Origin of the sequence: Glycomyces sp. NPDC021274 (genome assembly GCF_040641195.1) — a bacterium.
Lineage (GTDB): Bacteria > Actinomycetota > Actinomycetes > Mycobacteriales > Micromonosporaceae > Glycomyces.
In genome coordinates this window covers 340,830-397,166 of the sequence record NZ_JBFADC010000004.1, presented here as the reverse complement: position 1 = coordinate 397,166, position 56,337 = coordinate 340,830, and the positions used below count along the sequence as shown (strand labels likewise).

Sequence of the window (56,337 nt, the reverse complement as noted above, 5' to 3'; positions counted from 1 at the left end):
TCCTTCGACCAGTACCGCTTCTGGGCCGTCGGCTCGCTCGCCGGACGCGACGCCGAAGTCGCCTGGGGCATGGCCCCGTTCCTGCTGGGCGGCATCGCCCTCGCGTTCCTGGCCGCCCGCGGCATGGACGGCCTGCAGCTCGGCGCCGAGACCGCCGCCGGACTCGGCCACCGCGTCGGCCTCACCCGGGCGACCGCCGCCGTCACCGTCGCCCTCCTGACCGGCGCGGCCGTCGCCGCCGCGGGACCGATCGGCTTCATCGGCCTCGCCATCCCGCACCTCGCCCGGTGGGCCGTCGGCGCGAGCCACCGCGCGCAGATCGCCCTGAGCCTCATGCTCGGCCCCTGCATGCTGCTGACCGCCGACATCATCGGACGCGTGATCGTCCCCGGGGAGGCCCCGGCCGGGATCATCTGCGCCGTGATCGGCGCACCGCTGCTCATCGTGCTGGTAAGGCGAGCAAGGACGGTGACCGCATGAGGCCCGCAGGCGTCGGTGCCGACCGAAGCGGAAGGGCCGCGCTGCTCCGTGCGTCCGGCCGGCCCGCGGAGCCTCGCAGAGGGCGCGCCGTCCGCGTCCGCCGCTTGTGGACGGTGACCGCATGAGCCGCACCGAACTCCCGCCGCCCGAACCGCGCACACTGCGGCTCCCCGGCCGCACCGTCGTGCGCTCCGGCGGGCTCTCCCTCACCTGGCACCGCCGCAGCGCCGCCGTCTGCGTCCTCCTCTTCATCGCCCTGCTCGCGGCCGTCACCGCCGCACTCTGCCTGGGCGACACCTACATCACGTTCGCGGACACGCTCGCCACCCTCACCGGCACCACCGGCTACGACCGCACCATCGAAGTCCTGCGCCTGCCCCGCACCGTCCTCGCCGTCGCCGCCGGTGCCGCGCTCGGCATCGCCGGAGCGCTCATCCAGTCCGTCGCCCGCAATCCCCTCGCCAGCCCCGACATCATCGGCGTCACCGCCGGGGCCGGACTCGCCGCGACCTTCGCCCTCACCGCCGGGCTCTCCTACGCGCTCCTCGCCCCGGCCGCCCTCACCGGCGGCCTCGCCGCCGCCGCGCTCGTCCTCCTCGTCGCCTCCCGCGGCTCGCTTTCGGCGCCCCGCTTCGTGCTCGCCGGCGTCGCCGTCGCCGTCCTCCTCAAATCCGGCACGCAGATCCTCCTGCTCTCGGCCGACGCCATCGACGCCCAGCGCGCCCAGATCTGGCTCATCGGCACCCTCGCCGGGCGCGGCTGGACCGAGACGGCCTTCCTCGGCGCGTTCCTCCTCCTCGCCCTCCCCGCGCTCGTCTGGGCCCAGCGGGCCCTCGACACCACCGACCTCGACGACCCCACCGCCACCGGCATCGGCGTCCGCGTCACCGGCAGGCGCATCGGCCTCGCCGTCCTCGGCATCGTCCTCGCCTCCGCCGCCGTCTCCCAGGTCGGCGCCGTCGAGTTCGTCGCCCTCGCCGCGCCCCAGGTCGCCCGCCGCCTCGCCCGCACCTCCCGCCCGCCGCTGCTCGCCTCCGCCCTCACCGGCGCCGTGCTGCTCGTCCTCGCGGACTGGCTGGGCCGCACCGCCTTCGGCGACTACCAGATGCCCGCGGGCGTCCTCACCGCCGCGCTCGGCGGCGTCTACCTCATCTACCTGCTGCTGACGAAGGGAAACCGAAATGAGAAGAAGACTGCTGGCCTTCGGCGCCGCCTCGGCCTGCGCGCTCGCGCTGGCCGCGTGCGGGACGTCTGACCCGGCCGCCGAACGCAACGAGGCCGAAGGCGAGACCCGCACCATCGAGCACGCCATGGGCGGCTCCGAGATCCCCGCCGAGCCCCAGCGGGTCGTCGTCCTCGACACCGACAAGATCGACACCGCGCTCTCGCTCGGCGTCACCCCGGTCGGTGCGGCCCGCGCCGGCGAGACCGAGCTGCCCACGTACCTCGGCGACCTCTCGGGCGTCACCGTCGTCGGCACGACCTCCGAGCCCGACCTGGAGGCGATCGAGGCCCTCGAGCCGGACCTCATCCTCGGCTCGAAGTTCCGCCAGGAGGCGTTCTACGACGAGCTGAACGCGATCGCCCCCACGGTGTTCACCGAGCAGGTCGGCATCACCTGGAAGGAGAACTTCCTCCTCGACGGCGACGCGCTCGGCAAGGGCGAGGAGGCGAAGCAGCTGCTCGAGGACTACGAGACCCGCGCCGCCGACTTCGGCACTGCGCTCGGGGACGCGATCGGCACCGAGGTGAGCCTGGTGCGGTTCATGCCCGACCAGATCCGCGTCTACGGCCCGGACTCCTTCTCCGGCATCGTCGTCGGTGACGTCGGCCTGGCCCGGCCCGAGCTCCAGCAGCTGAACGGTGCGGAGGACCGCCGCTTCGCCGAGGTGTCGGCCGAAGAGCTGGACACCGTCGGCGGCGACGTGATCTTCTACTGCGCCTACGGTGCCGACGGCGAGTCGATGCTCGCCGACTACACCGGCGGCGAGCTGTGGCAGTCGATCCCGGCCGTGCAGGGCGGCACGGCCCACCAGGTCGACGACGAGGTCTGGATGACCGGCATCGGCGTCTCCGCCGCCGGCATGATCCTCGACGACCTGGAGCAGTACCTCCAGGCCTGAGTGGACGAACAGGGCGCGCCTCCTCGCCGGGGCGCGCCTTTCGCGTGGAGCCCGGTCGACCTGCGGACGCGGCGCCGAGGTGACGTCCGCGGGCCGAATTGTCCCTTATGCTTACCGGACCGATCGGACAAATGCGACTTTCGAGGCTCGCTCGTATCGGTATCTCCAGTTTCTCCAGCGATCACGCAGGGACGACACAGTGAAGACTTTTGCCAGACTGGCGACGGCTGCGTCCGTCATCGCCGCGGGTGCCCTGCTCGGCACCCCGGCGGCGGCGCAGACCACCGGATGCGGGTACGGGACGGGCGGCGAGTTCGCCAACACGATCTGCTGGATCGACATGAGCGGCTTCGACCAGACGACCGCGATGAGCGCCGCCGGGCAGCCGATGTCGATCGAGCTGACCCCCGACTACACGATGACGTTCACCTTCAAGGTCGCGCCGGGGGCCGGCGGCTACCGCGTGCTCAACGAGACCGCGTTCCCCACCTACAACAAGGCCCCGATCGGCAACACCGCGTACACCGGCACCCCCGGCAAGCCCGCGCTCTACCAGCAGGTGGACGGCGGCACCGGCGCCTCCGGCGACCTCGGCACCCTGACGATCGAGAACCTGGTCGTCACCGGGCCGGACGGCACCGCCGTCGACGGCTACGGCATCGTGATGGCCGACGCCGAGACCACCAACCGCCAGGAGGGCCTCACCTTCACCTCGGACCAGCCCATCGAGGAGCTGACCCGCGCCACCATGCCGGACGCCCAGCCCGCGTGCGGGCAGGAGCTCTCAGGCCTCGGCACCACCTCGGTGACCTGCAAGGGCAACACCGCCGGCGGGCTTCCAGTCGACGAGATCGTGCTCTACTCGGTCGCCCCCACCACCGCGACCATCGGCTTCCTCGACCGCACCGCGAACGCCGTGCAGGGCGTCGCGTTCGGCATCCTCACCGCGAAGGTCGGGATGGACAAGACCGTGGTCGACAAGACGGACGAGGCCGACTCGTTCGCCATGACCATCGAGGACGACGACGGCCACGTCATCGGCGAGGGCTCCACCGGCGGCGGCGACTCCGGGACCATCGAGTCCCAGACGATCCTGGCGTCCACCGGTGGCCGCGACTACACGCTCGCGGAGACCGCCGAAGGCGGCACCGACCTCTCGACCTACACCCAGGACTGGGCCTGCACCAACCACGGCGCCGAGGATCCATCGCTGCCTTCGGGGGAGGGCACCTCGCAGGTCGTGAACGTCAAGGTCGGCGACGACATCCGCTGCACCGTCACCAACACCGGCACACCGCCGGACCCGTCTCCGAGCCCGTCTCCGAGCCCCGACCCGAGCCCGAGCGGTTCCAAGGGCCCGACCGATCCGGCCACCTCCAACGACTCCGCCGACGGGGCGCTGCCGGTGACCGGCGGCTCCGCGATGCTCTACGGCACGCTGGCCGCGCTCGCCCTCGCCGCGGCCGTGGTCGGCTGGCTCATGATCCGCCGCGCCCGCCGCGCCTCCGACGAGTGGCCCAGCATCTGATCCCTTGCGCAGCAAGAAAAGAGGAGGCCGGGCCCGCAGGCCCGGCCTCCTCTTTTACATCGGTCTCAGCCCGCGTTCGAGTGCCGATCCCGTCCCGGCAGCCGTTTGGCGGGCGGCGCGGCCCGACTTCCCGCCATCTGCGGGTATCGCGGCGTCCGCGGCCGGTCGAGGATGGAGGGGCATATCAACGCAGATCCGAAGGAGCCGACCGTGCCTGAAGAGACGTCCACCGCCGTACTCGGTGCCGTGACGACCCGCCCGCCCTTCGACCCGGAGCTCGTTCCCGCCGAAGTGATGCTGCGGGAGGCCACAGCCGCACCCACGATCGAGTCGCTCCCGGCGGTCAGGGCGGCCATGCAGGACGGGTTCCTCGGAGCGGAGCCGACGGACCTGACCGCAGGCGGACGCGTGCGGGTCGAAGAACGCCGGGTTCCCGGTCCCGAAGGCGCACCGGAGATCACGCTGCTCATCCTCAGCCCGGTCGAGGCCCGTGGCCCGGTCGGCGGCATCTTCAACATCCACGGCGGCGGCATGATCGTCGGCGACCGCCGAACCGGCATCGAGATGTACCTGCCCTACGTGGTCGACGGGGACGCCGTCGTGGTCTCGGTCGAATACCGCCTCGCCCCCGAACACCCCGACCCCGCACCGGTCGAGGACTGCTACGCCGGTCTGGTGTGGACGGCGAAGCACGCGACCGATCTCGGCATCGACCCGGACCGTCTCATCATCGCCGGCGGCAGCGCCGGCGGCGGCCTCGCCGCCGGGACCGCGCTCCTCGCCCGCGACCGGGCCTTCCCGCAGCTCAGCCACCAGGTGCTCGTCTGCCCGATGCTCGACGACCGTTTCGCGACCCACAGCAGCCGCATGCTCGACGGCGAAGGCGTCTGGGACCGCAACGCCAACCTGTTCGGCTGGACCGCACTGCTCGGCGAACGGCGCGGCGGGCCCGACGTGTCGCCGTACGCCGCGCCTGCGCGCGCCCAGGACCTCGCCGGACTGCCGCGCACCTACATCGACACCGGTTCGGTGGAGGTCTTCCGCGACGAGATCCTCGACTACGCGACCCGGCTCTCCCAAGCCGGCGTGAGCGTCGACCTGCACATGTGGGGCGGCGCGTTCCACGGCTCGGACATGATGGCGGGGCACGCGGCAGTCTCACGCGCCTCGAACGCGACCCGCGACGAGTTCATCCGGCGGGCCCTCGAAGCCTGAGGCGAGCGCTAGCCTTCATCCCACGAGCAGCAACGTCGCCGGCTTTGGAGGTTCGCGTGCGTGAGCTCATCGGCAGACTGGAGTCCAGCAGCGACCCCTCGGCCGCCGCGCTGCGCGTGATCGACCATTTCGACCGCCTCGTCGAGGAGCGGGCCACGGCCGCCGCCGTGGTCCGCGCGGCGGCCGCCCTGGCGGGCTGCCCCGCCGGACTGCACGACGCCGAACGCGGTGTCATCCGCCGGTTCGACCCCGCCGGCAGGCGGCTGCCGGACACCGAGGACGCCTCGACGGCGAGAGCGGCCGTGCCCGGAAGCATCGGCGTCTGGGTCTGGCTCGAACGACCCGACGCCGCGGCGGCGGGGCCGCTGGATTCGCTGCTGCTGGAACGCGCGGCCCGGACGGTCCAGGCACTCAACCGACCCGACCCGCGGACTCCCGGGGCCCTGATCCGGGTCGCCTGCGACCCCGACGCGGCCGACAGCGATCGCCGCAACGCTGTGAAGGACCTCGGCCTCACCGGCCCGATCACCGTCATCGTCGGCACCGACCCCGGGGCGAACGCGTCGCTCGCGACGACCATCGGCCGGTACGCGATCGCGCTGGCTACCCGGGCCCCGGACCTGCCCTCCGGCCTGCGGGCGGGCACCGCGACGGCGAGTGAACCGGCAGCCCTGCCGACCGCATTCGAACGCGCCGCCACCGCGTTCCGCCTGGCCGATCGCATCGACGGGCCGGGCGCCTCCGTAGTGCGCTACGAGTCGCTCGGTGCAACCGCCGCTCTGGCCGAGCGCTTCACCCCGCCGGAGGCTGCGGGCGTTCCCGACGTCCAGCGGTTGGACGCGGCCTTGGCGACGCATCCGTGGCTGGTGGACACGCTCCAGGCCGCGCTCGACCAGACCAGCCTGCGCCAGGCCGCGAGCAGCCTCCACGTCCACCACTCCACCCTCCAGGAGCGGCTCGCATGGCTGGAGGCCCGGCTCGGCATCGCGCTGGCGCAGCCGGGCGGACGCCAGCGCGCCGCCGTGGCCCTCGTGCTCTGGCGCATCGCCCACAGCGAGGATTCCCAGCCCCCGGAGTGACCCGGCCCAGGCGGAGTCCATATTCGATGGTCAGCGTGGAAGTCGTCGCGTCGCGCGCTTTGATTCAGCGCGCGCTGTCGTAGCGCTCGCGGGCTTCGAGGACTTCGGCGGTGTGGGCCTCGGCCCACTGCCCGATCGCGGCGAGGGGGCCGTGCAGGGTGCGGCCCAGTTCGGTGAGCTCGTATTCGACGCGGGGCGGGACCTCGTTGAAGACGAGGCGGGTGACCAGGCCGTCGCGTTCGAGGTCGCGCAGGGTCTCGGTGAGGACCTTCCCGCTGATGCCCTCCACGGAGGCGCGCAGATCCCGGAAACGCGTGCGGCCGCGGCCCAGCACGATCACGATCATGGCAGTCCACTTGTTGGCGATCCTCGCGAGTGAAGTCCGCGAGGGGCACGTCTGCGTCAGGACGTTCCAGTCAGGCTCGTATGACATGCGACACAAAACTCCAATGGTTACGTTGAAGTGACTGGTTTCCAAAAGTGACTATAGACCGGAAGCAGCAACAACGCAAAGAACGAGGAGCGAACCGATGAGCGATTCCGTCAACACCGCGAAGGTGGCCCAGCGCTACTACGACGCCATGTCCTCCGGCGACATCCCCACCGCCACGGGCCTGTTCGCCCCCGACATCAAGTGGCACCAGCCCGGCGGCCACCGCTTCGCCGGCCTCAAGGACGGCCCCGCGGCCGTGGGCGAGATGATCGGCGGCCAGATGGAGCTCACCGCCGGGACGTTCGCTCTCGAGTTCACCAGCGGACCGATGGTCAACGGCGACCTGGCGGCGTTCACCGTCCACTTCTCGGGCAAGCGCGAAGGCGCCGAGATGTCGATGGACGGCGTCGACGTGCTGCGCGTCGAAGGCGACACGATCGCGGAGATGTGGCTGTTCTCCGCCGACCAGGACGCCGAGGACGCCTTCTGGGGCCAGGCCTGAGCGAACACCATAGACACGGCCCCGCCTCCGATGCGCTTCCGGCAGAAGCACATCGGAGGCGGGGCCCTTTGCGGTCAGAAGCCGATGGCCACGATCGTGCGCCTGAGCAGGGCCCCTTCTGCGAGGTAGTCGATCGTGCCGAGGTAGCGCCGGTCCGCTTCCAGGCCCGACCAGGTGGCGGTCACAGTGTGGGTGCCACCGCGCCTGGTCTCCAGCGATGCCGGGGCCACGGTCAGGTTCCCGGTGGCCGTCTCGGGGACGACCCAGGTGTGGACCAGTGCCTCCACCGCGGTGGTGGGCGCGTCCCACAGGTCGACGAAGACCATGTAGGTCTGGCCCGCCTCCAGGTCGACGCGCTCGTCCGAGCTCGGCAGCTGCGGAGTACCGAACAGCTCGAGGGTCCCGTCGTCCAGTTTCGTGTAGACGTAGAGGTCGAGGTCGGTGCCGCCGGCGTGGTCGCCGTTGAAGGTCCCGACGCTCCCCATCGCGGCGTCTGCGGGGACGGTGAGCTCGAACGCCTTGGTCTGGTCGCGCTCGACCGGCTCCTCCATCGGGAAGAACGACCGGTCGTGACCGGACAGCGACAGCGTTCGGGTGTCCGAGGCGGCCAGGCCCGAGGCGTCGAGGTCGATCGTGCCGTCGATGCCGGACTGCAGATCGAACTCGGCCGAGCCGTCGGCGCCTGCACCCGTGATCTCGGTCGGGGCGCCGAGGTTCACCGCGCGGAGGGTGATGGGGCTGCGGACCTCGCGCCCCTGCCAGTCGCGCCAGGTCAGCGCCCCGAACGACCATTCGTCGAAGGCCGCGTCGGTGCGGGTGATGGTGAGCGAATACGTCGCCGACGCGCCCGGCTTCACCGCCAGGAACTTGCGGTCCACGGTGACCGTGAAGCCCGGCGGGGCCTCGACGACCGGGTAGTAGACCCCGATCCGGTTGTCCACGTTGGTGACCGTGCGCGTGATGGTCTGCACTCCGGCGAGGTCGCCGACCGCGATCGACGGGTAGTTCAGGTCGCTGGGGTCGAGCGCGCCGTGCTCGGTCTCAGCGGTCTCGCAGGTGTCGGCGGGCGCCACCTCCTGGAACTGGCCGATGGCGCAGCCGTAGCGGATCCAGTCGGTCGCGTCGGAGTCGTAGACCAGGCCCGGGTCGAACATGGCCCGGCCGTCGACGTGCCCGGCACCGGTCTGGAACGGCGTGGCGGGGGCGTCGGCGCCTTGGCGCCCGATCGGGTCGCCTGCAGCGTTCTGGTTGTAGGCGGTGGTCATGATCGCCGACTTGATCGCCATGGGCGACCAGTCGGGGTTGGCGCTCTTGAGGAGCGCCGCCAGGCCGGCGATGTGCGGGCTGGCCATGGAGGTGCCGCTCATGAGGCCGAAGTGGCCGCCGTCGGGGTTCGCCGACGGCAGGTAGCCGGCGAGGATCTCCTCGCCGGGTGCGGTGATGTCGGGCTTGAGCAGGTCGCCGTCGCCGGCGATCGCCGGGCCCTGCGAGGACCAGTCGGTGGAGACCGGCGCGGTCTGGTCGACCGCCTCGAAGCCGTGGGTGGTCACGGTCGCGGCATCGTTGCCCGAGGCGTAGGCCTCGATGGCGTCGCCCGCGGCGAGGCCGGCTCGGGCCGTCCACTGCGGGGCGTCGAAGCCGCTCCCGATGGTGTCCGGCTGGGTGGTGTCGTCGTTGTAGATCAGCGCGAACGCGCCCCCGGCGTCGGCCACGGTCCGGGACTTCTCGTCGAGGAAGTAGATGCCGCGGGCGCAGGCGACCGCCCGGCCCGCGACCTTGGCCGCGTCCAGCGTGCCCGGCGCGCACAGCCGCGCCTCGACCGGATCCGCGCCCGCCGCGGCGACCTCCTGGGCCGGCACCAGGCCCGCCTGGGTCTCGGTGAACCGGGGAGCGCTGGCGGCATAGGGGAAGGTCTGGCCGTCGCCGAGGGTCAGTTCCGCCGCATAGGTGCGGGAGTGCGTGCCGGCGGCGACGGAGGTGATCCACGGTGCATTGTGGCCGGTGGTGCTCGCACCGGCTTCGCCGGAGTTGCCCGCCGAATTGGCGACGAAGACGCCCGCCTCGGCGGCGCCGAAGAGCGCCATCGAGATCGGATCGACGACGGTGTCCCCCGGGCCGCCGAGGGAGATGTTGATGACGTCCACGCCGTCGGCGACCGCCGCGTCGATCGCGGCCACGACGTCGGAGTTCGGGCAGAAGCCGCCGATCGCGATCCAGCAGACCTTGTAGATCGCGAGCCGCGCCGCGGGCGCGATGCCCGAGACCGAGCCGACCGGGACGCCTTCGATGACGGCTTCGGTGTCGAGGTTCCCCGCGGCGGTGGTCGCCACGTGGGTGCCGTGGTTGTACTCCTCGCGGGGCGACTTGAAGCCGTCGACCTCGCTGTGGCCCTCCGAGTCGAACCAGCGGGCCCCGATCACCTTGTTGTTGCAGACGACGTTGTTCTCAGGCGTGTCCTCGCCCTCCTCGCACGTGCCCTTCCACTTGGCGTCGATGACGTCCTGGTCCGGGCGGGGCTCGGGCAGGGGCGCGAACATCGGGTTCTCGGGGATGAAGCCGCCGTCGACGATGCCGATGACGACGCCTTCACCGGCGTGCTCGCCGCCGCCGAACTGCGACTCCCAGGAGCCGTCCGCCCCGGACAGGCCGAGGAACTCGCTCGAGGCGTCCAGCTGGGGCTCCGACAGCCCGTCCGGGATGACCGCGGCGACCCGCTCGTCACCGGCGAGTGCCGCCGCCTCTGCGGCGGTCAGCTCGGCGGCGATGCCGTTGAAGGCGGTGTCGTACGCGACGTCGGGTTCGACGCCGGGCACGTCGGCGAGGACCTCGTCGCGGGCCTCCTCGAGATGTGCGCGGTAGTCCTGCACCGCAGCCGAATCGAAGGCGATGCGCTCGCCCTCGTCCGGAGTGGTGGCCTCGAGTCCGGACACGCCCCCGTCGTAGACGGCGACCGGCTCGTCGACGAACTGGACGATGTAGCGACCGTCCTTGAAGGCGTTCGGAGTCGGGGGGAGCGCCGGTTCGGCGTTGGCCGTGAAGGCGAAGACGCTGAGGCTCGTAGCGGCGACGGCCGTAGCGCTGAACGCCGCTATGACTCGTCGCCGACGACCGGCCCGCCATGATCGCGTGAAGGTCACTGGGGATTCCCTTTCGTGCGGAGGTGGTGAGGGCTCAGAGGACGCGGCCGGCATGAGAGGGAACGCCCTCTCATGCCGGAACGTGATGCCCCCTCCGGAATTATTAGAAGCTTCAACCGAGCTGAGATCGGTTGTCAATTAGGAATGATGCAGATCACCCGAAACGTATTGTTACCGACAAGTAGTACTTATTCGGTTAACCCGACTTATAAAGGGCGCAACGAACATCGCTGTCGGCCTGGTCCGTCACCGGACCAGGCCGCTGCATCGTTCGAGGTCAGTCGCCGACTGCTGTCGCCTCCGCCGGCAGCAGTGCGATCACGAGAGGAATAAGCTCGCGGACGCGATCGCCGCCTCGACCGATTCGGCGAAGGTCGCCGAATCGACGAGTCGGCCCTCGACCATCGCGGTCGGCGTACCGGTCACCCCCTGCTCGCTGGACGCCGAGGCCGTGCCCTCATCGACCCAGCCGCGGTACGTCTCGTCGTCGACGCACGCCTCCCAGTCCGCGCCGAGCCCGATCCCGGTGCCGATGCGCCGCAGCTCGTCGTCGCTGAGGCCCGAGGTGTTCTCGGCCGGCTGGGCCGCGTACAGCGCGAGCGTGTAGTCGAGGAACTCCTGCTCCCCGGTGTCCGCGGCGCACACTGCCGCCGCGGCCGCGCGGGTCGAGTAATCGGTCCCCTGGCTCATGCGGTTGAGGATCGCGATGGGGTGGTAATTGATCTGGACGGCGCCTTCGTCGACCCAGCGCTGCAGGTCGGCAGCGTAGGCGTCCTCGAACTGCTTGCAGGCCGGGCACATGTAGTCGATGTAGAGGTCGATCGCGACCGGTCCGTCGCCGATCGCGACGGCGTAGGTGTCGGTGGTCGCGGCCGCCGGCTCGTTGACGTCGTACTCGATCTCGCGGTTCATCCAGATGCCGAGGCCGAGCAGGCCGCCGATGAGCAGGACGGACGCGCCTATGGCGGTGCCGAAGACGATGCGCTTGCGGCGCGCCTGCGCCTCCTGCTGCCTGCGCAGTGCCGCAGCGGCCTGCTTTCGTGATGAGGTTGCCATCGTTGCGCTCTTTCTTTCGATGCGGCGGACCGCATTCGTGCTGAGTGAAGTCATGGGGAAAGGGGGGCGGACCGCCCGAGCATCGCCGTAGGACCAGGCCGTCGGGCGGCCGTGAAGACACGTCGCCGCTAGGCCGAGCGAGTGCGCGGAGCGCTCGACTCGGCAGGGCGGCAAGCGAAGACGTCATCCGTTCAGCCGCAACGCGGCAACGTCGACGGGGCGAGCGCCTCCGTCGATGAACGGGTTACCGGGAGCAGACCGCCGTCGGCGGGCCGCGTCGCGGCACGGCCGCGGCGAGGAGCGTCAGCTGTGGACGCACACCTTCAAGGGCGCACGCAAGGCGGCGCGGCGGCAGGGCCGGACCTTCCGCCTTGAGCAGCCGCAGCCACAGGCCCGGTCCGAACGCGAGGATGAGCAGCTCGAGAAACGCGGCCAGCGCGGCGTCGCCGCGGGCCAGCCAGACGGCCGTGACCGCCATAGCCAGCGCGTGCGCCAGCAGCATCATCGGGCTCGGCGCAAGATGATGCGCGTGGCCGGAGGCGACCATGAACCACACGTGCAGGCCTGATTGCGCCAGCGCGCAGGCGGCCGCGATCACCCCGGTGCCGCGCTGCCGGTCGCCGAGGCAGTACGCCGGCGGCGCGAGGACTGCGACGGCGGTCGCGAACGTTCCGAAGGAGAGCAGCGACCCGCCGGCCATGAAGTGCAGGGCGGCCGTGACGGCCACGCAGGCCACCGCGAAGACCAGGGCGCGGAGCCCTCGGATCAGCGGCTGACCGATATGCACCGAGTGATTCTCGCATGAAGGCCGCGGCGACCGGGGTCCCGGACCGCGGGCCATGAGCCGCCGGTGCGGCACGGGTAATCTCACTGATCGAACGCAGGGAGGATGCATGGCCGGCAAACGCAGCAGGGCGCAAGGCGAGCTCGAACGCGAGATCCTCGCGATCCTGCGCGCGAACGACCTGCCGCTCAGCGGCAAGGAGATCCTAGAAGTCTTCCCGGGCAGCAAGCCCGCCCACACGACGCTCCTGACCACGCTCGATCGGCTGCGCCTCAAAGGCGATGTCGAGCGCGTGGGCACCGCCGCCCGGAACATGCGGTTCAGGGCCACGCGGACCGACCCGGAGCACACGGGCAAGGCGATGCTCGACAGCCTCACCGAGTCCAGCGACCGGCGGGCCTCCCTGCTCAAGTTCGCCGGCAGCCTCGACCCGGGGGACCTCGAGGTGCTGCGCGACGCCCTGACGCCGAAGGCCCCCAAGCCGCCGAAGGTCGACCGCGGCGAATGATCGCCTTGGCGCTGACGCTCGTCGCCTACGCGCTGACGACTTTGGCCGCCGCCCCGCTGCTGGTCGGCCGCGGCCGATGGCGCGTCCACCGTCCCGGCCTGGCGCTGGCGGTGTGGTTCGCGATGTTCTTCAGCGGCCTGACCGCGGCGGTGGGGAGCCTGGCGGCGGCCGTGGCCGCGGCGCTCGATCAGGTCTTGGCCGCACACCGGGACTCCGACTCGCTGATGGGGCTCCTGGCGGTGATCGCGCTGTGCTGGCTGGGTTTCGGCCCGCTGGGCGCGGTGCTGTTCGTCGTGACGGAGCGGACTCGCCCGATCCTGTTGCGCGAGAGGGCGACCCGTGAAGAACTGACCGAGCTGGTCCGCCGGCTCCGCTACCGGACCGAGCGGTTCGGCGACCTCACCGTGGGCTTCCTGCGCTACGAGCGGGCGTTCGCGTGCACGCTGCAAGGCCCTGACCTGGACGTACTGGTCTCCTCGCGAGCGGCGAGCGCCCTGACGCGAGCCGAGCTCGCGGCGGTCGTCGAGCACGAGCGGGCGCACGTCGACCTCCGGCACGGGCTGGTGCTGCGGTTGGCCGAGGTCAACGCCGCCTGCCTGCCGCGCGTGCGGGCGGCTGCCGAGATGATGCGCTCGAGCGCGCTGCTGGTCGAACTCGTCGCGGACGATGTGGCCGCCCGGCGGTGCGGTGCCGCCGTCGCGGGCGCGTTGCGCACGTTGGGAACGCTCGAAGACGACGAGTCGATGCTGCTGCGCGCCAAGCGACTGGAGCAGCAGCATGGTGCGGCGCGGCGTGCGGTGGTATCCCGCTAGGCGCAGCTCGTTCGATACCTGATGGAATATCGAGGAACCGGCTCGAGACCGCTTCCATTCCGATGCCTCTGAACTGCGTCGAGGCGACTCGGCGGCGGGTCCATGATCGTTCTGTTCTACATCCGATAGATTAAGCGCCGTTCTCACCGCATCTGTCGAGAGGCGCAGTCCTTGGTTCCGGTTCCGACTCGATCACCACTGCGAAGCACGGTGCTGCTCCTCGCAGTCGACGCCGTCGTGCTGGTGCCGCCGCTGGCAACGACCGCGGTCGTCGGCGACACGGGATTCACGCAGGTGGGCCTCGGCTACCCGGGGGCGTTCACGGCGCTCGCCGCGACCGCGCTCCAGTCAGTGGCGCTGCTCGCCTCCTGGCTCACCGTGGGCGGCCTGTGCGTCGCCATGTTCCTGCTGCCGACCAGGCGCACCCGGCCCCAGGCGGTCCACGATGGACCAGAGCTGACGGTCGCCCGCCGGGCCGCGATCGTGTGGGCCCTCGCCGCGGCGGCGATGGTGCCGTTCTCCGCGGCGGACGCGGGCGGCAAGGAGCTGTCGGCCCTCGGCGAGCGCTCGAGCGTGTCGTTCCTGCTGACCTCCACCGACTTCCCGGTCGCCTGGATGATCGCCACCGGGACGGCCGGACTCGCCGCCCTCCTGCTGCGGCACGCGTTCCTGTGGCGGCACCTCATCGGGCCGCTCGCACTTGCCCTACCCGCGATCCTCGCCCCGGTCGTCGTCGGCGACATCCTGGTCGGGCCCGCACACGACCACGGCGGCGACGCCGGCGCGGTCCAGGCCGTAGTCGAGGCCGTCTTCTTCGGCGCGGCGACCGTGCTGGCGCTGCGAGCCGCGGGCGGGACGCCGCCGTCGGTCCCCGCAGTCCGCCGGTTCGCACTGGTCAGCTTGGCTGCGTTGCCGCTGCTCGCGACTGCAGCGCTCGTCCTCCTCCAGTTCAGGATGGCGGGCCTCGCTCCATTGTCGAATCCGACCGGGCGCTGGAGCCTGCTCGCAGTCGGCGCCCTCGCGGCCGCCACCGCAGCAGTGGCGGTTCTGGCCCGCCGACCCGGAGCCCGTCCGGGCGTGCCGCTCGCGGTCATCGCCCTGGCCGGGGCCGTCACCGCCGCCTGCCACGGCGCGATGGGCCGCATCCCGCCGCCGCAGTACTTCGTGCCGACCGAGCTCGTCGAGGTCTTCCTGGGCTACACGCTGCCCGACGCCCCCGATCTCGGCACGCTGCTCACGGCCTGGCGGCCCAACCTGCTGTTCACCCTCATCGCGTTCGCGGCGATCACCTGCTACGGCGCCGCGTGGATCCGCGTCGCCAGGTCCGGCGAGCGGTGGCCGGTCGGCCGCGGCGTCGCCTGGATGCTCGGCTGGACCACCGTCATCGTCGCCACGAGTTCCGGCGTCGGCAAGTACGCCGGCGCCGACTTCGCCCTCCACATGCTCATGCACATGGGGCTCAACATGCTCGCGCCGATGCTCATGGCGCTCGGCGGCGCCGTGACGCTGGTGCTCAAGGCGGCCCGGCCCGCGGGCCGCGGCGAGCCCGTCGGGATCTACGAGTGGACCGGCGAGCTCATGCGCTGGCGGCCGGGGGCGCTGGCGTACCACCCGGTCCTGGTGTTCGCGCTGTTCGTCGGCTCCTACTACGGGCTGTACCTGACGGAGCTGTTCGGGCTGGCCATCCGGTTCCACTGGGCGCACCAGCTCATGAACGTGCACTTCCTGGTCACCGGCTACCTGTTCTACAGCCTCGCCGTCGGCGTCGACCGCGGGCCGCGCCAACTGCCGCACATCGGCCGACTCGGCTTCGTGTTCGCCTCGATGCCGTTCCACGCGTTCTTCGGCGTGATCCTCATGTCGATGTCCACAGTGATCGCCGAGACCTTCTACAACTATCTCGACCAGCCCTGGGCGACCGACCTGGCCGCCTCGCAGCGCGCCGGCGGCGGCATCGCCTGGGCGGGGGCCGAGATCCCGCTGCTCATCCTCATCATCGCGCTGTCGCTGCAATGGGCCCGCAGCGACGAGCGGGAGGCGCTTCGCAAGGACCGGCACTACGACACCGGTCTGGACGACGAGTTCGAGGCGTACAACCGCATGCTGCAGGCGCTCTCCGAGCGCCCCGGCGCGCCGGGCCCGCAGGAGACGCGATCACCATGACCGTCACGGAACCCGCCCCCGAGCGGACGGCGAACTCGTTCGACCTCGACATCGAGGGCATGACCTGCGCGGCCTGCGCGGGCCGAGTCGAGAAGGCCCTCAACCGCGTCCCCGGGGCCGCGGCCACGGTGAACTTCGCGGCCGAGCGCGCCACGGTGACGGGCATCGAGGACGCCGCGCAGGCCGTCGCCGCCGTCGAGCGCGCCGGCTACCGCGCGCAGCCGGTCGGCGCCGACCACGGCCGCTCCCGCGCCGCGGCCTTCGACCGGATCAGGTCCCTGCGGCGGCGGTTGACGATCGCCGCACTCCTGACCGTGCCGCTCATGGACGCCACGATCATCCTCGCCCTCGTCCCCGGTCTGCGCTTCCCGGGCTGGGAGTGGGCGTGCGTCCTCCTGGCGGTGCCGATCGTGACGTGGGCCGCCGCGCCGTTCCACCGTGCAACGTGGAACAACCTGCGCCACGGCACGGTCACCATGGACACCCTCGTCTCGCTCGGCATCGCCGTCGCGTTCGGCTGGGCGGTCGCGTCGATCCTCTGGGGCGGCGACGACGGCGGTCACTGGCTCGGGTTCGGCGTGGCACCCGGTGGCGCGCCTGCGATCTACCTGGACGTCGCCGCCGGGATGACCACGTTCCAGCTCGCCGGCCGCTACTTCGAGGCCAAGGCCAGGCGGCGCGCCGCCGACGTGCTCGAAGCGCTGCGGGCCCTCGAGAGTCCGACCGCGCGGCTGCTGCGCGACGGCGAGGAGCGGATCGTCCCCACCTCCGAGCTGCAGATCGGCGACCACGTCCGGGTGTTCCCCGGCGAGGCGATCCCCACCGACGGCACGGTGGTCGCGGGCCGCTCCGCGATCGACACCAGCGCCATGACCGGCGAACCGGTCCCGCGCGAAGTCCACAGCGGTGACGCGGTCATCGGTGCGACCGCGAGCACCGACGGCGTCATCACCGTCGAGGTCGGGGCCACGGGCGCGGCCACGCAGCTGGCGCGGATGGCCGCGATCGCCGAACGGGCGCAGGAGCGCAAAGCCCGCGTCCAGCGCCTCGCCGACCGCGTCGTGGCCGTGTTCGTGCCCGCGGTCATCGCGATCGCCTCCGCGACCGCGTTCGCGTGGATCCTCGCCGGCGGCAGCGGCGGAGAGGCCGTGAGCGCGGCGGTCGCGGTGCTCATCATCGCCTGCCCGTGCGCGCTCGGCCTCGCCACGCCGACCGCCCTCATGGTCGGCATCGGCCGCGGTGCGCAGCTCGGCATCCTCATGAAAGGCCAGGACGCGCTCGAGGCCTCGGGCCGCATCGACACGATCGTGCTGGACAAGACCGGCACCCTGACCGACGGCCGGATGACGGTCCGCACCGTCGCGATGGTCGGCGACCTCGATGAGTCCACTGTGCTCGCACTGGCGGCGGGCGTGGAGCGGCCCGCGTCGCACGCGGTCGCCCGAGCCGTGGTCGACCGGGCCGCCGAGCTCGGCCTGGAGGTGCCGGAGGTCGACGACTTCGCGCTGATGCCCGGTCTCGGAGCCCGCGGTGTCGTCGACGGGAAGGAGGTCCTCGTCGGTAGCGAGTCCCTCATGGACGATCGCGGCGTCGTGCTCACCGAGGCCGCCTGGGTGGCCGCGATGGGCATCGGCTCGGACGGCGAGACGCTCATGATGGTCGCCGTCGAGGGCCGGATCGAGGCCGTCTTCGGCCTGGCCGACGCCGTCAAGGACTCCGCCGCCGCGGCCGTGGCGCAACTGCACGCGCTCGGGCTGCGCACGATCCTGCTCACCGGCGACGGCCCCGCCGCGGGCCGTGCGGTGGCCGATCGCCTCGGCATCACGGAGGTGCGTGCCGGGGTCCTGCCCGCCGGAAAGGCCGCGGCCGTCGCGGAGCTCCAGGAAGCGGGCCACCGGGTCGCGATGGTCGGCGACGGCGTCAACGACGCGGCGGCCCTCGCGCAGGCCGACCTGGGGCTGGCGCTCGCCTCGGGCACCGACATCGCGCTCCAGTCCGCCGACATCATCCTGGTCCGCGAGGACCTCTCCGCGGTGCCCGACGCCATCAGGCTCTCCCGCCGCATCCTCCGCACGATCAAGGGGAACCTGGCGTGGGCCTTCGGATACAACGTCGCCGCGATCCCCATCGCCGCGCTCGGCCTGCTCAACCCGCTCATCGCCGCGGCGGCGATGTCGCTGTCGTCGATGCTCGTGATCCACAACAGCCTGCGGCTGCGCCGCTTCTCCGGCAGCGGACGGCGAAGCGCCGATCGGCGGGACGAGGTCTGAAGCGGCCCACCGGTCGCGGGGCGAAGGGGCCGTTTACTATTCTACAAACTGTAGAATAACGAGTAGATCGGAAGTCCTCCATGCCGAACGCCCCCACCGGCCGCTTCGTCGCGGCGCTCTGCACCGCAGCCGCGCTCGCTGCCGTCGCCGCCTGCTCCGAGACCCCCGGCACCGCGAACAGCGCGTCCGACGACGGCACCGGCATCGGCGGCGGCGCCACCGAGTACCCGCTCACGATCGAGAACTGCGGCAGCGAAGTGACGTTCGAGGCCCCGCCGGAGAAAGTGGTGATCATGAACGGCGCCTCGGTCGGCGAGGTCGAGTCGCTCCTGACCCTCGGCCTCGAGGACGCGATCCTCGCGAACGTCCAGTCGTACGGGATGTCCGAGGACCCCGCGATGGTCGAGCGGATCGCGGCGCTGCCCGACGGCGGCCTCACCGTCAACGAGAACTTCGACGTCCCCGCCGAGCAGATGCTCGCGCTCGAACCCGACCTCGTGATCTCCACCGCCGCAAGCGGATTCGACCCCGCCTACGGCTTCGCTCCCCGAGACGAGCTCGCCGCTGTCGGCGCGAACACCCTCATCCACCCCGCCAACTGCGCGCTCGGGGCCGCCGACGCCACCGCCGAGCAGCGCGAGGCGCTCGAGAACGCCACAGTCGAGGACTCGTTCGCCTTCCTGCGGCTGCTCGGCAAGGTCTTCGACGTCCAGGACGAGGCCGAAGCCGTCGTCACCGGGCTGAGCGCCCGCATCGACGCGGTCGAAAGCGCCGTGGAGGGCGTCGAACGGCCCACCGCGCTGATCGTCTACCCCGGCATGTCCATGATGAACGCCAACGGCCTGCCCGCGGTCATGTCCGGCGGCATCTTCGACGACGTCCTCCACCGCGCCGGCACCGTCAACTCCTTCGCCGGCGACACCGAGCTCACCGCCTCGCTGAGCCAGGAGCAGCTGGCCGCAGCCGACGTGGACCTGCTGGTCGTCGGCGGGTTCACCCCGGGCGAGGACCTCGACGCCGCCGCGCAGGCCCTGTTCGACGCCTACCCCGACTGGGCCGCCAGCCAGACCGGGAACTACGTGACCGTGTCCGACGGTGTCTACCTCGGACCGCTGAACGCCCTGGCCATCGAGAAGATCGCCCAGCGTGCGCACCCTGACCGCTTCTGAGCACCTGGCCCGCCTGCGGAGCGGCGACCGGACCCGCCGCGCCGCGTCGCTCACCGCACTCGGCGCGGCCCTGCTCGTCCTCGCCGTCTTCGGCGTCGCCGTCGGCTCCGTCCCGGTCGCCCCCGACCGGATCTGGGCCGTGCTCGCCGCCAAAGCGGGCCTCGGCGGCGACCCCACGACGCTGGAGACCACCATCGTCTGGACGCTCCGCCTGCCGCGGGTGGCGATGGCCGTCATCGTCGGCGCGATGCTGTCGCTCGCCGGGGCGGCCCTGCAAGCACTCGTCCGCAACCCGCTCGCCGACCCGTACGTCCTCGGCGTCTCCTCAGGAGCCTCGCTCGGGGCGGTGGCCGTGATGGCCCTCGGCGCGGCATCCCTTGGGGGCCTTCCGGTCCCGGGCGCGGCGTTCATCGCCGCCGCAGCCGTGCTGGCCGCGGTCTACGCCTTCGCGCAACGCGCGGGCTCGTTCACGGACGCGCGCCTCGTGCTCGCCGGCGTCGCCCTCGGATACATCGCGATGGCCGGCACCAGCTTCCTGCAACTGCAGGCCGAACCGGCGGAGCTGCGCGGCATCATGTTCTGGACCATGGGGAGCCTCGCCGGCGCCCGCTGGGAGGCGCTGCCGATCCCGGCCCTCGCACTCATCGCGGTCGGCGCCTGGCTGCTCGCGCAGGGCCGCCCGCTGAACGCGCTCGCACTCGGCGACGACGACGCGGTCGCCGTGGGCGCCGACCTCAAACGCCTGCGGCTCGGGCTGCTCGCCGCCTCGGCCGTACTGACCGCGGTCGCCGTGAGCGTCGCCGGGGGGATCGGCTTCATCGGCCTCATCGTCCCGCACATCATGCGCCTGGCGGTGGGCGCCGACCACCGGATCCTCCTCCCCGCGTCCGCGCTCGGCGGTGCCGTGATGCTCGTCGGGGTCGACCTCGTCGCGCGCACCGTCGGCAGCCCGAACGAGTACCCGATCACGATCTTCACCGCGCTCATAGGCGGGCCGTTCTTCCTGTGGCTCATGCGCGCCCGCGACAAGGAGGCGGCATGAAGGTGCTCCTGCGCGACATCACCGCCGCCTTCGGCCGCACGGAAGTGCTGCGGGGCATCGACTTGGACGTGCCCGACGGGTCGATGACGGCGATCGTCGGCCCGAACGGCTCGGGGAAGTCGACGCTGCTGCGGGTGATCTACGGCGGGCTCCGCCCCGACCGCGGCACTGTCCACATCGGTGACACCGACGTGCTCGCGGCCTCGCCGCGGCGCGTCGCGGCCCTGCGCGGTGTCGTACCGCAGCAGCAGCCGGCCGCCGGGGGCCTGCGCGTCGCCGACGTGGTCGCCACCGCCCGGCAGCACCGCTGGTACGAGCGGGAGACGGCCGCCGACGTCGACGCCATCGGCTCGGCCATGGAGCGGTGCGGGGCCGCGCACCTGCTCGGGCGGCGCTTCGACTCGCTGTCGGGCGGTGAGCGCCAGCGGGTCCTCCTGGCCCGCGCCCTCGCGCAAGGGGCTCCGGTCCTTCTGCTCGACGAGCCGACGAACCACCTCGACCCGGGAGCGCAGCTCGAACTGCTCGCCATCGTCCGCTCCCTTGCGACCACCCGGATCATCGTGCTGCACGACCTCGACCACGCACTGGCGCACGCGGACCGAGTGGCCGTCCTCCACGAAGGCCGGGTGCTGGCCGCGGACGAACCCGAGCGGGCACTGTCGCCCGCGACCGTCCAGGCCGCCTTCGGGCTGCGTTCGGCGATCGCACCGCACCCGCTCACCGGCCGCCCGCACCTGACGTGCGCGCTGCCGGACTGACGAGCCCGCGAGCAATCAAGGCCCACAGGCCGTCAACGACGACCTGTGGGCCCGGAGCCATACCGCCGGTCGACGAGCGACCAGCCCTGACGCCGTTCCAGCGCCCGAAAAGCATTGAAGCCCCGGCAAGGCCGAGGCTTCTGAGCTTTGTATCTACTTGTACTCCCGAGCGGATTCGAACCGCCGTTTCCGCCTTGAGAGGGCAGCGTCCTAGGCCCCTAGACGACGGGAGCTTGGCCTGTGTTGTTCGCGGCTTGCCGCGGCAACGACGACAACTATACATGGATTGCCCCGGGGGTCCGCAAGCGGGATGCCGCTTGTGATGCGGCCAACCCCTAGGGCCCTTCGCGAGCGAGCGCGGGCCGGGCCGGTGCCGACACCTTCTCAGGTGAACCCCCGTGGCACCGGGCTCCGGCCCGCCGAGCGACTGTAACGCGATCCGCCGCCGGGCGGCGGGCGATCCTACTGGTTGGCGGTCTCGGCCTGGCCGGTGATCTCGTCGAGCCAGGCGGCGTCGACGCCGTCGTCGTAGTTCACGAGCTTCGCGGTGTACGCGGTGTCGCCGGCCTTCGCGGAGACGCTGGCGATGACGCCGACGGTGGTCACGCAGATCTCGTACGCGCCCACGGCCGAGTCCGCCGAGCCCTGCACGCTGACGCAGTCGGCCAGCTCGCCGGCGAGCGTGGTGTTGGAGAACTCGGTCGAGGCCGACGGGTCCGCAGCGGTCTCGGAGAGCCAGGAGGCCACGGTCTCCTCGGGGGGCAGGATGCCCTCGAGCTCCTGGCTCAGCCATACGGCGAGATCGGCCGGGTCCTCCCCGGCCCACAGGCGGGGCCGTTCGCCGACGACGACGGCCGCGGTCCCGGCCTCCGGGTCCACCGCGACCAGGACCGACTCCTCCGAGCCCTCGATGAGGTACTCGGCGGTGTAGGCGGGCTGGTCGCCTTCGACCAGGCGGCCGCTCAACTCGGTGAGCGCGGTCTGGTCCTCCGAGGTCGACTCACCGCCTTCCGCCTGGTCCGAGCAGCCGGCGAGGGCGAGGACCGCCGCCGCGCTCAATACAGCGCAGTGCCGCAGGGGCTTCTGCAGGATCATGGGGCTCCACTTCCATTGCGCGAGGCGAGGGGGGATTGCCGTAGCGCGGCGGCATCCGGGGGCACGCCTAGCACAGGTGTCTGATCTGAGATAGGACTCCACCATATAGCGGTCCGTCCACGCCCCATGTAACACGAGCGCCCGCGTCGCGGGCAACACCAATTCCCGACGCGCGGCAGCGGCAGGACGCGCCCTTTTAGCGGCTCGGAGGCATCGCCGACCCGCACAGGGCGTATCCTCGGGAGCTGTGGCCGACGCAGTGTCGGGTCGGCCGAAATCCTTCGGACACGGCCCGGTAATGGGGCCGGTCGTCAGATTCGGCTATTTCAGGAGTGACAGTGGCTGCAATTGAAGACATCCGGGCAAGGGAGATCCTCGACTCCCGCGGGAACCCCACCGTCGAAGTGGAGATCCTGCTCGACGACGACACGCTGCAGCGGGCGGCCGTCCCGTCCGGCGCCTCCACCGGCGCCTTCGAAGCCATCGAGCTGCGCGACGGCGACAAGAAGCGCTACCTCGGCAAGGGCGTCGAGAAGGCCGTCGACAACGTCAACGGCCCGATCCGCGAGGCCCTGATCGACATCGAGGCCTCCGAGCAGCGCCTGGTCGACCAGGCCCTCCTCGACGCCGACGGCACCCCCGACAAGTCCAACCTGGGCGCGAACGCGATCCTCGGCGCCTCCCTGGCCGCGGCCAAGGCCGCCGCCGACTCCGCCGAGCTGCCGCTCTACCGCTACCTGGGCGGCCCGAACGCGCACCTGCTCCCGGTGCCGATGATGAACATCCTCAACGGCGGCTCCCACGCGGACTCCAACGTCGACGTGCAGGAGTTCATGGTCGCCCCGATCGGCGCCCCCACCTTCAAGGAGGCCCTGCGCTGGGGCGCGGAGACCTACCACGCGCTCAAGTCGGTCCTCAAGGAGCGCGGCCTCTCCACCGGCCTCGGCGACGAGGGCGGCTTCGCCCCGAACCTCGACTCGAACCGCGCCGCGCTCGACCTGATCGCGGTCGCCGTCGAGAAGGCCGGCTACAAGCTCGGCACCGACATCGCCTTCGCGATGGACGTGGCCGCCACCGAGTTCTACACCGACGGCGCCTACCTCTTCGAGGGCCAGAAGAAGTCCGGCGAGGAGATGAGCGCCTACTACGAGGAGCTCATCGGCGCCTACCCGTTCGTGTCCATCGAGGACCCGCTCTCCGAGGACGACTGGGCCGGCTGGTCCGCGCTCACCGCGAAGGTCGGCTCCCGCCTGCAGATCGTCGGCGACGACCTGTTCGTCACCAACCCCGAGCGCATCCGCCGCGGCATCGACGAGAAGGCCGCCAACGGCCTCCTCGTCAAGGTGAACCAGATCGGCACGCTCACCGAGACCACCGACGCCGTCGAGATGGCCCACCGCGCGGGCTTCGGCTGCATGATGAGCCACCGCTCCGGTGAGACCGAGGACACCACGATCGCCGACCTGGCCGTCGCGATGTCCTGCGGCCAGATCAAGACCGGCGCCCCGGCCCGCTCGGACCGCGTCGCCAAGTACAACCAGCTGCTGCGCATCGAGGAAGACCTCGGCGACGCCGCCCGCTACGCCGGCGCCTCGGCGTTCCCCAAGTTCGGGAAGTAGCGGCGACACCGCGAACCGACAGGCCCCCGCGCCGAGCCGATCGACGCCCCGCAAAGCGTCGCCGAAGCTGGCGCGGGGGCCTTCGGCCTGCCCCGATCGACTAGGCTGGGCCCGTGAACGCGAGCCGCCGACCAAGCCACCCGGGAGCACGGTCCACCGGACCCGGCCGCACCCGTGCCGCCCGCCGGCCCGCCCCCGGGACCGGCCGCGCCGAGGTCAAGCGGGTCCGCTACCGCCCCGGCCGCAAGGTCTCCCGCCGCGCCGCGATCGTCGCCCTCGTCCTCTCCGCGCTGGCCCTCGCCTACGCCTACCCGCTGCGGACCTACGTCGAGCAGCGCATCGAGATCAACCGGCTCGAGGCCGAGCAGTCGGCCCAGTCCGAGAACATCGAGGAGCTCGCGGCCGAGCGCGCCAAATGGGACGACCCCGAGTACGTCAAGGCCCAGATCCGCTCCAGCCTCCTCCTCGTCCAGCCCGGTGAGGACCTCGTCATCGTCATCGACGAGGACGACCCCAAGCACACCGGTGGCGCAGACGACGAAGCGGCCGAGGACACGACCTGGTACGACGAGCTGGCCGATACCTTTGCAGACGCTGACCGGCTCGAACCAGACGAAACAGAGGAACCAGCAGAGTGAAGGCCGTGCCACCGCAGGACGCACCATCGACGACGGCACCGAACGGCGGAACGCTGTGAAGCCCGCCGACTGGCCCCAGCGGCCCGAACCCGTCACCGAGGCCGACGCCGCAGCCGTTCGCAAGCAGCTCGGACGCCCCATCCGCGGCGCCCACGCCGTCGCGTGGCGCTGCCCGTGCGGCCAGCCCGCCGTGGTCGAGACCGAACCGCGCCTGCCCGACGGCACGCCCTTCCCGACCACGTACTACCTGACCTGCCCGAAGGCCGCCTCGGCCATCGGCCGCCTCGAAGGCGGCGGGGTCATGAAGGACATGAACGCCGCCCTGGGCGACGACCCCGAGCTCGCCGCGCAGCACCGCCGCGCGCACGAGGACTACCTCGCCCGCCGCGCCAGGCTCGGCGACGTACCCGAGATCGCCGGCATCTCCGCCGGCGGACTGCCCGACCGCGTCAAATGCCTGCACGCCCTCGTCGGCCACGCTCTCGCCGCGGGACCCGGCGTCAGCCCCATGGGCGACCAGGCCATCGAGATGCTCCCCGAATGGTGGCAGCGCAGCAGCTGCGCCACGGGAACCGAGGAGGACGAATGACCCGCCGCGTGGCCGGCATCGACTGCGGCACCAACTCCATCCGCCTCCTCATCGCCGACGTCGACGATGCGGGACGCCTCCACGACGTGGTGCGCCGCATGGAGGTCGTGCGCCTCGGCGAAGGCGTCGACCGCACCGGACGCCTCTCCGACGCCGCGCTCGAACGCACCCGCGTCGCGCTGGCCGACTACACCGCCCAGATCCGCGAGCACGGGGTCGAGGCGGTGCGCATGGTCGCGACCTCCGCGAGCCGCGACGCCGCGAACGCCGCCGACTTCAAGGCCATGGTCCTGGCCGAGCTCGGCCAGGACCCCGAGGTCATCTCCGGCGACGAGGAGGCCCGCCTCTCCTTCACCGGCGCGGTCGCGACGCTGCCTGTCCATGAAGGACAGCGCCTGCTCATCGACATCGGCGGCGGCTCGACCGAGTTCGTGCGCGGCACCGGGGCCGATGTGGTGGCCGCGATCTCGGTGAACGTGGGCTGCGTGCGGATGACCGAGCGGCACTTGCGATCCGACCCGCCGCAGGCGGACGAGGTCGCCGAGGCCGTCACCGACATCACCGGCATCGCCGACGGGGCACTGGCGGTCGCCGACGCGGACCGCGAGGCCACGGAGCTCGTGGCCGTGGCGGGGACGGCGACCACTATCGCCGCGATCGCCTTGGGACTCAAGGCCTATGACGCGGCGGCGATCGACGGTACCCGGCTCTCGTACGAGCAGGTCGCGCAGGTGACCGCCGATCTGGCCGCCGCGGACCACGAAGCGCGCCTGGCGATCCCGGTGATGCACCCGGGCCGCGCGGACGTCATCGTCGGCGGCGCGCTCGTGCTGCGAACGATCATGGAGCGCAGCGGCATCGGCTCGGTGCTCATCAGCGAGCACGACATCCTCGACGGCATCGCCCTGTCGGCATAAGCGAAGCAAGACGACACGAAGGCGGCCCCGCGTCTGCGGGGCCGCCTTCGTGTTGGTGAGGTGCGCTCGCGGTCGAGCGGATGCGCTCGCCTTCGGGGTGTTGTCGGACCCCTCTGCAACCATGGGAATTGGGGGGCCCAGGGATGTCCGATTTGAAGGCCAGCGCCGGAAATATTGGGATATTCCGGCGCTGAGGCCTACGCGTTCTGGAGTTCCCGCTCCGGCGCCTTCGCCGAGGCCCGCCACATCTCGGCCGCGAGCCAGAGCGCCGCGACCGTCACCATTGCGCCCCAGGCGATCCGGCCGCTGTGCGGCAGGAAGTACTGCGGGAGCATCGTCGCCAGGAGTACCGCGAGCGGGACGGCGCTCCACTTGTGCAGCGTGCCCGAGCGCCACACCGCCACCGCCGCCAGTACTGCGGCGACCGCGATCAGCACGAGGCCGATCAGGAAGACGCCCATCGCGGTCGGGTCGTACCGGAACGCCTCGCCGACCTCGGTCATCGTCGCGTCGCCGTTTTCGACGGCCCGCTCGCCGATCGCCTTGAGGCCGTAGACCTCCGCGCCGTAGTACGAGATCGTCAGGGCCGAACCGATGTAGCCGATCGTCGCGGCGATGAAGGCCGTCTTCTCGTTCCGGGTGCCCTCGAGGTGGCCGCGCAGGGCGCCGTAGCCGAGCGGGAAGAGGATGAGGCCCACGATCGCAGCGAGGTGGGCGACCGACCAGCCGGCGCTGGTCCAGGACTCGGCCCCTTCGAGCGTGGTCTGGTCGACGCGCGGCGCGGCGGCCTCGTAGATGGCGAAGAGGACGCCGGCGAGTCCGAATGCCAAGGCGCCCATGCGGGCTCGGGGGTCGGTCGGGGGCTTGGACATGACTGCTCCTTAGGGGTTCACTGCTCATATTCGAGAGCACTGCTCTCTGTTGAGAGCAATGATTGCACACGCGCGCCGGCAATGCAAGAGCGGTGCTCTCGTTTCGGTACACTGGCCTGATGAACGCGCCGAGAACCGCCAGAGAGCGCGCCCGCGCCGAGCTCACCGCCGAGATCCTCGCCGCGGCCCGCCGCCAGCTCCGCGAAGAGGGCGCCGCCCTGCTCTCGCTGCGCTCAGTCGCCCGGGAGCTCGGGATGGCCTCCTCGGCCGTCTACCGCTACTTCGCCAGCCGCGATGAACTCCTCACCGCCCTGATAGTGCAGTCCTACAGCGAGATCGGCGAAGCCGCCGAGAACGCCGACCGCCCCGGCGCCGCGCCGCAGGAGCGCTGGCTCGCCGTCTGGCGTGCGGTGCGGGAGTGGTCCCTGGCCCACCGGCACGAGTACGCGCTCATCTTCGGCACGCCCGTCCCCGGCTACGCCGCCCCGCACATCACCATCGAGGTCGCCGGCCGCATGCCGCTCACCCTCGCACGGATCGTCGCCGACACCCGGCGGGACGGAAACCTCACGCCCGCAACCGGTCCGATCTGCCCCACCGAGGCCATCGCGCCGGGCATGCTGACGCTCCTGGCCGGCGAGCAGTTCAGCCCCGACGAGGTCGCCCGGCTCATCTTCTGCTGGAACCGCCTCGTGGGCATCATCGGCTACGAGCTGCACGGCCACCTCGCGAACGTCACCGCCGACGACGCCCTGTTCTTCGACCACACGGCCCGCACCGAAGGCGCGTACATCGGCCTGCCGTTCAGCTGAGGCGGTCCGGCGCCGTCACAGCCGTGGCGGTCTGCGCTCAGTTCCCGAGGGCCAGCGCGACCACGATCGCCGCGATCACCAGCACGACGCCGATAGCGGCGACGATCCACGGCCAGCGCCGCAGCGGCTTGTGCTCGGCCACATCGCCGACGACGACGGTGACGTTGTCCGGCCCGCCGCCTTCGAGGGCGAGGCGCACGAGCTCGTCCGCGGCGGCCTGGGGGTCGGCGAAGTCGCGGAGGACGTTCTCGATCACGGCGTCGTCGACCACGTCGCTGAGGCCGTCGGAGCAGAGCATGTACCGGTCGCCGATGAGGGCCGGGCGGGTCTCGAAGTGCGCCGGGGCGGGGTTGGCCTGGAGCACGCGGGTGACGACGGACTTGTACGGGTGGTCCTGGGCTTCGGCGGGGGTGATCGCGCCTTCGTCGACGAGGTGCTGGACGTACGAGTCGTCCACCGTGACCTGCACGAAGTCCTCGCCGCGCACCTGGTACGCCCGGGAGTCTCCGATGTGGACGATGTCGACCGCGTTGTCGCCCAGCCACAGTCCGGTGAGCGTGGTCGCCATGCCCTCGGACTCGGGGTTCTCGGCGACGGCCGCGCGGATGCGGTCGCGGGCGGCCTCGACGACCGCGCCCAGTTCGGCGGTGGCCTCGACGGGGGAGCGGCGGGCGAGCCGTGTCACCTCGGCGATGGTCACGCCGCTGGCGACCTCGCCGGCGGCCGCGCCGCCCACGCCGTCGGCGACCGCGAGGAGCCTGCGCGACGCGAGGTGGGAGTCCTCATTCAGGTCGCGGACTTTGCCCACGTCGGTCGCGGCGCCGTAGCGCCAACGCAATTCGGTCACAGGCGATCACCACTGATTCCGCACCGGGATTCGGCTGTCTGTTCAAAGCTTGGCCGTTCGAGGGACATGGGCGCAAGTGTAGTGTCCCGCCACTCACAGCATGCGACCGTTGATCCCGGTGCGCCCGCCCTCGCCCGCACTGCGGTGTATCCCCCGTTCGTGCCACCCTGCGACTCCGGTGCTGAGCTGCGAGGACACCACCTTTACAGTGGATTCAGCCCGCCTTGCCAGCCCTCGAGGAGCACCCATGCAGACGGTTCTGGCCGACCGGTACGTCCTGGAGCACGAGATCGCGCGCGGCGCGGTCGGCGTCGTGTGGCGGGCCCTGGACCAGGTCACCGGCGACCACGTGGCCGTGAAGATCCTCCGCCCGGAGCTGCGGGGCGAGGAGGAGATCTTCGAGAGCTTCCGGGCCGAGGCCGGCATCCTGCGCACCCTCGACCACCCCGGCGTGGTGTCGGTGAAGGACTTCATCGTCACCGACGCCGTGTGCGCGGTCGTCCTCGAGTTCATCGACGGGCTCGACCTGCGCGAGCACCTGCGCCTCCACGGGCCGCTCTCGGCCGCCGAGGCCGCGCGCCGCTGCGCGGGCGCCGCCGAGACCCTCGCGGCGATCCACCGGGCCGGATACCGCCACGGGGACGTCAAGCCCGGCAACCTCATGCTGGCCGGGTCCGAGGGCCTGAAGTTCATCGACTTCGGCATCGCGCGCGCCGCCGCGTCCAAGACCGCGCCCTCACACGGCACGCCCGAGTACATCGCCCCCGAGGTCGCCTCGGGCGACTCCGCCAGCCCCGGCGTGGACAACTACGCGCTCGGCCTGGTCCTCTACGAGGCGCTCACCGCGCACAGCGCCTACCGCGGCGGCTCGATCACCGATGTGGTCGAGCGCCACCTGACGCAGATCCCGGTCAAGCCCGTCGCCGTGGACGCCGAGCTGTGGCGGATCGTCGAGATGCTCCTCGCCCTGGACCCGCGCGCCCGCGGCGACCTCGACGCGGTCGCCGCCGACCTGCGCCGCCTCGCCCCGCGCCTGTCCAACCAGCCGACTGCGCCGATCACGCCCAAACTCAAGGAGCGGGACGCGACCGCCACCTTCACCTACGACCCCGTGACACCCCAGGCGCCCGAGATCGAGGCGGGCGCGCTCGGCGCGATGCTCACCGCACCCGAAGCGGGCCTGTCCGACGGGAACGACCGCGGGGGAGCGGTGTACGGCAAGGACGGCGAGAAGCTCGGCCGCGGCTGGGTCATCGGCCTCGCGGCAGCCGGATGCTTCGTCGTGATCGCCGTGATCTGGGCCTTCCTGGTGGTTACCCGCCCGGATCTGCCGGATGAGGACGATGTGGCCGATCCGTCGCAAAGTGCGAGCGAGACCGCGCCCGTCGAGGACGAGACCTCCGCCGCGTCAACGGAACCGAGCCCCGAACCGAGCGCCACTCCCAGTGAAGAGGCCGCCACTCCTCAAGGGCCGGACCTCGACAGCGAGTCACCTGACCAGAATTCGGATGAAATGTCCGAATCGGAAGACGGCGGCGATGATTCCACTGAGGGCAGTTCCGACGACGACTCGCCCGGATCGGATCTCATCGGATCCCCGATGCCCCGCAACTGAAAGCGGCAGCGACAGTCGATAATGATCCGTGACCGCCGGGCAACACCGGGTCATCGCAACCCAAGGGGGCGATCGGGATCACATGATTGGAATTCTCGAAACAGGCGTTGCAATCCAGCGGACCACTCCGACCGTTTCACAAGGCATGCAGCGTAATCGGTGAACGCATCCAATCAAGTATCGGTAACGGTCTATCGACACATTGGAGCTGTCCACTTGTCATGACGCCATCCACATGGCATCCTGTCGGGCATGGCAGGAAAAGAACTCAACGCAACCTCAGCAGCATTGCTGGGCTTGCTACACGAAGGACCGATGACCGGCGGACAACTCATGGCGGAGGCGACCCGTCGCCTCGGTCCGTACTGGACCATGACGCGTTCGCAGGTCTACCGCGAACTCCCGGCGCTGGCCGAAGGCGGACTCGTCCGCGTCGGGAAGCCCGGGCCCCGAGCCTCGGTGCCCTACACGATCAGCGCCAACGGCAAGCGGGCGTTCACCCGCTGGCTCAACGAGCCGGCCCGAATCGGCCAGCTGCGCGACCCCGTCGCGCTGCGCACGGCCTTCCTCGACTACCTCTCCAAGGACACCGCCGAGGAGATGTTCGCCGACGCGACCGAGCAGCACCAGGAGGCCTTGGCAGAGGCCCGCGCCGCTGCGAAGGACTACGCGGACGAGGACCCGAACGCGGCGATCGCGATGGAGTTCGCGATCGGCTACCACCGTTCGGCGCTCAGCTGGCTGAAGAAGCGATAGCGACAGGCACCACACCCGGGTAGCGACCCGGGGTACGACGATCAAGCACGAACGGGACGCGGCCCCACCGGGGGCTCGCGTCCCGTTTCGTATGAGCCCGAATACAGGCGTAGTCTGATCTGTTGTGACCAGTGTCGATGTTTCCGCCGATCTCCGTGAACTGAAGGCGACGCTCAGCAGCGTCGAGGCCGTCCTCGACCTCCCCGCGCTCCGGCGCGAGCTGGCCGAACTCGAGGCCGCGGCTGCCGACCCCGGGCTGTGGGACGACACCACACAGGCCCAGAAGATCACGTCCCGCCTCTCCTATGTGCAGGCCGAGCTCAAGAAGCTCGCGTCGCTGCACGACCGCATGGACGACGTCGCCATCATGTTCGAGCTGGCCGACGACGAGTCCGACCCGGGCGCGGCCGCCGAGGCGGCCACCGAGCTCGACTCGATCCGCAAGGCCGTCGACGAGCTCGAGGTGCGCACCCTCCTCTCCGGTGAGTACGACGAGCGCGACTCCGTCGTGACCGTGCGCTCCGGCGCGGGCGGGGCCGACGCCTGCGACTTCGCCGAGCAGCTCATGCGCATGTACCTGCGGTGGTCCGAGTCCCACAACTTCGGCACGGAGGTCTACGACATCTCCTACGCCGAAGAGGCCGGGATCCGCTCCGCCACGTTCGCCGTGAACGGCCCGTACGCGTACGGGCACCTCTCGGTCGAGCAGGGCACGCACCGCGTCGTCCGCATCAGCAAGTACGACAACCAGGGCCGCCGCCAGACCGGCTTCGCCGCCGTCGAGGTCGTGCCGGCCCTGGAGCAGACCGACGAGATCGAGGACATCCCCGAGGACGAGATCCGCGTGGACGTCTACCGCTCCTCGGGCCCCGGCGGGCAGGGCGTCAACACCACCGACTCGGCGGTGCGCCTGACCCACCTCCCCACGGGCATCGTCGTCTCCTGCCAGAACGAGCGCTCGCAGCTGCAGAACAAGGCCACCGCCATGGGCGTCCTCAAGGCCAAGCTCCTCCAGCGCAAGCGCGACGAGGAGCGGGCGAAGGTCGACGAGCTGCGCGGCTCGGCCACGGCCTCGTGGGGCGACCAGATGCGCTCCTACGTGGAGCACCCGTACCAGATGGTCAAGGACCTGCGCACCGGCTTCGAGACGGCCGACGTCAAGGGCGTCTACGACGGCAACATCGACGGCTTCCTGGAGGCCGGCATCCGCTGGCGCAAGAGCGGCGAGAAGTCCACCTCGTAGGAGCCCGCCGGATCGTGGATCCTATAGGAAATAGGATCTACGATCCGATGCGGCGGCCCTTCGTGGCGGATCCGTGACGCTCCGACGAGCATTCATGGGCCGCCTGACCATGCGGACTTCCCCCGTTCGGATGAAATCGCGTCGTAACCCTTGCACGGCCGTGACATATGGGGCTGAAACTGCGGAATATGCCACGCTTGTACTGGAGCCGCCCGACCGGCCCCGCGGTTCGGCGGTTAGACTCCGCCTCGTGATTCAGCTTGAGGGTGTAACCAAGCACTACCCCCGGTCGAACCGCCCGTCGGTGGAAGACGTGAACGTCTTCATCGACAAGGGAGAGTTCGTCTTCTTCATCGGTCCGACCGGTGCGGGTAAGTCCACGATGATCAAGCTCCTGCTGCGCGAAGAAGTTCCGGACAAGGGCAAGATCTCCGTCGGGGACACCGACGTGACGAAGCTCCGCCGGTGGAAGGTCCCCGCCTACCGGCGCAGCATCGGCTGCGTGTTCCAGGACTTCCGGCTGCTGCCGAACCGCACGGCCGCCGAGAACGTGGCGTTCGCGCTCGAGGTCATCGGCAAGCCCCGTTCGGTCGCCCGCCGGGTCGTCCCCGAGGTGCTCGAGCTGGTCGGCCTCGGCGGCAAGGAGCACCGCTACCCGCACGAGCTCTCCGGCGGCGAGCAGCAGCGCGTCGCGGTCGCCCGCGCCTTCGTCAACCGGCCGCTCCTGCTGCTGGCCGACGAGCCCACCGGTAACCTCGACCCGGACACCTCGATCGAGATCATGCGGCTCCTCGACCGGATCAGCCGCACCGGCACCACCATCCTGATGGTCACCCACGACTCCAACATCGTGAACCAGATGCGCCGTCGCGTCATCGAGATCGAGAACGGCCAGATCGTCCGCGACCAGGCTCGCGGCGTCTACGGCTAAGCGGAAGGCAGATTCAGAGCACATGCGCGCGAAGTACGTGATGTCCGAGGTCTTCCTCGGACTGTGGCGCAACATCTCCATGACCGTCGCCATGATCATCACCATGGCCGTCTCGTTGTCGATGCTCGGCGCGGGCCTGCTGCTGTACAACCAGGTCGACGTGATCGAGGAGTACTACCAGACGAACCTCGAAGTGGTCGTCTACCTCGAGCGGGACATCGAGCAGACGGTGACCGACCAGATCGACAAGGAGCTCAAGGACAACGAGCTCGTCGCCGAGGTCCAGTACGAGGACAAGGACGAGGCGCTCGAGCGCTTCCAGGAGACCTTCAAGGACTCCCCGGACCTCGTCAAGGCCGTCGAGGCCGAGGTCCTGCCGGCGGCGTTCCGCGTCAAGATGAACGACATCGGCGACGCCCCTGAGCTCATCAAGCAGTTCGAGGGCCGCGACGGCGTCTACCAGGTCACCAACCAGCGCGAGATCCTGCAGCAGGTCTTCGACCTCCTCGGCGGGGCCCAGCGCCTCACCCTGGTCATCGCGCTCGTGCAGGGTGTGGCCGCGCTCATGCTGGTGGCGAACACGATCCAGGTCGCCGCGTACTCGCGGCGCCGCGAGGTCGCGATCATGAAGCTGGTCGGCGCACCGAACTGGTTCGTCCAGGCGCCGTTCGTCCTCGAGGCGGTCTTCGCCGCGGTGATCGGCTCGATCTTCGCCTTCGGCACGCTCGTCGCCGCGAAGTTCCTGGTGATCGACGGCCAGTTCGAGGACCTGTTCAAGCTCATGCCGCCCATCACGATGCAGGCGATCCTCGTCCTGCTGCCGATCCTGGTCGGCGTCTCGGCGGTGATCAGCGCGATCACGGCGTGGATCACCTTGCGCTTCAACATCAAGGTCTGACCCCGGGCTTCGTGCTCTACAGAGGGTAGTGTCTCGAATACCCTGAATGTCCGTCGCAGATGGACTAAATTCGGGCCCTATGAGACGAATCGGTTGGCTGCTCGCGGTCCTGCTCCTGGCAGGGTCCGCGAGCAGTCCCGCGTTCGGGGTCTCGCAGGCCGAGCTGGACGAGGTCGAGCGCGACAAGGCCGTGATGGCCGCGCAGCTCGAGGACGCCTCGGACGAGGTGCGCGACGCCGGCCAGGTGCTCGCCGAGACCCAGGCCGAGCTGCCCGTCGCCGAGCACGCCGTCGCCGTCGCGCAGGGCCGCGTCGCCGCGGCCGAAGCCGAAGCGGCCCAGGCGCAGCGCGAGGCCGACGCCGCCCGCGAGGCGCTCGAGGCGGCCGAGGCCGAGTACGAGGCCGCGCGCGAGGCCGCCGAGGCCGCCCGCGAGGCCCGCGCCTCCCTGTTCGCCGCCACGGCCCGCGGCTCCGAACTGCTCACCGTGGACGCCGTGCTCTCCTCCGGCGATCCCCAGGCCGCCGTCGACGGCCTCACCTACCTCGAGTTCATGATGGAGGGCAAGAACCGCGCGGTCGAAGAGGTCACCGTCGCCCGCCGCGAGGCCGCCAACGCCGAGAACGCCGCGTCCCTCGCCGAAACCGAGGCGGAGGCCGCCGAAACCGCCGCGGCCGACGCGCTCGCCGCCGCCGAGTCCCGCTACACCGAAGCCCAGGCCGCCCAGGCCGCCGTGCAGGACCTCATCGGCCGGCACGCGGCGGCGCTCACCGTGGCCGAGGACGCCCGGGACGACGCGCAGTCCGAGTACGACGAGCTCGAGGCCGAGTCCGAGCGCCTCGCCGACCAGCTGCGCCAGGCCGAGGACAACGACGACGACTCCGGCGATTCCGGCGGCGGCTCCTCCGGCGGCGGTGGCGGCGGCGGCTTCGTGGTCCCGGTCGACGGCTGGAAGTCCTCCGACTACGGCTGGCGGCGCCACCCGATCTACGGCACCACCCGCCTGCACGGCGGCACCGACTTCGCCGCCGGCACCGGCGCGACCATCCATGCCGCGGACTCGGGGAAGGTCGTCTACGCGGGCTGGAGCAACGGTTACGGCCAGCTGACGTGCATCAGCCACGGCGGCGGCGTGTCGACCTGCTACGCGCACCAGTCGGAGATCTGGGTCAACGACGGCGAGCACGTCGACCGCGACGAGGGCATCGGCGCGGTCGGCAGTACCGGCGACAGCACCGGCCCGCACCTGCACTTCGAGGTCCGCGTGCACGGCGAGCGCGTCAATCCGGTGGGGTACCTGCCGAGCTGTCTATGCCGGTAGCGAATTGGTTTCGACAGACACATGTTCGATCGTTAAGCTTGCTCCGTGTCCAAGAAGCAAACGCAGGAGAAGGTCAAGCACTCGGGTCCCGAGCGCTCGGTCGTGACGACCAACCGCAAGGCCCGGCACGACTACGAGATCCTGGACACCTACGAGGCCGGGATGGTCCTGTCGGGGACCGAGGTGAAGGCCCTGCGCCAGGGCAAGGGGAACATCGTCGACGCGTACGCCGAGATCTACAACGGCGAGGCGCGCGTCCACAACCTCCACATCCCGGAGTACGACTTCGGGACGTGGACCAACCACCCGCCCCGGCGCATCCGCAAGCTCCTGCTCCACCGGGGCGAGATCGCCAAGCTGGCGCACAAGCTGGACGAGCCGGGCTTGACGCTCGTCCCGCTCTCGGTGTACTTCCTCAACGGCTACGCCAAAATGGAGCTCGGGCTCGCCCGGGGCCGGAAGAACTACGACAAGCGCCAGGCCATCGCCAAGCGCGAGTCCGACCGGGAGATCGAGAAGGCCATGGGCCGCGCCGCCAAGCGCGGCGGGAAGTGACCCGGGGAATATCGGTTCGACGCCGGTCGTTGGACTGGGTTAGAATTCCACAGCCGTGTCGTTCAAAGGCGCGGTGCACGACCTACAACTGAACAGGGTGAAACACTCACTCACCAAGTCTCGGGGCTGATCGGTTTCGACTCCGTATGTTGAGGTGAGGGAAGCGGGTCGAGGAAGCCAACGCTGTCTCGTAAACCAACGTTGGAAACCAATAAGTGCCAACGCAAAACGCACTGACTTCGCTCTCGCTGCCTAAGCGACTGTGAAGTTGCCGCTCCAGGGGCGCATCCGCTCTGGGTTCGCGGCATCATTTAAGGATGCTGGGCCGACGTCTTGATCGCTGGGACGGAAGGCCGAGATTATCGGCGATTAGAGCCCGCCACACCGTCTCGTCCGCGTGATCGGTGGGGCTCGATAAAAGGCACAGCGGACTGCACCCGGAGAAGTCTCACAGATGCAGCGGAGGACCAGGGTTCGATTCCCTGCAGCTCCACGGCCATAGGGGCCGGGCCCGGACGCGAAGGCGTCCGGGCCCGGCCTTTTTCATGCCCTGGTGCAGGTGCGACCCCGGTTCAGCGATTGCAGTGGGCGGTTTGTCCGTAAGATCACAGTATGCACACTCTGTTGTCGGTCCTGCACGTGCTGTTGGCCGTCGTGTTCGTCGGCCCGGCCATGCTGACGCCGTGGCTGGGGGAGCGGGCGCTGCGGGAGCGGGACGGCGACCGCGTGCACCGCGCCGGACGGCGGTGCATGGCCTTCAACGCGCTCACACTGGTGGCCGCGCTGCTGGGAGTCCTGACGATGATGACGAGCGAGCGGTACTCGTTCGCCGACCCTTGGGTGATCATCGCCTCGACCTTGTACGCGGTGGCGGTGGTCAACGGCGCGGCCGTGATCCCCGGCGTGCTCGCGCGCATCGGCAAAGACCTCCAGGACGCGCATGGCACCATGGGCGGCGAACCGCTGGAACAGCATCGGGGGCGGCTGCTGGCGCTCTCGGGGCTGAACATCGTCTGCTACGGCGTGGTCGTGATCCTCATGGCCTGGTGGCCAGGTGCCTGACTTACGGCTTCGCGAGCCGTGCCTTCGGGGGCCTCAGTTCATGACGGGGTCGGCGGGGAAGTGCGCCACTGCGGAGAGCAGGCCGCCCTGGCGCTTCCACACCATGGCCCACAGTTCCTCGGGGTTGGCCGAGAAGGGGTCGGCGGGCAGGGCGTCGAAGACCATCCAGGCGCCGGCGTCGATCTCGTCCTCGAGCTGCCCCGGCGCCCAGCCGGCGTAGCCGGTGAAGACCCGCATGCCCTCCAGGAGCGGGGCGACCTCGTCGGGGTCCCGCGCCAGGTCGAGGGTGCCCAGGCGTCCGAGCACGGGCCGGAACGCGTCGTTGAAGGGCGCGTCGGCCTTCCGCCAGCCCAGTCCGATCGCCGCGTCCGGCTGCACCGGTCCGCCCTCGAAGAGGACGGCGGGATGCCCGGCCAGATCCGCCCACTGGTCGAGGTAGTGGACGACCTTCCGCTCGGTGGCCCGGTTGAGGACCACGCCCAGCACCCCGTCGGACTCGTGCCCGACGCCGATGACGACCGTGCGGTCGAAGTTGGGGTCCTGCAGCGTGGGTGTGGCGACGAGGAGACTGCCGACGAACGACTTGGTGCGCGCCGGTGTTGTTTCGCGACTGACCATGGGGCCACCTCCGTTCTGCGCCCGCCTCCGCGAATACGTCCCAGACTCGGGTTCGTCCCGGTTCTCCCGGCACGGTAACCCGCGGGGGCGCGCTTGCAGCAAGGTTCCCGCACTTTCCGAGGAAATACACCGTGGTGTCGGGAGCCCGACAGTTGTTTCCTCACTGAGGGTGCGCGAGGCCCGACGATCCGGTGGCCAGGCCGTGACGCACGGGTCTGCAGTCGTCGCAAGTGGAGAAAACGGCCCCGGGAGTTCCCTGGGGCCGTTGTGTATCAGCGGTGCCGAAGTGCGTTAACGGAGTCCGGCGAAGAGGTCGTCCTCGGGCAGGCGCGACTCGATGCGCGACTCGACGAGCTCGAAGTCCTCGGTGGGCCAGGCCTTCTGCTGGAGCTCGCGCGGCACCGCGAACCAGAACCCGTCGGGGTCGACCTGGGTCGCGTGGGCCTTCAGCGCCTCGTCGCGGATGTCGAAGTACTCGGCGCACTCGACGCGCGTGGTGATCCGTTCGCTCTTGTCGCGGGTCCAGTCGCCCGCGTCCATCCAGTCCTTGTACGGGGACTCGAGGCCGGCGGCGACCATCGCGTAGTGCAGGGCCTCGATGCGGGCCTTGCCGAACGAGTGGCTGTAGTACAGCTTGAGCGGCTGCCACGGCTCGCCGAGGCCCGGGTACCGCTCCGGGTCGCCCGCGGCGGCGAAGGCCGCGACGGAGACCTCGTGGGTCTTCACATGGTCGGGGTGCGGGTAGCCGCCCTCTTCGTCGTACGTGGTGACCACGTGCGGTTTGAAGGAGCGCATGATCTCCACGAGCGGCGCGGCGGCCTCCTCGGTGGGCACGAGGTAGAAGGCGTCCTCGGGGAGCTCGGTGCCGGAGGAGGGGAGCCAGCCCTCGGGGAGCCCGGAGTCGGTGAAGCCCAGCCAGTGCTGCTCGACGCCGAGGATTTCGCGGGCGCGGGCCATCTCCTCGTTGCGGATGCGCGGCAGGTTCTCCTGGACCTCGGGGCGGTCCATCTTCGGGTTGAGCACGTCGCCGCGCTCACCGCCGGTGCACGTCACCACGAGCACCTCGATGCCCTCGCGCACGTAGCGCGCCATCGTGCCGGCGCCCTTGCTCGACTCGTCGTCGGGGTGGGCGTGCACGCACATGAGGCGCAGCTTGCTCTGGTTCGTCACGTCGGTCAACCTCACTGGCGGGTGCTTCTAGTGGTAAGGCTCGGCGCACTGGAACCGACTCGCGCACTGCGGTGGTTGTCGGCTCTGGCATTCTGTGCAACGATACTCGATAATCATTACTTCCCGGTTCTGCCAGGAACCGCGGCTCCGGCGGTGAAACCGCTGTTCGCGAAGGAAAGCGACGCAATGACTGAGATGCAGACCACGGATGGGCGCGTGCCTGGGGCGTCTGCTGACGCTGCAGACGTGACCTTTCCCGAAGGTCGCTACGGTCGGCGCCGCGAACCCCGGCGCCGCCGTCCGGCGGTGACCGCGGCCCTCACGGTCGGCGTCGTCCTGGCGGGTCTCTTCGCCGCCTGGCGCCTCTCGGAAGTGTACGGCCAGAACGAGGTCTCCGAGCGCCTGCGCGGCTTCGACGACTCCGTCCCGGGACAGGTCACCGTCGAGTTCGAGGTGTACAAGCCGGCCGGCGAGGGGGCCACCTGCGCTGTCAGGTCCCGCGACCTCGCGGGCGCGGAGATCGGCTACGCCGAGGTCGAGATCCCGGCGGACGATGCCACCCATGTGGTGATGTCGTACCCCCTCGCAGTGGAGGGCGTGCCCAACACCGGCGAGGTCCTGAGGTGTTGGCAGACGGACTGACTATTGACTTTCGGCCCGTCGCACCGCGTTTCGGTCGGCGGGCCTTTCGCTATCCGGGGTTCACCCGGGTCGCGAGGACGTTCACGCAGAGGCAGGACCTCGCAGTACGGATCGCACGGATTGCACTATTCGGAGGATATGGATCACATGGCTACCGACGCTAACCAGGGCACTTGGCTCACACAGGAGGCCTTCGACCGCCTCAAAGGCGAACTCGACGAGCTCATCGCGAACCGTCCCGCCATGGCCGCCGAGATCAACGCCCGCCGTGAAGAAGGCGACCTCAAGGAGAACGGCGGCTACCACGCCGCCCGCGACGAGCAGGGCAAGCAGGAGGCGCGCATTCGCCAGCTCGAGGACCTGCTGCGCAATGCGAAGGTGGGAGAGGCGAAGGACAGCGACGAGATCCAGATCGGCACCGTCGTGACCATCGCCTTCGACGGCGACCCCGACGACACCGAGAAGTTCCTCCTCGGCTCCCGCGAGATCGCGGCGACCACCGACCTCACGGTGTACAGCCCCGACTCCGCGCTGGGCGCGGCGATCCTCGGCCACAAGGTCGGCGACACCGTCTCCTACAAGACCCCCAGGGACACCGAGATCTCGGTGAAGATCATCGACGCCGAGAAGTTCTTGGGTTGATTTACGGCTCGCAAGCGTCGCCGAGGCCGGCTGATTTACGGCTCGCAAGCGTCGCCGAGGCCGGCCGATTGACGTCTTGCCGGCTTCACCGCAGCAGCGAATCGACTCGAGCGCAACGCGAACGCCGCGGGCCCCGAAGGGGGTCCGCGGCGTTGTGCCGTCCAGAAGTGTTGCGCGCCTAAGCCCGTGCGGACCAGCCGACGTCGATCCGCTTGCCGTACTTGTCGAAGTAGTGCAGCGCGTCCATGTGCACGGCCACCGTGATCGGCTGACCGGCCGAGACCGGGATGTGCGGAGGGAGCCGGAACACCAGGTCCGCGGGCTTGCGGATCGGGCCCGTGTCGGCCTCGCGCTGCTCGACCTGCGACTGCCCGAACCCGGAGAACAGGCCGCCGAGGCGGCGGCGCGGCTTCGAGCCGCCGCGCGTCAGGTCCGGCTTGTCGCCGATGCCGTCCGGCACCACCGCCGTCGCACCGATGTCGAGGAACACGAGCGTCTCGTGGCCGTGGTGCTCGTAGAAGCGCACGCGGCCCGCGATCGACTGCCCCGGGTGGCCGTCGGCGACCGGCGCCAGCGCCTCGGCCCGCATCCCGACCACGATGTTCTCGCCGTGGTAGCGGGCCACGGCCCGCCCGCGCAGGTCGTGCCACGGCAGCCGCAGTTCCTGCTCGCCGAAGTCAAGGGCCACATAGCGATCGAGGTACACGTTGACGCGCGCCTCGAGGAGGTTCATGCGCGGCGTGCCCAGGAACGCGGCCACGTACATCGTCGCGGGGCGCTCGTAGACCTCGTCCGGGGTACCCACGTCCTGCAGGACCCCCTTGCGCATCACCGCGACCCGGTCGGCCATCGTGAGCGCCTCGGTCTGGTCGTGCGTGACGTAGAGCGTCGTGGCGTCGTTGCGGCGCACCAGGGAGGAGATCTCAGTGCGCAGTTCGGCGCGCAGGCCCACGTCGAGGTTCGAGAGCGGCTCGTCCATGAGGAAGAGCTTGGGGCGGCGCACGAGTGCGCGGCCCATGGCGACGCGCTGCTGCTGGCCGCCGGAGAGCTGGTTCGGCTTGCGGTCCTTGAGGTCCGAGATGCCGAGGGCGCTGGCCATGTCGCCCACGGCGTCGGGCACGGACTGGGCGCCGTTCTGCTTGCCGAGCTTGAGCGGGAAGCCGATGTTGTCGGCGACGGACATGTGCGGATAGAGCGCGAAAGTCTGGAAGATCATGGCCGCGTTGCGGTCTCGCGGCGGGAGCTCGTTGGCGTACTCGCCGTCGAGGAGGATCTCGCCGTCCGAGGGCGTCTCGAGGCCCGCGACCATGCGGAGCACTGTGGACTTGCCGCATCCGGACGGGCCGAGCAGGACGAGGAACTCGCCGTGGTTGACTTCCATGCTCAGGGAGTCCACGGCCAGGGTATCGCCGGGGAACACCTTCGAGACGTTCTTCAGCGTGACAGCAGTCACCGTTGACTCCAGGGGGTTCTAAGGGGATGGATTTGTCACTGGTGAGTCGGTGGTTCGGGCGGGCGGTCGGCGAAGCGTGACTCGCAGGCTTCTTCCTGGTTAAGGATTGACGCTTAGTAGCTTAAGCCTTCCTTATCCGATGCGTAACGGCGGTCACCCGGAATCGCAGGAGGTGAACGGCGGTTCACACTAGGTGCGACCTGCGGTTTCAATGGGCCGACCCATCGCCCATGCGGACCCAAGGGTGGCATATCGGTATACAGTAACCGCTTTCTCGCTCGGTGGCGCTCTCCTGGGAACCGCTCGCCACCGGGTTCCCGGGGACTCCCGGGGCCGCGCACTACGATCGAGGCGTGACGCAACTCGTGACACTCAACGACGTCCGCGCCGCGGCGGCCGAACTCGCCGGGATCGTGCGACGCACCCCCCTCGAACCCTCCCGCGACCCCGTCCTCGACGGCGTCCACCTCAAATGCGAGAACCTGCAGCGCGCCGGCTCCTTCAAGATCCGCGGCGCCTACATGCGCGTCTCCCACCTCACCGCGGCCGAACGCGCCCTCGGCGTCGTCGCCGCCTCCGCGGGCAACCACGCCCAGGGGGTCGCCCTCGCCGCGTCCACGCTCGGCATCCGCTCCACCGTCTTCATGCCCGAATCCGCGCCGCTCCCGAAAGTGGCCGCCACCAAGGGCTACGGCGCCGAAGTGATCCTCGGCGGCCACACCGTCGACGACGCCCTCGAATCCGCCCACCGCTTCGCCGCCGACACCGGCGCCACCCTCATCCACCCCTTCGACCACCACGACATCGTCGCCGGGCAGGGCACCATCGCCCTCGAGATCCTCGAGCAGCTGCCCGAGACCGGCACCATCGTCACCTCAGTCGGCGGCGGCGGGCTCATCGCCGGCATCGCGGCCGCCGCGAAGCAGCTCAAGCCCGACATCCGCATCATCGGCGTCCAGGCCGAAGGCGCCGCCGCCTACACGCACTCCCTCGCCGCCGGGCGGCCCGTGCGCCTCGACAAGATGCACACCATCGCCGACGGCATCAAGGTCGGCCGCCCCGGCGACGTCCCCTTCGCGCACGTCGCCACCCTCGTCGACGAGATCGTCACCGTCACCGAGGAGGACATCAGCCGCGCCCTCCTCTCCCTCCTCGAACGCAACAAGCTCGTCGTCGAACCCGCCGGCGCCACCGCCTACGCCGCGCTCCTCAACTACTCGGTCGCCTACGACACCCCCACCGTCGCCGTCATCTCCGGCGGCAACATCGACCCGCTGCTGCTCATGCGGCTCATCGAACACGGCCTCGGCGCCTCCGGGCGGTTCATGCGCGCCAACCTGCGCTGCGCCGACCGCCCCGGCGCGCTCGCCTCGATCCTGCAGCTCGTGGGCGCCTACGGCGGCAACATCGTCGACGTCTACCACCAGCGCAGCGACCCCCGCCTCTCCGTCGGCGAAGTCGCCGTGGACCTCTCGATCGAGACCCGCGGATCCGAACACGCGACCGAAATCGTTGCGGCCCTGCGCGACGCGGGGTATTTCGTGTCGGTGGAGGGACCTAGCATCTGAGTCATGCAGAAACCGCTTGAAGAACTGATGGAGCCCGGCTGGGCCAAGGCCCTCGCCCCCGTGGCCGACGACGTCGCCAAGATGGGCGAGTTCCTCCGCACCGAAGTCGCCGCCGGACGCCGCTACCTGCCCGCCGCCGAGCACATCCTCCGCGCCTTCCAGCAGCCGTTCGACGACGTCAAGGTCATCATCGTCGGCCAGGACCCCTACCCCACCCCCGGCCACGCCATCGGCCTCTCGTTCGCCGTCGCCCCCGACGTGCGCCCCCTCCCCAAGAGCCTGGTCAACATCTTCAACGAGTACCGCGACGACCTCGGCTACCCGCTCCCCGCCAACGGCGACCTCACCCCCTGGGCCGAGCAGGGCGTCCTGCTGCTCAACCGGTCCCTGAGCGTCGCCCCCGGCACGCCCGCCTCGCACCGCGGCAAAGGCTGGGAATCGATCACCGAGCAGGCCATCCGCGCCCTCACCGAGCGCGGCGGCGCCGCCGTCGCGATCCTCTGGGGCAACGACGCGCGCAAGCTCAAGGACCTCCTCGGCGCGGTCCCGGCCATCGAATCGGCCCACCCGTCGCCGCTGAGCGCCCGCCGCGGCTTCTTCGGCTCCAAGCCGTTCAGCCGCGCCAACGCCCTCCTCGTCGAGCAGGGCGGTGAGCCGGTCGACTGGCGGCTTCCGGCGCTGCAGGAGTCCTAGCGCCCGCGGGATACGGTTGACCCGTGATCGAGATCCTGGCGCAGCAAGAGTTCGGGCCGGAGCGCGACCAGGCGATGGCCGGGCCGCTCGGGCTGTTCGTGACCGTGTTCCTCGTCGTCGTGACGGTCCTCCTCATCCGGGGGATGAACAAGCACGTCCGCCGCTTGAACGAGCGGGTCGCGCGCGAAGCCGCCGAGGCGGAGGCCGCCACGGCGACCGATGCCGGGCGAGACGACCCCGCTCACGCATAAGGGCGAACCATGCCGCGCAAGAACCGCCGCCAGAGCGAAGCCCGGCGGCCGACATCGGGCGCCCAGGACCCGAGCCTGATCGACGGCCCGGACGGACCCGTCCGGGTCCGCCGCATCCCCGGCGCAGGCGCTGAGAAGACCTACCGGTGCCCCGGCTGCGACCTCGAGATCCAGCCGGGCACGCCCCACGTCGTCGCCTGGGCCGACGACGGCGACGGCGGCGACCGCCGCCACTGGCACACCGGCTGCTGGAACGCCAGGAGCCGCCGCCGGCCCGGCCGGTGGCGTTGAACCGCACGTGAACGAACCGAGGGCGGGGTCTCGCGGCCCCGCCCTCGGCCGTGCTCCGCAAGCGCCTGCAAGGTGCGCCACACGCGGTGGTGCCGATCGCCTTCCAGCGGGGATAATTCCGGCGTGGCTGTCATCAGATCCGCGAGCATGCTCCCCGCCGAACGCGAGGCGCTCACGCTCGAAACCGCCGACGGGCTCCAACTCGTCGGCGAACTCGCCCTGCCCGCCGACCGCGCGCCCGAGGCGACCATCATCTGCGTCCACCCGCTGCCCACCCACGGCGGCATGATGGACTCGCACCTCTTCCGCAAGGCCGCCTGGCGGCTCCCTGCGCTGGCGAACATGGCGGTGCTGCGGTTCAACACCCGCGGCACCGAATCTCAGCAGGGCAGGAGCCAGGGCGCGTTCGACCACGGCGTGGGCGAGCGCTTCGACGTGGCCGCGGCGGTCGAGTACGCGGAGTTCGCCGAGCTGCCGCGGGTGTGGCTCGTCGGCTGGTCCTTCGGCACCGACCTCACCCTCAAGTACGGCCTGGAGCCGGGAGTCGAAGGGGCCGTGCTCCTCTCGCCGCCGCTGCGCTACTCCAAAGAGGACGATCTGGCGCGGTGGGCCGAGGACGGCCGCCCGCTGCTGGCGCTCATTCCCGAGCAGGACGACTATCTCCAGTACCCGGAGGCGAAGCAGCGCTTCGCGGCCGTGCCGCAGGCGGAGGTCGTGGAGATCGCCAACGGCAGCCACCTGTGGGTCGGCAAGGCCGAAGAGGCCCTGGACCGCATCGTCGGCCGCATCCTCCCCGAGCACGCGCCGCTGCCGACCACTTGGCACGGACCGATGGAGCGCGGCGACACCTCCGCCTACGCCGACAAGTCCGTGGCCGCCTTCGGAGGATTCCTGCCGAAGGCAGGCAATGAGCACGGTCTGCCGAAGGCGGGCAATGAAGACGGTCTGCCGAAGGCAGGGCATGAGGACGGTTCGCCGAAGGCGGATTGAAGGGCGCAGCCTGCCCGAGTCCGAACGCGACTGACCGCTTCCTGAAGCCGCCTTCAGCTGGCTTCAGGTCCCCTTCAGGTTCGGCCTCGCACTATTGCGTGCAAGCCGGTGCGAGGCCGGCGATCGAAAAGGAGGCGGTCATGTCGAACGTTCAGGCGAAGGTTCAGGCGCAGAGGAAGTCGGCGATGGCGCTGGGCAGCGCCGTGTCGGCGCAGTCGGTGACGGCCACGAGGGTCTCGCCTTCGATGCGCCACACCTTGCGCTCGGTCGTGCCCTCGCCGTCGCCGCCGGAGCCGCCCGGGTAGTCGACGGTGGCGGCCACGTAGTCGCCCTCTTCGGCGCACCAGCTGTCGACGATCCGGCCGTCCTCAAGCTGCTCGTCGATGCGCCCGCCCAGCAGGGTCGGATCGGAGCAGAACGTCTCGGTGCTCTCGGGGTTGCTGGCCGCGTAGGTCGCCAGTGCGGCGCCGCCGAGGAGCGCTCCCGTGAGGGCGACGCCGGCGGTGGCCGTGGCGATGGAGCGCAGCCGCGGGCGCAGGCCGACGCGCTCGCGCCTGGGCCGGTACGGCGCGAGTTCGGTCGAGACTGCGACGGTGACGGGGCGCAGGCCGCGGCGGGGGAGGAGTCCGTTGGCGACGGTGTCGGGGCGGGTGCCCTGGGCCTTGGGGCCGGAGAGCTGGAGGCGGGTGAGCTGCTCGCGGAAGGCGTCGGCGGTGGGCCGGCGGCGCGGGTCGGGGCTGAGGGCCGCGCCGATCGTGTCGGTGAGTTCGGCGTCCACGCCGTGGATGTGCGGGACGGGGGCGGCGCGCAGCAGGGGGTCGGCGGCCTCCTCGCGGGCGTGCCGGACCCAGGGCAGTCGGCCGCCGAGGGCGGCGTAGAGGGCCGTGGCGAGGGCGTAGACGTCGCCGGAGGGGCTGGCGGCCACCTCTCCCGCGACGGCGGCGTCGAGGTGCTCAGGGGCGGTGTAGGGGGTGGGGGGGAGGGGGGCCGCCAGGACGGGGGCGGTGACGTCGTAGGCGGTGAGCTGGAGGTGGCGGGCGGTGCCGACGAGGATGTGGGAGGGCTGGATGGCACCGTGGATGAGCCCGGCGCGGTGGTAGACGGCGACGGCGTCGCTCAAGGCCACGCCGAGGGCGCGGACCTGCCCAGGCGGCATGGGCCCCTGCTCGGCGAGGAGGTCGGCGAGGCTGCGGCGGGCGGTCCCGACCGCGAGGTAGGGGCGGCCGTTCTCGGTGAGCCCGACGGCGGTGCAGGGGGACAGGTGGGGGTGGGCGGGGAGGCCGGTGAGTTTCGCGGCCCATTCGAGGAACACTTCGCGCCGGGAGCCGTCGACGCGCTCATGGGCGACGGTGACGCACAGCAGCTCGGTGGGGCCTGTCGCGACGGTGCCGCTGAAGACGCTGCACACCGCGTCCCGGTGCAGTAAACGGTGTACGGCGGCCGGTCCGATGGTCTGGGTGGTCGACATCCTCACCTCCTCCGGGGGGTCAGCTGTTCGGTGTCGTGATTTGGCACTAAATGTGAGGCTAACCCATCCGATCGGTCGAGTGGTAGTCGCCCGTAGGGATGTGGGACGATCGGGTGAGGGAGACGATACGCACAGTCATATTCATTGAGACGGCACACGTTCGATGTGCCGCGAGGGAGCGGAGTGTCGGAATTCGTCGAAGCTGGAAGGCAACGATTCGGACACGAGACGCATCCGCTGTTGACGGTTGTGGAAAAACGTTGAACTATCGAATCCGTCTTGACCCCAGGGCGACGTAGGTCGTGCACCGAAACCGCCCGGTACGAAGGAGTACTAATGAACGTCAATCGACGTCATCTGCTGTCCGGTTCCGTCGGCGCGGCCGCTGTGGCGCTCACCGCCTCGGCGTGCGCGTCCGGCGATGACAGCAACGGTGGCGATGGCGAGGGCGGTGGCGGCAGCGTCGGCATCGCGATGCCCACGCAGTCTTCCGAACGATGGATCTTCGACGGCGAGAACCTGGTGAAGGAGTTCGAGGCCGCCGGTTACACCACGAGCCTCCAGTACGCCGAGGACAACGTCGAGAAGCAGGTCAACCAGATCCAGACGATGGTCGGCCAGGGCGTCGACGTCCTGGTGATCGCCGCGAAGGACAACAAGTCCCTCACCGGTGTGCTCGCCGAGGCCAAGGCCGAGGGCATCCACGTGATCGCGTACGACCGCCTGATCCTCGACACGCCCGACGTGGACTACTACGCCACCTTCGACAACGAGAAGGTCGGCACGCTTCAGGGGACCTACATCGCCGAGGCGCTCGGCCTCGCGACCCAGGCCGGCCCGTTCAACATCGAGCTGTTCGCCGGCTCGCTGGACGACAACAACACCAAGTACTTCTTCAAGGGTGCGATGGACGTCCTCCAGCCCTTCATCGACGAGGGCAAGCTCGTCGTGAAGTCCGGCCAGGTCGAGCTCGACGCCGTGGCCACGCAGGACTGGTCGGGCGACAACGCCCAGAACCGCATGGACAACATCCTGAGCACCTACTACAGCGGGGGCGACAAGGTCAACGCCGTGCTCTCGCCGTACGACGGCATCAGCCGCGGCATCATCTCGTCCCTGGAGAGCGATGGATACGTCGCCGGGACCGATTTGCCCGTTGTTACCGGTCAAGATGCCGAGGTGGCCTCGATCCAGTACATCAAGGACGGCCGCCAGGCGCAGACGGTGTACAAGGACACCCGCCTGCTCGCCTCGACCACGGTCGACATGGTCGTCGCACTGATGGAGGGCGAGACCCCCGCGACGACCGACGAGACCACCTACGACAACGGTGTGCGCGTGGTTCCCGCGAACCTGCTCGAGCCGGTCAGCGTCGATGTCAACAACTACCAGGAAGTCGTCATCGACTCCGGGTACATCGACGCCGGCGAGATCAAGTAGCCACCACTGCTCGAACGCGGTTCGACACGGGTGCCCCGCTCGGCGGGGCACCCCCAACCCTTCTCCAGAGCAAGCTGTCATTCCACATAGGACCAAGACATGTCTGAAGACATCCTCCGTATGAGGGGGATTACCAAGCGGTTCCCGGGCGTGCTCGCGCTCGCCGGGGTCGACATGCGGGTCAAGCGGGCCACGATCCACGCGCTCGTCGGCGAGAACGGCGCCGGCAAGTCGACGCTCATGAAGGTGCTGTCCGGCGTTTACGCCCACGGCGACTTCGAAGGCGAGATCGAACTCGAAGGCGAGCCCGCCCGCTTCCGCAACATCCGCGATTCCGAGTCCTCGGGCGTCGTCATCATCCACCAAGAGCTCGCGCTCGTCGGTGAACTGTCGATCGCCGAGAACATCTTCCTGGGCAACGAGCAGAAGTCCGGCGGATTCATCTCCTGGGACAAGACCAACGGCGAGGCCGCCCGCCTCATGGCGAAGGTCGGCCTCCACGACAACCCGCGCACCCTCGTCGAGAAGATCGGCGTCGGCAAGCAGCAGCTCGTGGAGATCGCCAAGGCCCTGTCCAAGAGCGTCAAGCTCCTGATCCTGGACGAGCCGACCGCCGCGCTCAACGACACCGACTCCGAGAACCTGCTGGAGCTGCTCCGCGCACTGCGCGAAGAGGGCGTCACCAGCATCATCATCTCCCACAAGCTGGGCGAAGTGCTGTCGGTGTCCGACCAGATCACCGTCCTCCGCGACGGCAAGTCCATCGAGACCCTCGACACCGCCGCCGACGGCGTCACCGAGGACCGGCTCATCAAGTCCATGGTCGGCCGCGACCTCGAGCACCTGTACCCGCCGCACGAGCCCAAGGTCGGCGAGGTCTTCTTCGAGGTCGACGACTGGACCGTGTACCACCCGGAGCAGCGCGACCGCGTCATCGTCAACAACGCGTCCCTGAACGTCGCCCGCGGCGAGATCGTCGGGCTGGCCGGCCTCATGGGCGCGGGCCGCACCGAGTTCGCCATGAGCGTCTTCGGCCGCAGCTGGGGCACCGGCATCTCCGGTTCCATCACGCTCGACGGCAAGTCGCTCAAGCTCAAGTCCGTGCCCGAGGCGATCGACGCCGGCCTCGCGTACGCCACCGAGGACCGCAAGCACTACGGCCTGCACCTCGACTACGACCTGCGTGAGAACTTCACCCTGCCCGGTCTGGGCAAGGTCTCCAGCTACGGCGTCGTCGACCAGAACAAGGTCAACGCCGTCGCGGAGCGCCTGCGCACCGAGTTCGGCGTCAAGGCCCCGTCGGTCTTCTCGCTCGCCGGGAACCTCTCGGGCGGCAACCAGCAGAAGGTCGTGCTCGGCAAGTGGGTGTTCACCGAACCCGAGCTCCTGATCCTCGACGAGCCGACCCGAGGCATCGACGTCGGCGCCAAGTACGAGATCTACGAACTGATCCACAAGCTGGTAGACCAGGGCAAGGGGGTCCTCATGATCTCCTCCGAACTGCCCGAACTGCTCGGCATGTGCGACCGCATCTACGCGATGAGCGCCGGACACATCACCGGCCAGGTCGACCGCGAGAACGCCACACAGGAAGAACTGATGCGTCTCATGACCCTTGAGACCGCATCCGGGGGAGAAGAACTACGCTCATGACCACCACCGAGACTCAGACCCGGCCGACGCTCTGGTCGTCCCTGCGCAACATCAACCTGCGCGCCTACGGCATGGTCATCGCCCTCGTGGCGATCATGCTGCTGTTCCAAGTGCTCGTCGTCATGGAGCTCGACCAGAACTTCATCACGTCCCGCAACATCACCAACGTCATCGTCCAGAACGCGCCGATCCTCATCCTCGCGATCGGGATGATGCTCGTCATCATCAACGGGCACATCGACCTCTCGGTCGGCTCCGTGCTCGCCTTCACCGGCGCGGTGGCAGCCATCGCCATCTCCGACTGGGGCATGCCCTGGTGGGCCGGCGTGCTCGCCGCGATCGGCGCGGGCGCGATCATCGGCGCCTGGCAGGGCTTCTGGGTCGCGTACATGCGCATCCCGGCCTTCATCGTGACCCTCGCGGGCATGCTGATCTTCCGCGGCCTCACGCTCCAGATCCTCGGGGCCGAGACCATCACCATCGGCGCCGAGGAGTTCCTCAAGCTCGGCGGCGGCGCCGCCGGCTACCAGGCCTTCGGCGTCTCCCTGCAGGTGCCGACCCTGATCTTCGGCATCCTCGCCGCCGCCCTGATCGTCGCCGTCGAGACCACGGGGCGCCGCCGGCGCACCGCCGCGGGCATCGAGTCCACCTCGAACCTCATGTGGTCGGTCAAGATCGTGGCGCTCGTCGTCGTCATCGTCGGCGGCTCGCTGGTCTTCTTCTCCTACCGCGGTCTGCCGATCGTCGGCTGGATCCTGCTCGGCCTGGTGCTGCTCTACACGTTCATCACCAACCGGACCGTGTTCGGCCGCCACATCTACGCGGGCGGCGGCAACGAGAAGGCCGCGCTGCTCTCGGGCGTGAAGACCAAGCAGACCACGTTCTGGGTGTTCGTCAACATGGGCGCCCTGGCCGGCCTGGCCGGTGTGGTCGCGACCGCCCGCCTGAACTCGGCGACGACCACCGCCGGCGACATGTTCGAACTGAGCGCCATCGCTTCGTCGTTCATCGGCGGGGCCTCGATGTCCGGCGGCGTCGGCACCATCATCGGCGCCATCATCGGCGGCCTGGTCATGGGCGTCATGGACCAGGGCATGTCGTCCCTGGGCGTGGCCACCCAGACCGTCCAGGTCGTGCTCGGCCTGGTCGTGCTCGCCGCGGTCGTGTTCGACGTGTGGAACAAGAAGCGCGCCACCGGCGGCGGCCTCATGCCGCCGATCGTCGGCACCACGCCCGGCGGCTCGGGCGACGCGAAGCGCAAGGCCGAGGAAGGCACCGACAAGGAGCCCACGAAGGCCGGCACGCTCAGCGCCACCACGGATGACAAGACCATCTCGTAGTCGCTTCAGACTGGTTCTGAGGGGCCCGCAGCGCGAAAGCGCTGCGGGCCCTTCCGCGTTCGCCCGTCCACAAACCCCCACCCTCCGGCCAGTGTTGAAGAGCGGCGGGGAAGGAACCGTAGCTCCCAGCGTTGCTCGCGGGTCCGACAAGAACCGGGGCGGGCGGCGATCGTGTCACCCGAAAGAGCGGACGAGATCGCCGAGTGACGCTGCGCGAGGCGGGGGCGGGCAGAGCGCGTGCGCGAGCCTGTAGTCGGCGCGGTCGAGGCCGGGGACCGGTAGGAGCGGATCGCGTCGAACCGGGTAGGCGAAGGGCCCGGTGCGCTAACCGCACCGGGCCCTTCGCATTGCTCTGTCTACTTACGAGTACGAGACCTTCTCGGCCGCCTCGCTGGTCTGCTTGCCGCCGCCCTGGGGCCGCTTGCGGCCGTTGGTCGGCTTGTTGACCGCGGGCTCCGCAGGCCCCTCCTGGGCGGCCTGCTGGGCCGCCTTCGGGGGCTCCTCGCCGCGGGCCGCGCGGGCCTCTTCGACGAGCTTCTTCGCCTGCGCCCGGGCCGTGGCCAGGATCGCCTCGGAGTCGCGCCGCGCGGTCTGCTTGGCGGACTTGGAGAGCTCCTCGGCGCGGCGCTTCGCGTTCTCGGCCTTCTTCTCGGCCTCGGACACGTACTGGTCGCGCTCGGAGCGGATCTGCTCGGCCTCCTGGCCGGCCTGCTCGAGGATCCGCGCGGCCTCGGCCTTGGCCTCGGCGAGCAGCCGCTCGCGCTCGGCCTCGATCTCGGCCAGCTGGGCGCGGGCGCGCTCCACTTCGGACTCGGCCTCGATCCTCACCCGGTCGGCGTTCTCGCGCAGCTTCGTGGCCTCCGCGGCAGCCTCGGCGGTGATCCGCTCGGCCTCGGCGGCGGCCTGCTCGCGCAGGCGGGCCGTCTCGACCGCGGTCTCCTCGTTGAGCTTGCGGGCCGCGACCTCGGCCGCCTCGCGCTCCTGACGTGAGGCGTCGGCCGCCTCCGCACGCAGGCGCTGGGTCTCGGCGAAGGTCTCCTCGGCCAGGCGCAGCGCGCTGGCCTCGGCGGCCTCGCGCTCCAGGCGGGCGGCCTCCTCGGCCTCGGCGGTGAGCTTGGCGACCTTCTCCTCGGTCTCGGCGGTGAGCCGCTGCGCCTCGGCCTCGGCCTCTTCCAGACGCCGCTGGGCGTCGAGGCGCAGCCGCTTGGCCTCGTCGGCGGCCTCGGTGCGCGTCTGGGTCGCGTTGTCGGCCGCTTCGGCCCGCACGCGGGTGGCCTCGCTCTCGGCCTCGGTGCGGACGGTCTGCGCGAACGTCTCGGTCTCCTGCTTGAACTTCTCGAGGTTCTCGACGGCCTCGGTGCGCAGGTCCCGCAGTTCGGCCTCGTGCTCGGCGCGCTTGCGCTCGGCCTCGGCCTCGGCTTCGGCGGCGATCCGGTCGGCCTTCTCGCGGGCCTCGCTGATGGCCTGCTCGGAGGCGAGCGCGGCGTCGTCCTTGAGCTGCTGGGCCTCGGCGCGGAGGCGCTCCACGTGAGCGACCAGCTGCCGGGTCTGCTCGTCAGCGGCGGCGCGCTTGTTCTCGGCGTCCTGCTCGGCCTCGGCCACCAGCGCGGCGGCGCGCTCCTTGGCCTGGTCCACCATGGCCTGCGCTTCGCGGGCCCGCTTGTTGATCTCGGCGTCGATGATCGCGCGCCGGTCGGCCTCGGCCTTCTCGGCGGCGGCCCGGCGGGCCTTCAACGTGGTCTCGAAGTCCTTGCGCGCCTGCTCGATCTGCGCTTCGGCCTCGCGAAGACGGTTGTCCGCGTGCTGGTGCAGATGCTTGGTCTGCGCGTGGGCGTTGGCCTTGATCTCCTCGGCCTGCTCCTCCGCGAGGGTCAGCATGTGCTCGATCCGCACGCCCAGGTGCCGGTACGAGGCCTTGTCGCCCGCGGCACTGCGGCGCCTGAGCTCCTGGATCTGCGCCTGGAGCTGCTGGATCTGGATCACGAGCCGGTCGATCTGCGCGACCGCTTCCGCCCGTTCGCCGGCGAGGGTGTCCATCTGGAGCTGCATCTGCTGCAGGAACCGCTTGACCTGTCCCTTGTCGTATCCGCGCAAGGCGGTCTCGAACTCGTACTCGACGGGTCCACCCTCGTTGAATCCGGTCAGCAGTTCCGAGTCGTCCAGTCTGTCTTCACGCGCCATACCCTCATCCTCACGTAAGCCGCGTCCCGTCACGCCCGGCAAGGGACCGGATGTGACGGGACGCGGCCGAAGCTGTGGTTCCTCCACCGTCGACCTACGCCTGCGATCATTCTTCACTGTCGCAGACTTCGACGGTAACGCGGATTCGCCAGGTTTACTTGTCGTCCTGTTTTTCTACTTGTCGTCGCCCTGCTGCCCAAGGGCGCCACCAAGGGCGCCGCTGACCAGACCGCTGAGGTTGCGCAGGGTCTCCTGCACCTGGTCCCGCTTCGCGGTGAGCTCGGCCACCTTGGTTTCAGCGTCGGTCGTGACGCGTTCGGCGTCCGACTTGGCGTCGGCGAGCAGCCGCTCGGCTTCGGCCTTGGCGTCGGAGACGAGCTTCTGCGCGTCCTTCTTGGCCTTGCTGGTGGTCTCCTGCGCGTAGTTGTCGGCCTCGGAGCGCTTCTCCTCGCCGCGGGTCTCCGCGGCCTTGGCGCGCTCTTCGGCGTCGCGGGCGCGGTTCTCGGCGTCGGAGACGAGCTTCTGGGTCTCGGCGACGGCGCGGGTGTGGCGGTCGGACTCTTCGCGCTCGGCCTTCTCCTTGCGCTCGGCCAGTTCGAGGTCGAGGGCCTGGAGGTCCTTGTCGCGCTTCTCCTTCGCCTCGGCGAAGAGCTTCGCGGCCTCGGCGCGCTTCTCCTCGGCCTCGCGGGCGGCCTTGGCGCGCAGCTGGGTGATCTCGCGGTCGGCCGTGGCACGGAGGGTCGCGACCTCGCGCTCGACGGACGCCTTGAGCTCGGCCACTTCGTGGCCGGTGGCGGTGCGCAGCTGCTTGGTCTCGCGCTCGGCGTCGGCGCGGAGGGTCTCGCATTCGCGGCGGGCGTTGGTCCGCAGCTCCGCGACCTCGCGCTCCACCTGCGTGCGGAGGGTGTTGGCCTCGCGCTCGGCGTTCTGCTTCAGGGAGCCGGCCTCGCCGCGGGCGGCGTCGGTGATCTCGCGGGACTCGAGGCGGGCGGCCGAGAGGATGCCCTCGGTCTCGCGCTTGGCCTCGGCGCGGTGCTCGTTGGCCTGCTCTTCGGCCAGTCGCAGGATCTGCTCGACGCGGGTGCCGAGTCCGGAGAGCGTCGGGCGGGTGTTCTCCTCGAGCTGCTTCTGCTGCTCGGCGAGGCGCTGCTCGAGACCCTGGATGCGCTGCTCGGCCTGACGCAGACGACGCTGGGCGTCCGTCATCCGCTGCTCGGCCTCGGTCCGCTGCGACTCGGTCTGCTTCAGCTTGCCGAGGTTCTTCGAGATGAACTCGTCCACCTGGTGGCGGTCGTAACCCCGCAACTGGACGGGGAACTCCGGCACCGATTGGTCGTTGTCGAAAAAGGTACTGCTGGAGGGCTGCTGCGACATGGACCAATACTTGCAGACGCGACCGCGAATGTCGACAGCAAGGTCAGGGGTTTATGAGGGGCGAACCACCCGCAACACTAGCCGCAAAACGGTCGAAATCCTTGAAACGACACGGAAGTCGTCATCGGTGAAGTTTCGGTGTCCTGCAGGTGTCACTCGAATGGCGTCGTCTATCTGACAGTGACGGTGTGCGGACCGGCACCCTTCGGTCATGGACCAGCAAGGGCCCTATGCGGGTTCGACCAGTTCGATGAGGACGCCCCCGGCGTCCCGCGGGTGCACGAAGTTGATCCTGGAGCCCGCGGTGCCCTGGCGGGGTTCGTCGTACAGCAGCCGGCAGCCGCGCGCCCGCAGTGCGTCCGCCGCCGCCTCGACGTCGTCCACGGTGAACGCGAGCTGCTGGAGGCCCGGACCCTTCGACCCGATGAACTTCGCGATCGGCGAGTCGTCCCCGAGCGGCGCGAGCAGCTGCACCTGCGCGCCGCCCTCCGGCCACCCGACCATCGCCTCGACGACCCCCTGCGCCTCGTTCACCTCGCGGTGCACCTCGGTCCCGCCGAGCGCGCCCGCATACCACTCCAGGGCCGCGTCCAGGTCCGGGACCGCGATCCCGACATGATCGATGCGCCGCAGTCCGATTCCCTCAGTGAACGTCATACGATCGAGGGTATCGACCAACGGAGGTCTCCATGAACGACGACAACACCGTCATCCTCGCCAGTGCCCGGACACCCATCGGGCGCTTCAACGGCGCGCTCAGCGACATCCCCGCCACCGATCTGGCCGGGACCGCGATCAGAGCCGCACTCGAACGCGCCGGGGTCGACCCCGGCCGCGTCGACCAGGTCATCCTCGGGCAGGTCCTGCCCGCCGGATGCGGTCAGAACCCGGCCCGCCAGGCCGCCGTCGCGGCCGGGCTGCCCATGAGCATCCCGTCCCTGTCGGTGAACAAGGTCTGCCTCTCGGGGCTCACCGCCATCGGCCTGGCCGACCAGCTCCTGCGCGGCGGCGCCGCCGATGTCATCGTCGCCGGGGGCATGGAGTCGATGAGCCGCGCGCCGCACCTGCTGCCCGGCTCGCGCCGCGGCTTCAAGTACGGCGAGACCGTGCTCCTCGACCACCTCGCGCACGACGGCCTCACCGACGCCTACGACGGCATCTCCATGGGCGAGTCCACTGAGCGCCACCTCAAGGGCCGCTCGATCACCCGCGAGGACCAGGACGCCTTCGCCGCCTACTCGCACCAGCGGGCCGCCAAGGCCGCCGAGCGCCTCGCCGAGGAGATCACCGCCGTCGAGACCCGCAAGGGGCTCGTGGACGCCGACGAGGGCATCAGGCCCGAGTCCACCGCGGCGGGCCTGGCCCAGCTGCGGCCGGCCTTCACCGAGAACGGCACCATCACGGCCGCCACGGCCTCGCAGATCTCCGACGGCGCGTCCGCGCTCGTCCTCGCCAAGAAGTCCACCGCCGTGGCGAACGGCTGGACCTGGACCGCGGAGATCCTCGCGTACGCCACCGTGGCCGGGCCCGACAACTCGCTGCTCGACCAGCCCGCCAACGCGATCGCCAAGGCCCTCGCCATGGCCGGCGTCGCAGCCGGGGACCTCGACGTGGTCGAGATGAACGAGGCCTTCGCCGCCGTGGTCCTGGCCTCGGCCGAGACGCTCGGCGTCGACCTGGAACGCGTGAACCCCGACGGCGGGGCCATCGCGCTCGGGCACCCGATCGGGGCCTCCG

General features: G+C 70.3%; 52 protein-coding genes, 1 tRNA gene and 1 other RNA gene (2 of these 54 running past the window's edge). 39 read left to right on the top strand and 15 right to left on the bottom strand.

The window, feature by feature from the left end; genetic code table 11:
* The 6 genes from AB0I03_RS12755 to AB0I03_RS12730 form a co-directional block, all read left to right on the top strand.
* Nucleotides 1-480, top strand: the 3' end of a protein-coding gene (locus AB0I03_RS12755; RefSeq protein ID WP_360410941.1) for an iron ABC transporter permease. It extends 576 nt beyond the left edge of the window; only the last 480 of its 1,056 coding nucleotides appear in the window; its start codon lies off the left edge, out of view; the stop codon is at nucleotides 478-480.
* Nucleotides 481-601: 121 nt separating this feature from the next.
* Nucleotides 602-1,735, top strand: a complete 1,134-nt coding sequence (locus tag AB0I03_RS12750; RefSeq protein ID WP_360410938.1) for an iron ABC transporter permease — start codon at nucleotides 602-604, stop codon at nucleotides 1,733-1,735.
* On the top strand, nucleotides 1,662-2,603 hold the full coding sequence (locus tag AB0I03_RS12745; protein ID WP_360410935.1) for an iron-siderophore ABC transporter substrate-binding protein: 942 nt from the start codon (nucleotides 1,662-1,664) through the stop codon (nucleotides 2,601-2,603). The genes AB0I03_RS12750 and AB0I03_RS12745 overlap by 74 nt, the downstream gene beginning before the upstream one ends.
* A 199-nt stretch (nucleotides 2,604-2,802) precedes the next feature.
* Nucleotides 2,803-4,131 (top strand): CshA/CshB family fibrillar adhesin-related protein, encoded by a 1,329-nt coding sequence (locus AB0I03_RS12740; protein ID WP_360410933.1) that lies wholly within the window; start codon nucleotides 2,803-2,805, stop codon nucleotides 4,129-4,131.
* A 210-nt stretch (nucleotides 4,132-4,341) separates the two neighbouring features.
* A complete protein-coding gene (locus tag AB0I03_RS12735) occupies nucleotides 4,342-5,346 on the top strand; it encodes an alpha/beta hydrolase fold domain-containing protein (protein WP_360410931.1) in 1,005 nt (334 codons plus the stop codon).
* Between the two features lie 56 nt (nucleotides 5,347-5,402).
* Nucleotides 5,403-6,425: a helix-turn-helix domain-containing protein gene (locus AB0I03_RS12730; RefSeq protein WP_360410928.1), complete on the top strand. Its 1,023-nt coding sequence runs from the start codon at nucleotides 5,403-5,405 to the stop codon at nucleotides 6,423-6,425.
* Nucleotides 6,426-6,489: 64 nt separating this feature from the next.
* On the opposite strand, the gene AB0I03_RS12725 is transcribed toward AB0I03_RS12730, so the two are convergent.
* Entirely contained in the window at nucleotides 6,490-6,858 is a 369-nt protein-coding gene (locus AB0I03_RS12725; RefSeq protein WP_360410926.1) for a helix-turn-helix domain-containing protein, read from the bottom strand.
* Nucleotides 6,859-6,955: 97 nt separating this feature from the next.
* On the opposite strand from AB0I03_RS12725, the gene AB0I03_RS12720 reads away from it, so the two are divergent.
* On the top strand, nucleotides 6,956-7,360 hold the full coding sequence (locus tag AB0I03_RS12720) for a nuclear transport factor 2 family protein (protein WP_360410923.1): 405 nt from the start codon (nucleotides 6,956-6,958) through the stop codon (nucleotides 7,358-7,360).
* Between the two features lie 74 nt (nucleotides 7,361-7,434).
* Here AB0I03_RS12720 and AB0I03_RS12715 read toward each other — a convergent pair whose 3' ends face one another.
* From AB0I03_RS12715 to AB0I03_RS12705, 3 genes are all read right to left on the bottom strand, one after another.
* Complete coding sequence (locus AB0I03_RS12715) at nucleotides 7,435-10,497, bottom strand: S8 family serine peptidase (protein ID WP_360410920.1); 3,063 nt, start codon at nucleotides 10,495-10,497, stop codon at nucleotides 7,435-7,437.
* A 318-nt stretch (nucleotides 10,498-10,815) separates the two neighbouring features.
* Complete coding sequence (locus AB0I03_RS12710) at nucleotides 10,816-11,553, bottom strand: thioredoxin domain-containing protein (protein WP_360410917.1); 738 nt, start codon at nucleotides 11,551-11,553, stop codon at nucleotides 10,816-10,818.
* Between the two features lie 244 nt (nucleotides 11,554-11,797).
* Nucleotides 11,798-12,340 carry a hypothetical protein gene (locus tag AB0I03_RS12705; RefSeq protein WP_360410914.1) on the bottom strand — a complete coding sequence of 181 codons (543 nt, stop codon included), beginning with the start codon at nucleotides 12,338-12,340 and terminating at the stop codon, nucleotides 11,798-11,800.
* Between the two features lie 106 nt (nucleotides 12,341-12,446).
* On the opposite strand from AB0I03_RS12705, the gene AB0I03_RS12700 reads away from it, so the two are divergent.
* From AB0I03_RS12700 to AB0I03_RS12670, 7 genes are all read left to right on the top strand, one after another.
* A complete protein-coding gene (locus tag AB0I03_RS12700; protein WP_360410911.1) occupies nucleotides 12,447-12,845 on the top strand; it encodes a BlaI/MecI/CopY family transcriptional regulator in 399 nt (132 codons plus the stop codon).
* Complete coding sequence (locus AB0I03_RS12695; protein WP_360410908.1) at nucleotides 12,842-13,657, top strand: M48 family metalloprotease; 816 nt, start codon at nucleotides 12,842-12,844, stop codon at nucleotides 13,655-13,657. The genes AB0I03_RS12700 and AB0I03_RS12695 overlap by 4 nt, the downstream gene beginning before the upstream one ends.
* A gap of 210 nt (nucleotides 13,658-13,867) precedes the next feature.
* A complete protein-coding gene (locus AB0I03_RS12690) occupies nucleotides 13,868-15,820 on the top strand; it encodes a cytochrome c oxidase assembly protein (protein WP_360410905.1) in 1,953 nt (650 codons plus the stop codon).
* Complete coding sequence (locus tag AB0I03_RS12685) at nucleotides 15,817-18,090, top strand: heavy metal translocating P-type ATPase (protein ID WP_360410902.1); 2,274 nt, start codon at nucleotides 15,817-15,819, stop codon at nucleotides 18,088-18,090. Before AB0I03_RS12690 ends, AB0I03_RS12685 begins: the two co-directional genes overlap by 4 nt.
* A gap of 80 nt (nucleotides 18,091-18,170) precedes the next feature.
* The gene (locus AB0I03_RS12680; protein WP_360410899.1) at nucleotides 18,171-19,259 is read left to right on the top strand and encodes an ABC transporter substrate-binding protein; all 1,089 of its coding nucleotides are present in this window, start codon (nucleotides 18,171-18,173) and stop codon (nucleotides 19,257-19,259) included.
* Nucleotides 19,237-20,301: an iron ABC transporter permease gene (locus AB0I03_RS12675; RefSeq protein ID WP_360410896.1), complete on the top strand. Its 1,065-nt coding sequence runs from the start codon at nucleotides 19,237-19,239 to the stop codon at nucleotides 20,299-20,301. The genes AB0I03_RS12680 and AB0I03_RS12675 overlap by 23 nt, the downstream gene beginning before the upstream one ends.
* Nucleotides 20,298-21,059 (top strand): ABC transporter ATP-binding protein, encoded by a 762-nt coding sequence (locus tag AB0I03_RS12670; RefSeq protein ID WP_360410893.1) that lies wholly within the window; start codon nucleotides 20,298-20,300, stop codon nucleotides 21,057-21,059. Before AB0I03_RS12675 ends, AB0I03_RS12670 begins: the two co-directional genes overlap by 4 nt.
* A gap of 160 nt (nucleotides 21,060-21,219) precedes the next feature.
* On the opposite strand, the gene AB0I03_RS12665 is transcribed toward AB0I03_RS12670, so the two are convergent.
* Nucleotides 21,220-21,292: transfer RNA gene (locus tag AB0I03_RS12665), tRNA-Glu, on the bottom strand.
* A 229-nt stretch (nucleotides 21,293-21,521) separates the two neighbouring features.
* Complete coding sequence (locus tag AB0I03_RS12660; RefSeq protein ID WP_360410890.1) at nucleotides 21,522-22,154, bottom strand: hypothetical protein; 633 nt, start codon at nucleotides 22,152-22,154, stop codon at nucleotides 21,522-21,524.
* Between the two features lie 338 nt (nucleotides 22,155-22,492).
* Here AB0I03_RS12660 and eno point away from each other — a divergent pair, with 338 nt between their 5' ends.
* The 4 genes from eno (at nucleotide 22,493) to AB0I03_RS12640 (ending at nucleotide 25,917) form a co-directional block, all read left to right on the top strand.
* Complete coding sequence (eno, locus tag AB0I03_RS12655) at nucleotides 22,493-23,773, top strand: phosphopyruvate hydratase (RefSeq protein WP_360410887.1); 1,281 nt, start codon at nucleotides 22,493-22,495, stop codon at nucleotides 23,771-23,773.
* A gap of 113 nt (nucleotides 23,774-23,886) precedes the next feature.
* Nucleotides 23,887-24,411: a septum formation initiator family protein gene (locus AB0I03_RS12650; protein WP_360410884.1), complete on the top strand. Its 525-nt coding sequence runs from the start codon at nucleotides 23,887-23,889 to the stop codon at nucleotides 24,409-24,411.
* A gap of 55 nt (nucleotides 24,412-24,466) precedes the next feature.
* The gene (locus tag AB0I03_RS12645) at nucleotides 24,467-25,000 is read left to right on the top strand and encodes a DUF501 domain-containing protein (protein WP_360410881.1); all 534 of its coding nucleotides are present in this window, start codon (nucleotides 24,467-24,469) and stop codon (nucleotides 24,998-25,000) included.
* On the top strand, nucleotides 24,997-25,917 hold the full coding sequence (locus tag AB0I03_RS12640) for a Ppx/GppA phosphatase family protein (RefSeq protein WP_360410878.1): 921 nt from the start codon (nucleotides 24,997-24,999) through the stop codon (nucleotides 25,915-25,917). Before AB0I03_RS12645 ends, AB0I03_RS12640 begins: the two co-directional genes overlap by 4 nt.
* 197 nt (nucleotides 25,918-26,114) lie before the next feature.
* Here the strand turns inward: AB0I03_RS12640 and AB0I03_RS12635 are convergent, their stop codons facing one another.
* Complete coding sequence (locus AB0I03_RS12635) at nucleotides 26,115-26,789, bottom strand: hypothetical protein (RefSeq protein ID WP_360410875.1); 675 nt, start codon at nucleotides 26,787-26,789, stop codon at nucleotides 26,115-26,117.
* A 119-nt stretch (nucleotides 26,790-26,908) separates the two neighbouring features.
* Between AB0I03_RS12635 and AB0I03_RS12630 the strand changes: the two genes are divergently transcribed.
* Entirely contained in the window at nucleotides 26,909-27,601 is a 693-nt protein-coding gene (locus AB0I03_RS12630) for a TetR/AcrR family transcriptional regulator (RefSeq protein WP_360410871.1), read from the top strand.
* A 37-nt stretch (nucleotides 27,602-27,638) separates the two neighbouring features.
* Here the strand turns inward: AB0I03_RS12630 and AB0I03_RS12625 are convergent, their stop codons facing one another.
* Entirely contained in the window at nucleotides 27,639-28,448 is an 810-nt protein-coding gene (locus AB0I03_RS12625) for a protein phosphatase 2C domain-containing protein (protein WP_360410868.1), read from the bottom strand.
* A gap of 247 nt (nucleotides 28,449-28,695) precedes the next feature.
* On the opposite strand from AB0I03_RS12625, the gene AB0I03_RS12620 reads away from it, so the two are divergent.
* From AB0I03_RS12620 to AB0I03_RS12580, 9 genes are all read left to right on the top strand, one after another.
* Complete coding sequence (locus AB0I03_RS12620) at nucleotides 28,696-30,063, top strand: protein kinase (protein WP_360410865.1); 1,368 nt, start codon at nucleotides 28,696-28,698, stop codon at nucleotides 30,061-30,063.
* A 252-nt stretch (nucleotides 30,064-30,315) separates the two neighbouring features.
* Nucleotides 30,316-30,819 (top strand): PadR family transcriptional regulator, encoded by a 504-nt coding sequence (locus tag AB0I03_RS12615; RefSeq protein ID WP_030155315.1) that lies wholly within the window; start codon nucleotides 30,316-30,318, stop codon nucleotides 30,817-30,819.
* A gap of 124 nt (nucleotides 30,820-30,943) precedes the next feature.
* Nucleotides 30,944-32,062, top strand: coding sequence for a peptide chain release factor 2 (gene prfB, locus AB0I03_RS12610; RefSeq protein ID WP_360410862.1), 1,119 nt, complete (start codon nucleotides 30,944-30,946; stop codon nucleotides 32,060-32,062).
* Between the two features lie 250 nt (nucleotides 32,063-32,312).
* Nucleotides 32,313-32,993 carry a cell division ATP-binding protein FtsE gene (gene ftsE, locus AB0I03_RS12605; RefSeq protein WP_270115074.1) on the top strand — a complete coding sequence of 227 codons (681 nt, stop codon included), beginning with the start codon at nucleotides 32,313-32,315 and terminating at the stop codon, nucleotides 32,991-32,993.
* A gap of 22 nt (nucleotides 32,994-33,015) precedes the next feature.
* The gene (gene ftsX, locus AB0I03_RS12600; RefSeq protein ID WP_360410859.1) at nucleotides 33,016-33,891 is read left to right on the top strand and encodes a permease-like cell division protein FtsX; all 876 of its coding nucleotides are present in this window, start codon (nucleotides 33,016-33,018) and stop codon (nucleotides 33,889-33,891) included.
* A 79-nt stretch (nucleotides 33,892-33,970) separates the two neighbouring features.
* Complete coding sequence (locus tag AB0I03_RS12595; RefSeq protein ID WP_360410856.1) at nucleotides 33,971-35,209, top strand: M23 family metallopeptidase; 1,239 nt, start codon at nucleotides 33,971-33,973, stop codon at nucleotides 35,207-35,209.
* A 45-nt stretch (nucleotides 35,210-35,254) separates the two neighbouring features.
* Nucleotides 35,255-35,764: an SsrA-binding protein SmpB gene (gene smpB, locus AB0I03_RS12590; RefSeq protein WP_270115071.1), complete on the top strand. Its 510-nt coding sequence runs from the start codon at nucleotides 35,255-35,257 to the stop codon at nucleotides 35,762-35,764.
* A gap of 122 nt (nucleotides 35,765-35,886) precedes the next feature.
* Nucleotides 35,887-36,260: a transfer-messenger RNA gene (gene ssrA, locus AB0I03_RS12585) on the top strand.
* A gap of 116 nt (nucleotides 36,261-36,376) precedes the next feature.
* Entirely contained in the window at nucleotides 36,377-36,826 is a 450-nt protein-coding gene (locus AB0I03_RS12580; RefSeq protein ID WP_360410852.1) for a DUF2269 family protein, read from the top strand.
* Between the two features lie 33 nt (nucleotides 36,827-36,859).
* Here AB0I03_RS12580 and AB0I03_RS12575 read toward each other — a convergent pair whose 3' ends face one another.
* A complete protein-coding gene (locus AB0I03_RS12575) occupies nucleotides 36,860-37,444 on the bottom strand; it encodes a YqgE/AlgH family protein (RefSeq protein WP_360410849.1) in 585 nt (194 codons plus the stop codon).
* A gap of 291 nt (nucleotides 37,445-37,735) precedes the next feature.
* Nucleotides 37,736-38,587, bottom strand: coding sequence for a mycothiol conjugate amidase Mca (gene mca / locus AB0I03_RS12570; RefSeq protein ID WP_360411082.1), 852 nt, complete (start codon nucleotides 38,585-38,587; stop codon nucleotides 37,736-37,738).
* A 273-nt stretch (nucleotides 38,588-38,860) separates the two neighbouring features.
* Between mca and AB0I03_RS12565 the strand changes: the two genes are divergently transcribed.
* Together AB0I03_RS12565 and greA are read left to right on the top strand one after the other, a co-directional pair.
* On the top strand, nucleotides 38,861-39,256 hold the full coding sequence (locus AB0I03_RS12565; protein ID WP_360410846.1) for a DUF4307 domain-containing protein: 396 nt from the start codon (nucleotides 38,861-38,863) through the stop codon (nucleotides 39,254-39,256).
* A gap of 147 nt (nucleotides 39,257-39,403) precedes the next feature.
* Complete coding sequence (greA, locus tag AB0I03_RS12560; protein ID WP_360410843.1) at nucleotides 39,404-39,898, top strand: transcription elongation factor GreA; 495 nt, start codon at nucleotides 39,404-39,406, stop codon at nucleotides 39,896-39,898.
* Between the two features lie 178 nt (nucleotides 39,899-40,076).
* Here greA and AB0I03_RS12555 read toward each other — a convergent pair whose 3' ends face one another.
* The gene (locus AB0I03_RS12555) at nucleotides 40,077-41,351 is read right to left on the bottom strand and encodes an ABC transporter ATP-binding protein (protein ID WP_360410840.1); all 1,275 of its coding nucleotides are present in this window, start codon (nucleotides 41,349-41,351) and stop codon (nucleotides 40,077-40,079) included.
* A gap of 353 nt (nucleotides 41,352-41,704) precedes the next feature.
* On the opposite strand from AB0I03_RS12555, the gene ilvA reads away from it, so the two are divergent.
* From ilvA to AB0I03_RS12530, 5 genes are all read left to right on the top strand, one after another.
* On the top strand, nucleotides 41,705-42,919 hold the full coding sequence (ilvA, locus tag AB0I03_RS12550; RefSeq protein ID WP_360410837.1) for a threonine ammonia-lyase: 1,215 nt from the start codon (nucleotides 41,705-41,707) through the stop codon (nucleotides 42,917-42,919).
* A gap of 3 nt (nucleotides 42,920-42,922) precedes the next feature.
* Nucleotides 42,923-43,612, top strand: a complete 690-nt coding sequence (locus tag AB0I03_RS12545; RefSeq protein WP_360410834.1) for a uracil-DNA glycosylase — start codon at nucleotides 42,923-42,925, stop codon at nucleotides 43,610-43,612.
* 23 nt (nucleotides 43,613-43,635) lie between these two features.
* The gene (locus tag AB0I03_RS12540; protein WP_360410831.1) at nucleotides 43,636-43,863 is read left to right on the top strand and encodes a hypothetical protein; all 228 of its coding nucleotides are present in this window, start codon (nucleotides 43,636-43,638) and stop codon (nucleotides 43,861-43,863) included.
* Between the two features lie 9 nt (nucleotides 43,864-43,872).
* Entirely contained in the window at nucleotides 43,873-44,154 is a 282-nt protein-coding gene (locus AB0I03_RS12535; RefSeq protein ID WP_270115061.1) for a hypothetical protein, read from the top strand.
* A 147-nt stretch (nucleotides 44,155-44,301) separates the two neighbouring features.
* A complete protein-coding gene (locus AB0I03_RS12530) occupies nucleotides 44,302-45,144 on the top strand; it encodes an alpha/beta hydrolase (protein ID WP_360411078.1) in 843 nt (280 codons plus the stop codon).
* Between the two features lie 163 nt (nucleotides 45,145-45,307).
* Here the strand turns inward: AB0I03_RS12530 and AB0I03_RS12525 are convergent, their stop codons facing one another.
* Nucleotides 45,308-46,612, bottom strand: a complete 1,305-nt coding sequence (locus AB0I03_RS12525) for a protein kinase (RefSeq protein WP_360410827.1) — start codon at nucleotides 46,610-46,612, stop codon at nucleotides 45,308-45,310.
* Nucleotides 46,613-46,948: 336 nt separating this feature from the next.
* On the opposite strand from AB0I03_RS12525, the gene chvE reads away from it, so the two are divergent.
* The 3 genes from chvE (at nucleotide 46,949) to mmsB (ending at nucleotide 51,045) form a co-directional block, all read left to right on the top strand.
* Nucleotides 46,949-48,052, top strand: a complete 1,104-nt coding sequence (gene chvE, locus AB0I03_RS12520) for a multiple monosaccharide ABC transporter substrate-binding protein (protein WP_360410824.1) — start codon at nucleotides 46,949-46,951, stop codon at nucleotides 48,050-48,052.
* 99 nt (nucleotides 48,053-48,151) lie between these two features.
* The gene (gene mmsA / locus AB0I03_RS12515; RefSeq protein ID WP_360410821.1) at nucleotides 48,152-49,705 is read left to right on the top strand and encodes a multiple monosaccharide ABC transporter ATP-binding protein; all 1,554 of its coding nucleotides are present in this window, start codon (nucleotides 48,152-48,154) and stop codon (nucleotides 49,703-49,705) included.
* Nucleotides 49,702-51,045: a multiple monosaccharide ABC transporter permease gene (mmsB, locus tag AB0I03_RS12510; RefSeq protein ID WP_360410818.1), complete on the top strand. Its 1,344-nt coding sequence runs from the start codon at nucleotides 49,702-49,704 to the stop codon at nucleotides 51,043-51,045. Before mmsA ends, mmsB begins: the two co-directional genes overlap by 4 nt.
* Before the next feature lie 360 nt (nucleotides 51,046-51,405).
* Here the strand turns inward: mmsB and AB0I03_RS12505 are convergent, their stop codons facing one another.
* From AB0I03_RS12505 to mce, 3 genes are all read right to left on the bottom strand, one after another.
* Nucleotides 51,406-53,226 (bottom strand): DivIVA domain-containing protein, encoded by a 1,821-nt coding sequence (locus AB0I03_RS12505; RefSeq protein ID WP_360410815.1) that lies wholly within the window; start codon nucleotides 53,224-53,226, stop codon nucleotides 51,406-51,408.
* 174 nt (nucleotides 53,227-53,400) lie between these two features.
* The gene (locus AB0I03_RS12500; protein ID WP_205326584.1) at nucleotides 53,401-54,600 is read right to left on the bottom strand and encodes a cell division protein DivIVA; all 1,200 of its coding nucleotides are present in this window, start codon (nucleotides 54,598-54,600) and stop codon (nucleotides 53,401-53,403) included.
* 228 nt (nucleotides 54,601-54,828) lie between these two features.
* Nucleotides 54,829-55,257, bottom strand: coding sequence for a methylmalonyl-CoA epimerase (gene mce, locus AB0I03_RS12495; RefSeq protein ID WP_360410812.1), 429 nt, complete (start codon nucleotides 55,255-55,257; stop codon nucleotides 54,829-54,831).
* 32 nt (nucleotides 55,258-55,289) lie between these two features.
* Between mce and AB0I03_RS12490 the strand changes: the two genes are divergently transcribed.
* Nucleotides 55,290-56,337, top strand: partial view of an acetyl-CoA C-acyltransferase gene (locus tag AB0I03_RS12490; RefSeq protein ID WP_360410810.1) — the 5' portion only. The gene runs 113 nt beyond the window's last position; the window shows 1,048 of its 1,161 coding nt (coding positions 1-1,048); its start codon is at nucleotides 55,290-55,292; its stop codon lies beyond the right edge, outside the window.

What these genes read in the sequence shown, in the direction of transcription:
- AB0I03_RS12500 (WP_205326584.1), bottom strand. Translation starts at nt 54,600, where the DNA reads ATGTCGCAGCAGCCCTCCAGCAGTACCTTTTTCGACAACGACCAATCG.
- AB0I03_RS12710 (WP_360410917.1), bottom strand. Translation starts at nt 11,553, where the DNA reads ATGGCAACCTCATCACGAAAGCAGGCCGCTGCGGCACTGCGCAGGCAG.
- AB0I03_RS12535 (WP_270115061.1), top strand. Translation starts at nt 43,873, where the DNA reads ATGCCGCGCAAGAACCGCCGCCAGAGCGAAGCCCGGCGGCCGACATCG.
- AB0I03_RS12530 (WP_360411078.1), top strand. Translation starts at nt 44,302, where the DNA reads ATGCTCCCCGCCGAACGCGAGGCGCTCACGCTCGAAACCGCCGACGGG.
- AB0I03_RS12620 (WP_360410865.1), top strand. Translation starts at nt 28,696, where the DNA reads ATGCAGACGGTTCTGGCCGACCGGTACGTCCTGGAGCACGAGATCGCG.
- AB0I03_RS12725 (WP_360410926.1), bottom strand. Translation starts at nt 6,858, where the DNA reads ATGTCATACGAGCCTGACTGGAACGTCCTGACGCAGACGTGCCCCTCG.
- AB0I03_RS12580 (WP_360410852.1), top strand. Translation starts at nt 36,377, where the DNA reads ATGCACACTCTGTTGTCGGTCCTGCACGTGCTGTTGGCCGTCGTGTTC.
- AB0I03_RS12545 (WP_360410834.1), top strand. Translation starts at nt 42,923, where the DNA reads ATGCAGAAACCGCTTGAAGAACTGATGGAGCCCGGCTGGGCCAAGGCC.
- AB0I03_RS12595 (WP_360410856.1), top strand. Translation starts at nt 33,971, where the DNA reads ATGAGACGAATCGGTTGGCTGCTCGCGGTCCTGCTCCTGGCAGGGTCC.
- chvE (WP_360410824.1), top strand. Translation starts at nt 46,949, where the DNA reads ATGAACGTCAATCGACGTCATCTGCTGTCCGGTTCCGTCGGCGCGGCC.
- AB0I03_RS12680 (WP_360410899.1), top strand. Translation starts at nt 18,171, where the DNA reads ATGCCGAACGCCCCCACCGGCCGCTTCGTCGCGGCGCTCTGCACCGCA.
- AB0I03_RS12660 (WP_360410890.1), bottom strand. Translation starts at nt 22,154, where the DNA reads ATGATCCTGCAGAAGCCCCTGCGGCACTGCGCTGTATTGAGCGCGGCG.
- AB0I03_RS12700 (WP_360410911.1), top strand. Translation starts at nt 12,447, where the DNA reads ATGGCCGGCAAACGCAGCAGGGCGCAAGGCGAGCTCGAACGCGAGATC.
- mmsB (WP_360410818.1), top strand. Translation starts at nt 49,702, where the DNA reads ATGACCACCACCGAGACTCAGACCCGGCCGACGCTCTGGTCGTCCCTG.
- AB0I03_RS12640 (WP_360410878.1), top strand. Translation starts at nt 24,997, where the DNA reads ATGACCCGCCGCGTGGCCGGCATCGACTGCGGCACCAACTCCATCCGC.
- AB0I03_RS12750 (WP_360410938.1), top strand. Translation starts at nt 602, where the DNA reads ATGAGCCGCACCGAACTCCCGCCGCCCGAACCGCGCACACTGCGGCTC.
- mmsA (WP_360410821.1), top strand. Translation starts at nt 48,152, where the DNA reads ATGTCTGAAGACATCCTCCGTATGAGGGGGATTACCAAGCGGTTCCCG.
- mca (WP_360411082.1), bottom strand. Translation starts at nt 38,587, where the DNA reads ATGTGCGTGCACGCCCACCCCGACGACGAGTCGAGCAAGGGCGCCGGC.
- AB0I03_RS12615 (WP_030155315.1), top strand. Translation starts at nt 30,316, where the DNA reads ATGGCAGGAAAAGAACTCAACGCAACCTCAGCAGCATTGCTGGGCTTG.
- AB0I03_RS12635 (WP_360410875.1), bottom strand. Translation starts at nt 26,789, where the DNA reads ATGTCCAAGCCCCCGACCGACCCCCGAGCCCGCATGGGCGCCTTGGCA.
- AB0I03_RS12745 (WP_360410935.1), top strand. Translation starts at nt 1,662, where the DNA reads ATGAGAAGAAGACTGCTGGCCTTCGGCGCCGCCTCGGCCTGCGCGCTC.
- mce (WP_360410812.1), bottom strand. Translation starts at nt 55,257, where the DNA reads ATGACGTTCACTGAGGGAATCGGACTGCGGCGCATCGATCATGTCGGG.
- AB0I03_RS12685 (WP_360410902.1), top strand. Translation starts at nt 15,817, where the DNA reads ATGACCGTCACGGAACCCGCCCCCGAGCGGACGGCGAACTCGTTCGAC.
- AB0I03_RS12670 (WP_360410893.1), top strand. Translation starts at nt 20,298, where the DNA reads ATGAAGGTGCTCCTGCGCGACATCACCGCCGCCTTCGGCCGCACGGAA.
- AB0I03_RS12525 (WP_360410827.1), bottom strand. Translation starts at nt 46,612, where the DNA reads ATGTCGACCACCCAGACCATCGGACCGGCCGCCGTACACCGTTTACTG.
- AB0I03_RS12630 (WP_360410871.1), top strand. Translation starts at nt 26,909, where the DNA reads ATGAACGCGCCGAGAACCGCCAGAGAGCGCGCCCGCGCCGAGCTCACC.
- AB0I03_RS12720 (WP_360410923.1), top strand. Translation starts at nt 6,956, where the DNA reads ATGAGCGATTCCGTCAACACCGCGAAGGTGGCCCAGCGCTACTACGAC.
- AB0I03_RS12695 (WP_360410908.1), top strand. Translation starts at nt 12,842, where the DNA reads ATGATCGCCTTGGCGCTGACGCTCGTCGCCTACGCGCTGACGACTTTG.
- AB0I03_RS12575 (WP_360410849.1), bottom strand. Translation starts at nt 37,444, where the DNA reads ATGGTCAGTCGCGAAACAACACCGGCGCGCACCAAGTCGTTCGTCGGC.
- ftsX (WP_360410859.1), top strand. Translation starts at nt 33,016, where the DNA reads ATGCGCGCGAAGTACGTGATGTCCGAGGTCTTCCTCGGACTGTGGCGC.
- greA (WP_360410843.1), top strand. Translation starts at nt 39,404, where the DNA reads ATGGCTACCGACGCTAACCAGGGCACTTGGCTCACACAGGAGGCCTTC.
- AB0I03_RS12505 (WP_360410815.1), bottom strand. Translation starts at nt 53,226, where the DNA reads ATGGCGCGTGAAGACAGACTGGACGACTCGGAACTGCTGACCGGATTC.